Genomic DNA, 57,671 nt, shown 5'->3' on the forward strand with positions numbered 1-57,671 from the left:
CATCTTGGGGTAATTCCTTGTTCTTCTTTGCCGCCAAAAATCCATTTATCCTGACGATTTTCAATTAGCACCTGAACATCATCTGCATCCGTATGGTCCACTAAAGCCCAGTTTTTCGGATTACTGTCTTTCGATACAACATCAAAATAAATTGTAAACTTGGCTGCTTGATCAAGCGTGTTTTCCTGATCAAGCCCTTTTAATGACAAAGACACATGAGGATTCAATTCATGTTCAATTACCTTGAGGTTCTCGGATGCCTGTATTATCTCCTTGGTTTTTCTATTGATACGTGCTAACTCTTGTGCAGTGGGTTTTGTTGAATAAAGTAACTCATTCAACCGTGCCAGAATGGCATTTAGATCTTTCTGGGTAACGACACCTAGATTGTTAATTAAAATTGAAAGAATTGTCTCTTTGTCAGTATCCTTTAAGTTTAATTTGCCTGATTTTTCTTTAAATTCTTGCAAAGAGTCTTTTGAATCTTTTGATGTTTTCAGTAAATCAAAAAAACGTTTACTAGCCTTGGATATTTTTGGGTCTTGTTTGATTTCTTTTATAGCTTCGCCAAAATTCGGAAGTTTTTCTTGAATAAATTTAGCAATATTCCCATCCCATCGGGTTGTGCCTATTGAAGTGATTTCAGGTGAGTCTAAAACAGTTAATGATGCATTATGATGCGGCAAGCTTTGAATCGTTAACGTTAATTCATTTTCAGTTCCATCATTGAGAATCGTATTAGACCCCAAAAAACCGACATATAGCGGAATTTGCTTTTTGCCACGCTGATTAACAATATTGAGATACTGTAAACGATTGCCACTAATCGTTTCAGTAGAACCTTGATACTGAAGATGGTCATACTTAATTTCTACCCTGGTTCCTCGCGAGCCTCCAGCTGGTGCAGCACCAATATTCTCCAGAGTGAGCGTAATCCTTTTGCCAGGGTTGATTACTGTGGACTCTGGACTCGTTGACAACACATAAAATGTATTGCCCTGCGGCTTCATTTGCCAACCTTCCCCAGTCTCCTTTAGGGTAATTGTTTTATCTTCGTCTTGACTAGATAGCAATGTACCCGGTCGAAAGGAGATACAAAAATGATAGTTACTCAGAGAAGGTTGGCCATCAATTGACTGAAGTTCAATTTCTTTCCCAGAGGTATTAACAATATCAATTGTCAGTGCCTGTCTCAATGATCCATCGTCAATGCTCAGAATATTTTGTCCATCCTCATCCTGTAGAAAAATCTGGAAAACATCGAGGCGAGATGTAGTCATAGCATTATTAGCAATAGCGATCATTGAAATTCCTCCGACCTAATAAACTTTTTTTGAATACAAGACAGATTAAGGCTCGCTATGTTTCAGGTAAGGTTGGCATTAGGTTCTCCTCTATTAGGTTCTTGCTGACGCATTTCATTAGCCTGTACTTGGGCTTCAGCCTGAGCTTTGATTTTATTGATTAGCTGAAAGACTTCAACATAAGGACGCTGCCCTAACGTCTCCAGGATGAGATTGACTTCTTCTATGGTTATATTGATACTTATTTGTTCCATTATTCAAAATCTAAGGTAATAGTTCTAAGGTGTGCTGTGTGTATCTGTATTTCCCAAGTTCTCGTCTGGTGATTGATTCAAAATAAGCCAACCTTCACGAATTTCTTGAGACCCCGTAAAAGCAGCCCGCGAAGTCACTGGGTTAATACTAATTTCATGTAAATCAAATAGCTCTTCAATCAGCTCATCTATATTTTCTAAATTCCCCGTAAGCGTTTCCCGGTCGTCTTTAGTAATAATTTTGGCTTTACTATGAATTTCTTCACCACCACCATTAACAAGTGTTAACCATCCTTGATTTAATAACGCTTGCCAATCTTCTTCAGGATCCCGCTCGATTTTATAGGCAGCATACGCTTGAACAAAAACAGCTTTTTCAATGACTGAAGTGGTCAAAATTTCTAACCAGGTTTCTCTACCCTTTCTTTCTAGCCAAGACCAATCATAATCTGGAGCCGTTGGCAACGGAAGATTGAGACGACTCTGGTTGGTTCGTTCTGTCAAAATAGGTGCAGTTAAGAAAGTGATTTTAATATTGGCTAATGCTTCAGCATAGTGCTCAGCAGGGATATTAATTACTTTACTGGGTAAAATCCCCGATGTAGCATGAAATACGCCTCGCGGGTCAACTAGCATCGTTAAAGTTTGAGGGTCGCTGTTAATAGACTGGATAATATTGATTGGACCTTCTTCCACCTCTGGATTCATTTCCAAATCGATAAACTGAGTTTCTATTTTTTCAGATTCATTGTTATCACTTTGCTGTGCATAAAAGATATCATGTTCATAGTCGTAACCCGTCTCGTTGGCTGCATTTTTTTGTTCTTTCCAATAACCAATGACGCCATCATTAAGCTGTCGATATTCCCCAATGCGAATCGGAATTTTCACATCATCTAAGTCATCGGTGTCTCTTTCGTCAAGCGATTGCATTTGCTGCATTTCTTGACGAAAAATATTCCAATCTTGGTTAATGGCCGGTAGTCCCTGCAATTCTAGACTGATGGATGTTCGGACTACAGAAATGGGACGCCCCATCAGTAATGCCAAACTTTGATTCTGAGCAAAACTTTCTGGATCAATATTATTTAGTGCATTATTCAGACAGCGATTGAAATTTACCAAGAAATCTCTGCCTAACGTAATGATGGTTTTTACTACCTTATGCAAATGGACATTCGATATATTAGGAACATCGTGTCCCTCTATTATTGTTGTTGCCAGTGGCGCATCACCGGGTGCATCATCCCATTCGCCATTAATATTGATTGATCCTAAAGCTTGACCGAGATTGTCATAAATCATCAAGCTATCGTTTAAGTTATTAGGAAGTATCCACCCACAAATTGGAGTTGTGTTTGAGAGATCATTTGTTTCTCGATTATCTTTGTCATTTGCAGATAACCAACGGAAATTAATCCGACAAGGTTGAACAAAACGAGGAGGAAGAACGATACGATTGTTCTGTTCAGCCTTCATACTCTCTGGCTTAATCACATATTCTTCTAAGTCAACCCTCCAATCTAAGTTTCTAACTTGCCCAAACGTATCCATTAACTGCAAGTCAATAATCCGCAGTTCTCCAGAACGAATCGGGCTAAAATCATCTAAAGGTTGGGGGGCACTTTTGATTTCTCCTGAAACCGCTGCCCCCACTTCATCTGTAAACGTTTGGTAGTCTGCAAAACCAATTGGGTCTTGAATCGGTAATTGCAAGGTTTGTTTATGCATTAACAGTGCTTCATTAAACCCACCTATAGCCTGAGATAGGCAATTGAGATTCTTCAGTCGTGCTTGTGCTTGTTTCGCTGTAGCAACGGGATGAGGAATGATATCAAACTTGTTATCTTCGTACCATTGCTTGAGCGTTTGAATATTTGCCAATTCTCCTAAATATTCGTCACTATCAATCTCAACGGCCTCTTCATAATCGACATATTGTGGTGCAATAGATTGACGCAAATGGCTTTCTATCTCTCTATCTCTTGGTTGTTGATTTTTCAAATGCTGTGCGTAATCACTAATTGTCTGATAAACAGGATTAGTAATCGTTGCTTGCCCGTTATGATCGTGTTTATCTAAATACTCTTCGATGCGCTTTTGTAACAATGGATTAGCATAGGGCGTTAAGATACTAAAGCCACTGTAAATATTAGAATCCTGGTCAGTTTTAATGCGATTATCTGCGGTGTCATCAACAACAGATCGAGCAGATTTGAGCGACAAATCTATATCATTTGTCCTAAGGTTATAATTTTGGAGCAGAAAATCATTGCTATATTTACGATTGGCAGAAGTTTTATTGCCACCATTCGCTACCGTATATAACTCAACCAACCATTCTAATATAATAGGATTCCATGGTTGCCGTTCCCAAATACTAAAGCCAATCCGTTCCTGACCCTTGTCCAACTTAAGTTCATCTAGCTTGTCAGAAATAGTCTTAAAATTTTCTTGAACTAAGCTTTGAATCGTTTGATTTTCTATGATTTGACATTCAAGTAACCCATCCTCACTCAAACGACCATCTCTACCATGCCGTTCATTTGCTTTGACATCGTCTCCCACTAGTAAAACAACAGGTTCTTTTACTTCCCAGTAACGAGGACTTCCGGCTACTTCTAAACGATAGACTGGGGGGTAAGGTACTTTCTCTTTTTCCTTTGCATCCAGCTTATTATAGTCATCTTTAAGTTTCTGATTGTAGGTATTAGTTGCATTGATTAAATTATTAATTGCTCCTGCTAGTTCAGAGGATAGAGAAGAATCTGACCCTGATGCATTACTCAAATTTCTTGCATCATCTTGAAATAAATTTAGCGTTCCCGTTGTCCTGACCTTTTCTTGTAGAGGTTCAAGTCCCTGTTTTTGGATGTAGTATTTTACTTCATCAATATCGGGATAATTATCCCAACTATCTTCAGGGGGATAGGTGGAAACCATATATTTGTACCAGTCAGAAAAAAGCTGCCTGCGTCTGGCATTAATCTCAGCCAAAGCAGAATCGTATGCTTGCTGTTTCTGATTGAGTGCACTGAGTTGGGCGGCAATATCTGAGGGTAAATTAAGTTTTGTTTGAGATACTTGATTTTCTGAATTTGATTGCTCTGTTTCTAGCCGAATTCTCCACAGAAATCCGCCAGCGACTGCATTAAACCCACCCCCATGGCGAATTTCTTGAAATTTGGGTCCGTTATCTAATTTTTGGTTTTCTAAGCTTTCCGCAAACTGTAGAGCTTCTAATTGTTCCTCAATGATAGCTTTTTGAGACTTATCAATCGTTTCAGCCAGGTAGGCCGATAGTGCTTCTGTCCCCGTATTTGCAACGGCTAGGCTGATATTCGCTTTTTCTAGGGAAGAGCGTTCTAAGTCATGTTCAGAAGGCCTAAAGGTTAAACGAGAATAACAGATAATCTGAGGGGCTTCACTATCGGCAGTAAAGGCCTCATTGTCCCAATTAAACTTCCACTTGAATTCTTCTTTAATTGCATCCATGAAGGTATCAAGTGTCAATGCCTCTTCTGGAAAATCCTCTTGATACCTTACATTGAAGTCCTTAAGAAATTCATTGAGATAGTTTTGACTGGAGTTGCTATACCAGCCTATAACTTCGTATTGGAGCTTATCTTTATCTGGTAGAGGAGTCGCATCAGTATATTTTGGATCGTGAAAGCCAAATACACTACGACAGTTAGGATAAAAGGCAGCAAAAGTCGGCTCACCATAACCTACAGTCGTTAGACGTTCTAAGTACGTTACATCTGGGTTGCTTTCCTGTAGCTCATTCTTCCATTCTGCTAGAGGCAGTTTTCGTCCCAGATAGCGAAATCGTGGTAAATCCTGATTAGTTTCGTCTTGGTAAGGGTAAGTGACGCTATCCTCCTGAAAACCGACGCTTGGGAGATGCAGATAATCACTTTCAACAATCCAATGGTCCACCCCGTCTTGATCACGACGAGTCACTAGCCAACGATTAGGAACAGCAGGAAATTTGCCTGATACACTTTCTTTGGTCAGTGCATCGGGTAGTGCCCAATGTAAGTGAATTCCTGCTTTGAGGTGAAGGTTTTTATTTTGAAAAGGCTGGGAAACAATAGATTCACTTACATTAACGATATCAGGGTTAACATCTCGCTTCCCACTGAAATAGGGGAGACGATTAAACTCCACCATTGCTTCTGCTACGCTTGTTCCATATTTGAGATGCAAAGCATCCATCTGTATAGGAACCAATAAAAAGTTACTCATAGTTGAGAAAATATATCTTTTTTAAGGCTCAGGAGTTAAATGCTATAAAATTGTAGTCCATAGGACAGAGCGAACGCATACATTCTTAAGTAATCAGTATAGGCTTTGGTAGGCCTAAAGACGTAAGGATATAGTAATGTATCGCTTCAATTCTTATCTGTCGCGCTTTATGATATCCGCCTCACTCAGCTGCTCTAAATGTACCTTCCAGAACATTGTCAAGAACGGCAAGATTCATATTTAGCACTACCCAAAACTCAAATACTACATTTTTTACAAACAGCTTTATAACCAGTTACCTACCAGGACAAAGGGACTCCAGAAATAAGGAGAGGCCAACTGTGGGTCTTGCATCAATGCCAACTGTGCCTGACGAAATGCTTCGGCTTTGGTCGTCTCCGGTTGAGCCAGGGCCTTATAAAACTCAGTCATAAAGGTAGCCGCAGCCTGGTCATTAATCGCCCATAGCCCAGCTAAGGCACTGCGTGCCCCAGAACGAATGGCCGTGCCAGCAATGCCTAAGACAGCTCGACTATCACCCGATGCTGTTTTGCAAGCACTAAAGACCAGTAGCTCTACAGGGGATAGGTTACTGCGATGACGAGCTTGCAAAACTTTGCTCATTTCCTCCATCGTCAGTTTCCCTTCCCAGGTGAGGATAAAGGTATCCTCGACGGTTGCCCCAAACTCTCCATGGGTGGCAAGATGCACCACACCCGCTGGGGCTGTTTTGAGGCTGTTGAGCAGGTTGGACTTAGTCAACGTTTCGTTGAACAAAACTTGGTGGTCAGGGATTTGATTGGTGACCTGTTGGAGTTCATCGGTGACAAAGGGCAGGGCTGAAAAGCCAGACCGCGCTTCACTCAGACCTCCGGCAAGCATTTTTAGATCTTGTTGCTGCAGGGGACGGGGTTCTAAGAGGCTCAGTCCTGGTGAGAGGACGACGTTGTACTTCTCAATCAGGTACTGCTCCCCGTCATGTAGTGTGGTCAGGGGTAATGTACGCAAAATACCATCGGCAACAAAGACAAGGCTCTCAATATTCTGTTGAGCAAGGTAGTCCTCTGCGGGGCCTAGAATCCAGGTATAGACTTGTTGTAGCTGTTGAGTTGTCCGTGGTCGCTTAGACCGAATGGGTGAGGTGAGAGTTCCTAGCAGTTGTTTGATCGTCTTGTCTACATCTTGAGAGGCCACGGATGTGCTGTAATGTTTAATATCACCGTCTACACTGACGATGACATCGAGTTGGTCATCCAGCAGAATTGGATAGATGACAGCCGCCGTTGGATCAATCTCGTCAGCTAGTACAGAAGAGCCCTGGATACAGGCATCCTGGAAATAGTCATTGACTTCAGCAACCTGTAAAGCTTCGATTAGTTTTCTAGCTTGTCTTAAATCTGTTTCCTTAGCAGGGCGAGCGTTATCCCCCTGGAGTAGGAGTTTGACAAATTCGCGATAGATGGGCTCCACATCATCCCGGAAGGTAAATTGAACATCATCGCTGGTGGCAATCAAGTCTTTTCGTAAAATTTCGAGAGCGTCGATGGCCATACCGTAAGCGTCAATAGCTTGGGAACGTTTGCCCTGAGATTTTTGCAGACGTCCTAGCTGTAATGCGATTGGGTAGGTGACTTCTGGTACCTGGAGAGTTTGAGCCTGGCGAAATGCTTTTTGGGTAACTGCTTCAGCTTTGTTCCACTGTTGTTGTTTCCCATAAAAGTCTCCCTGATAACCAAGGCTATAGGTTTGGGCGATGGGGTCTTGGATGATCTGAGCCTGCTGACTAGCCTGGTTTAGTAGGGTGAGTAGGTCTGCAGATGAGTGCTCAAACAGATCACTATTCAACAAAGTGTGGATCAGATGTAGCTGAGCATAGATGGACTCTCGGCTAGTAGGGAGATTTAACGGTTGCAGGTCAACGGCTAGATCGGCCCAAAGATTTTGGGCGGCTCCAGGGTCTGCAGTAACGAGTAGTCGAAGTTGGCTAATGCTAGCTTGAAACTGCCCCAGGGGATTGGGGGCAATGGCTAGGGCTTGTTGATAATAGGCCAGGGCCTGATCAGGATTCCCTGTGGCAACATGACCCAGATTCAGCCAGATCTGGCTGGTGAGGGCAGGCTGACTTAACTGTTGGGCAATGGCCAGGGCGGCTTCCAGGTTTTGTTGTGCCTGGGACAGGTCACCACTGCTACGGAGGTTATTCCCCAGGGTTAATAGGGCGATGGCTTTTTGTGGGGAGGGGGATTGGTTTGTTAACGCTGTAATGATTTCCTCCAGTTGATTCTGGGCCTGACGATACAGGCCTAATGATTGCAGCACCTGGATTTGGTTGAGCTGGGCTTGGTGGTACCCTGGTTGATCGCCCACACGGTGATAAATAGCGGCGGCTTGTTGCCAGTCGGTCAGGGCCATCTGCGTGTCACCCTGATTGAGGTTGAGGCTGGCGCGGGTGTTCAAAACCTGGGCCAGGAGTTGGGGGGTGACTGTTTCCGGAGTAAGTAGTTGTTGACTGGCGATTAGGGTGGTATTTGCCTGTTGCCAATCGCCTAGCTGACCATAGGCCAGGGCTAGATTACTCAGGGTAGAAGCATAGGTCAGGGGATCATTGGTTTGTGCCAGTAGGTTGGTTGCTTGCTGCCATTGGGTAGCGGCTTGGATGTAGTCAGCTTGATAGTAGGCCTGGGCCGCCTGCTGCAAAAGATGATCTAGAGTATGGCTATTAATGGATGCTGTCAGATCACTATTTTTATGGGTGGCAGTGGCCTGTTGTTGAGCCGCCTGGCGGTGGGATTTTGGCAACGGAGCTACCTGTCCAATGGTATTGGATCGGTTAGGCAGGGCACCCAGGTCAGATAGCGGGTAAATGCCCATGGGTTGGCTGGCGGGGGTGGTGGGTAAACCGCCCCGCCCGGTCACGACAAATTGAGCTTGCCCTTGTCGATCGATAGCGCAGGCATTGGCAATTTGGTTGCTGGCATCGGCCAGGCTTGCGGGGAGTTGGGTCAGGCCCCTGGCCGGATCGAGATTGGGGGAGTCAATGGAGATCTCTCCATCTAAGCCAAATTGAGAGGAGGCAGAAATATCTAGAAACTCTGCTCCCAATATGGCGATAGTAACAATGTTAATATTGCCACCATTGCCGCTAAAGGCTTCGGCCACGATGCGATTCTGGCCTGCGCGCAGACCAACAACAAAATCAGTGTTGATATTGATGTTGCCACCGTTACCCCCGGCGGCAGCGTTACCGGCGGTGGCATTAATTTCACTCTGATCTGCCAGGAGTAATGCATTCTCTGCTTGGAGATCAATATTGCCGCCATCGGTGTTAGCCGTGGTGGCGCTGATGGTCGATCCGTTTCTTAGGGATAACAAGTCTGAATCAACTGAGATATCTCCTCCCCTACCCTGGCCTTCGCTATTGACGCTGATGTTGCTGTTGTTTAATCGAGCTGTGTTGGCATTGATATTAATATTGCCGCCTTGACCGGTGGCTGTGGTAGTGGTGTTTGCTGCGATCGCACCCCCATCCAACCTTAATGTATCGCTAACGCTCACCTCAATTGTGCCAGCATCGCCAATCCCCTGGGTATTGGTTTGAACCGTTGCTCCATCGGTTAGATCAAAGGTATCGGCAACAATCTCAATATCTCCCGCATCACCTGGATCGACAAAAATCCCATCGTTGACTGAACCCACCGGAAAGCGACCGTCCGGCAGTGTGGAGGCAGCAAGTTCCACATCATCGCTCAAGGTTAATTGCTGACTGCGAATCTCAATATTGCCAGCATTGCCTGGTCCCGTTGTCTCAACGGCTAATCTACCAGGGCCAGTAATAGTCAGGGCTGCTGGTGTCAATACCCGCAGGTTACCTCCCTGGCCCCGAGACGTAGAGGCCGAGATCTGACTACCCTCAGCGAGAGTCAAGCGATTGGTCAAGAGATCAACATCACCCGCGCTACCCTCAGCATTGGTCCGAACAGAAACTTGAGCCCCTTGATCCAGGGTGATATCAGGAGCATTTAACAGGATATTACCAGCCCTACCTTGGGCGTTGGTAATGGCCGACAAAAAGGTATCTGCGCCGGCCAGCACAATGCCTGTATCTGAGCTAATGGCAATATTCCCGGCAGCACCCGAGCTAACGGTATTGCTAGAAATCTCACTCCGATCTTGAACGGTAATCAGTCCAGGACTGGTAATGCTGACATCCCCTGCATCGCGAATGCCCTGGGCACTGCTGATAATGCTGCTATTGCCAAAGGTGAGATCGCCAGATCCGATAATGTCAATATCTCCCGATTCACCAATACCTCCCACCTCAAAAATAATCGGAGGACCAAAAGGAAACGGCACGACAACTGTGGCACTGGTGACTAAATCAACATTATCCAGTAAGAGATCACCCAAACCATTAATGGTCAAGTTTCCTGCCTGGTTCTGCGAAGAAACCGTCAAAACATCTAAGTCTGAGATCTGATCTTTGGCAGATAAGATGACCTGACCACCATTGCCACTGCCTGCATCATTTTGAGAAATGGCAAATGACTGCAGAATCGCATCCTCATTGCCGACAATGTTGTTCTGTTCTGTGATCAGAGAAATATTACCGCCATTGCCAGCTGGTCCTGCCGTCGCTAACGAAAAGGCAAATATAGGCAAACCTGGATTAATTTCACCACTGTTAGAGAAAATAGACACATTGCCGCCATCGCCTCCAGGCGCTGTATTACCGTCAGCAGCCCTTGAAAATGAAAATGAATCTAGTAGACCGGTTGTAGCAATATCACCAGAGCCCGATGATAAGGTGATATTGCCGCCATCGCCCCCAATGACAGTTCCCATAAAGGATGACGAATTGGAAAACGCGCGTAAGGCACTAGTATTGATAGTACCGGAGTCGTTGGCAATATCAATATTGCCACCATCACCCCCCAATATTGTTCCAGACGATGACATTGACACTGATGACACGTCGAAGGTCGAAGTTGTGAAGATATTACCAGAACTGTTCAAGATTGAAATATTGCCACCGTTCCCCCCCGTGATGGGACCAGACGATGAACTAGAAAACGAGGATGAATCCGCGCTAGTGACATTGATATTACCTGCAGTGCTAGAGAACGAAATTTGTCCACCCGTACCTGCCGTTATATTTCCTGTGTTTCCAGTTGTTCTAGCCAGTGTCAACAACGGTGAGCGACTGTTGATATCTCCAGTGGTGGTGGAAAATGAGACTGCTCCGCTCACTCCCCCAAGCACTTCTTCGGCACCAAAACCGCTGGTGATTGATCCTGACGTGATTGATGCGGTGGCATCAATGTTGCCAGAGCGGGTGGAAATTAGGGTAGCTCCACCATTTGCACCGGTAACGTTGATGCTCCCAGATGTTTGTGAAGCTGAGAACACATCTGCAAGGGTGACGTCTCCGGAGGATGTTGAGATTAAAAGACTGCCTCCTTGTCCTCCGGTTATGTTGCCACCGGAGGACAGCGAGCGTGAGACAATATTGGTACCTGAGAAATCAACATTTCCGGAGGTTGTTGAAACTGCAATATCGCCACCGTTGCCACCGGCAACATCCCCAGTAGACCCATTGGTACGGGTGAATGTGAGCAGAGATGAGGTGCGGATGTCACCAGATGTGGTGGACAGGGTAATACCGCCCCCATCTCCACCGATTAAGCGGTTCCCGGAGGTTGATTGAGTCGATGTGTTCAATGTGCCTGTGAAGATATCACCTAAAGTGGATGAAAGGGCAATATCCCCTCCCATCCCGTTGACGACATTATCCCCTCCAGAAAATGTTGTTGTAGAGGTGGTTAAATCTCCGGTAGTAATGTTGCCCTGGGCCGCGATCGCAATATCTCCCCCATCCCCACTGATCACATTGCTAGATCCACCAAACGTTCGTGCAGAGGTGGTTAAATTGCCTGTAGTAATGGTGCTTTGGGTTGCGATCGCAATATCCCCACTACCACCACTACCAGACGTATTAATACCGGCTAATGACAATTCTCCAATGGCATCAATGGCCACGGTGCCGCCTTGACTACCAGCACCAATCCCCGCAGTGGTAATGCCATTCGCTGCAATATTTCCCGTTGCCATCAGGTCTAATGCGCCACCATTGCCTTGGGCCAGGGACGTGAACAATAATTGTGTACCGATAGCGCCCCCCCAAGGAGCCGCATCCCCAGCTTGAAAAAGTGCACCAGCATCCGCTGCAAAGTTATCGACAACGTCTAAGAGCCAGATGCCACTGGCTATATCTCCATCAAAAATACTTAAACTGCCATCGGGCTGAAAGCTACCAATAAAAGGAGCTGTTCCATCAGCGATGGCGATAGATGCTTCATCATCGAGAACAGTATCCTGAAAGTTATCATTGCCGCCACCGACACCATCAAAAAGGATGAGGGATTGATTATTAGGGTTGGTGAGAGTGACGGTGAGATCTGCATCAAAGGTATGGGCAGCAGAGAATCTGACATCTAGATCACCTACAGTCCTGACTCCATCAGGAACGGTAAAGCTAAACTGAGCGGGACCTGATGTGCCAACTGCTGGGATCGGCCCGCCAGCATCGACATCGATAATTGTCTCTTCAGTTAAGGCTGATGTGTTGATATTACCCAACAGAAAGTTGGCCCCAGAGATGGTCAAATCTCTGCCATTAGTCGCTAAAGTATCTTGCAAATCCAGCATAACCACATCACCGATACCGTCGTTATTGGCATCGGCAATGAAAGCAATCCGGCCTGTGCCACTGGAAAATCTCAGTTGATTATCGACTAAGTCTTCAACCGTAATTCCATCAGTTGCTTGCAAAATGACATCGGTATCACCAGCAAGGCCTTCTAACTCAGATTCAAAAATAGTGCTGGGTCCTAGATCATTAATAGCGCTTAGGGGAGAGCTTAAAATCTGCCCAGCTAGCCCCGAGACATTACCTGCAAAGCTATCTGCCCCGTCTGCTGCACTATCGGCTGTGCCATTGGCAATGGTAATGGTGGTGGGATCTAACAGCAAAATGCCAGTCTGACCAAATTGCGCTGCTGTATCGACCGCCCCCCGAAAGATTAAATGGCCGCCACTGGAGACTTCTACAAATCCGCCATTTGAGAACTGGGCTGGGTTATTCGCTCCACGGGTAGAAATATCACCATAAAAGCCAGTGACCTGATCGGACCAGATGGCAACAGTCCCCCCATTTCCTGACTCTGTGGCATCTGCCACAATGCGAGTGTCGGGGCCAATAAATGTGCGCTGAGCATTGAGTTCTGGCTTAGCCCCTTGTAATCGCCCACCAATCAAGACAGTGCCACCACCGTCGCGATCAGAAACATCAATCAAGGCATCATCCAACACACCCACTGTTTGACCAAACAGACCCACAGTGCCACCAGGCGCGATCAGATTACCGGTATGACTAATGTGCCGTCCCTGGAAAGTGAGCCTTTGTCCATTTGGAATAACTAGATTACCAGCATTATTAATATCGCCCTGACCGAGTTGGACCCCCGGTGTGACATTTAGGGTGAGCAAAGGCGGCGCTTGAGGGTTGGCCGCACTAAATTCCAGACCATCACCAAATGTAAAAGACTCTGCCGTACTAGCCGTAAAGGAGCCAGGAATATCTAGGGTAGCGCTGGGGCCAAAAACAATCCCATTGGGGTTGAGCAAAAAGAGATTAGCATTGCCCAAAACCCCTAAAGTGCCACCAATATTAGAGACATTATTTCCAGTGATGCGTGAGAAAATGTTAGCGATGTCTAAGGGATTGACAAAGTAAACTCCCCGGTTAGGATCAATATTAAATTCTTGAAAACTGTGAAATAGACTATCGCTGCGAACCGTTCCCCCTTCGATCAGGTCTGAGGGCAGTCCACGCACGTCAGCATTTGGCTGAATCTGAGTGCCTGTGGTGGGGTCTGGAACCAGTTGGGCGAAGGCTGGTTTTGCGACTAACAGACTGCAAACACCCATCATTAGAACCTGATTAGGCTTTACCAGTGTGAATGGCCTGGTAAATTTCTCTAAATGATACATCGCACTAAACGGAGATTGTGGAGTGCGTAAATTACCCATGATTTTGTGGCTCTATTTGCTGAAAGTTAGCATATGGGCACCCTGGTTAATCGTGAACTATTAGTGTAACGAAGGGAGTGAGCAATCTAGCAGAACCTTCATAACCAGTTACCCACCAGTCCGGACGGATCACATACCTGACATAAACTTTGCCTATGTCTAGAACCGTCTGTGCCCGAAACTCCCTGAGATAGAAAGAGGGCGTGCAGGACTAACTCGCACTCACCCTGATCCCCATTCAGAATTCACACCATCGCTATTCTTCGTGAAATTCAATCAGGCGTCCGTTTGTGGGCTGAACTGGACGAGCATTCATCGGGTAAAGCTGTTCAAAGGATCTATCTGGCAAAGCATATATCCGGTTTAGAATTTTGTAAGCATCCTGGTCTTTAGGATCTACCGAACGGAGAGAATTACTTTGGCGATCATGCACAAATGGATGTAATTGATACCCAGCCACTTTCCCTCGCTTGCTGCCTTTAGTAAACAACATGATTTCCCATAGTGCGCCCAGACGACTTGACAGAGAACGAGAAATCTCGATGTTCCCTTGCAAAAAATTACCCGAGCTGTAGAGTATGTGACAATCACCAAATTTTTCGATTGGCTGTAATACATGAGGGTGGCAGCCACCTACTATATCGACATCTTGGGCAGCAAGGGTTTTCGCAAAATCACGGGTAGCACGGGATGGAAAGTGTTGATATTCATAATCCCAATGGGGCAATACTACTGTTGTATCAACTGCATCGGAAGATAATAGCTCAGGGGCCTGTTTGCTATGCAATATGCCAAAATTTGTTGGGTCTCTAAAGCCATTTTCTGTAGAATTGTTGAGCCAGTGGGTCCATGCCCAAATCCCTACACTCAGGCCTGATGGTAATGTACGCACAAGATGGGTAGGACGACCTTCTGTGATCTGTCCCACCGTATCGATGTGATGTTTTGAAAAAGTTCTAAGTGTGGTTTCAAGACCCTGATCGCCAGCATCTTGGGCATGATTATTGGCCACACTAATCACCAGACGATCGGTTGACACACCAACTTTTGAAAACAACTTCACCAGGAAATCAGGATCAATCGCTTGCTCCCAAAGATTATCGCCAGTACGTTCTCCACATAACCCGGTGAGATTACCAATGACCAGGTCAGCACGGCTAAAAACTTGTCGCAGTTTATCGTCGATTATGGGTACTGCAGATAAGCCAACTAAATCGCCAAAAAACACTAACCGTACGAGGCTATTATCTTCCTGTGCAGGTCGGCGGACTAGCGGTGCTGGGGAAACCCCAGAATGATTTCTGAATGAAGGTTGATGGGCGTACCAGGGATACGCCAGGGTATAGGAAAGAGGGTAAGGCGAAACCGCTAAACCATCTTTAAACTTTTGCACCATGCGGAGTAGTTTCATAATCACCTCTTAGTGTAAAGAGCGTATGGTTAACAGTGTGGCGATACCAAGCAAATAAAGACCTTGCATCCGTCGAATTCGATTGATTGGCACTTGACGGCTCCAGTGACTTGATAGTCCAGCACTGAGTATTCCTGGAATCAGCATCTTTCCCGCTGCCCATAGATCAATTTGTCCTGATTGCAAGTAGGGTATTACCCCCATAGCGGCGGCTGAAATCCCTAAACAGAGGCTGAGGGCCATAGCTCGTCTAAACGCTACACCAAGCATACGATTGAGAGCAGTAGCAACAATGATGTTGCCACCACCGCCCACTAATCCTGCCATAAAGCCTGACGCTGCTCCCGTAAAACCAATCTTTGCGAAAATCTGTGAATTTAATTGGGATGGCTTTGCAGTGCTGTTAGTTCTTGAGGTTGAAGATTTGGACTTTAGCAACGATACTCCCACAATCAACAGTAAAACAACAGCAAGCACTTCGAGAAAACGCTCTGGCATTTGTAGCGAAACCTTGGCACCACCGTAGGAGGCTACCATCGCAGGAATACAGATGACTGGGATGAGTTCCATAGCAAGCCCTACCTGCTGTACAAGAGGGATCAGAGTCGCTGCCATGGTAAAGACCTGTATACTCAAACACAGTCCGATCACGCTATGAACATTTACCCCTGCCAACAGTAGGATAGAAAGGACGACTGCCATGCCATTGGCCCCGGTAAACCCCGTGACCAGTCCATTTACGATTCCAGCAATGATGTATATCATGAGAAACTCTTCGCATCTTTTGAGAACAGCCATGAAACCCTTTCAGGTTCTTCCTGTAGTTGTTCCATAGACTCAGCAGGAACAACACCTTTAGATTACGTCAGTGGGCATTCACACTTATTTTTTGCTTAAGCTGTAGCAATGTCTTATAAGTGTCAGTTTGAGTGAACTTGTTTTCGATTTCAAAATAGGCCTGCCGTTCTATGGACGATAGTTCTGGATGCATAATACGCATCAGCATGATATACCGGTCACAATCTGTGTGATTCCAAGCCTCATGGACAAATGTGTCATCAAAGCCCAGACATTTGCCGTTTTCCCATATTCTTTTGATATTAGCGACACGAATACCAAGATCACCGGTCGGTATGCGCAGTCCCCAATGCATCCGTAAGCATGCATTTTGTCCTCCACAGTGGGGGGGCAAGTGTAAACCAGGAGACATCAATGCAAAATATGTTTTGCACAGAAAGTTTTGGCTTGCTAGTTCAGTTAGGATTTCTCCAATCTTTGGAAAGCGAGCTAAGGCTTCAGGAATAACTTGCCCTTCTTCCGTCACAAGATTGTAGGAACGCCAATTAGCATTAGTCCCGAAGTAACCTGTAGCTGTGCCATCAAATGAATCTTGAACAGTCTGTAATCCCTGCTCGAACTCTGAGGACAACAGGTGAAATTGACTCTCTAATGATGTTAATAATGAAGAGATATGATCAGGGAAATCGGATGTTGCCCAGTAGGGTTTTGCAGTTAAGTTTGGAAAAAGTCGAAAGTAAGGTTTTTGGCCCAGATCCTGATTTGTTAGTGGTGAACTGGTTGGCAGAGAGGTAAAGGTAAACGCAACATTTCGAAAACGTGTTAGTTCAGCATCCAGGGATGTTTCTACTTCGGCAACTGAAGCAATATAGTCTCTCTCAGCCGCTTGCTTTAGCGCTTGAAGCAGGTCCTGTTGTGAATGGTTCATTGTACACCTTCCTTTGGTCAGTATCTTGGTTGAATATTGGTGTTTCAGAGGCTGGCTCTGAGGTCTGCGATACCTAGAAGCAGCCATTCTAAGCGACCTTAGATAGCACTAAGGGGCAGCTTAGGAAATATTTTTTTTGAGAGATTATGAAGTGTATGACTTGCTCCAAGCAAGAAACTTTGCTTTCTAGAGACTTGAGATCAAGTTCTCGAAAACGTTGAGGATTAGTACTTGTGTAAGAATCCATAAACTGCTTTTTTTGTTTCTCTTTGATGGAAGCCGTTGGCAGTAGTAGGGCCGCTGCGATCGCATTACCAAACCCCTTGCTATAGGCACTGCCAAAATACTGAATATCATCACCGCCCGTTCTAAGGTATGTATTTATGAGCGGTGGTATTCCCTGCTCCATATCTTTCAGTAGCTTTTTGAGATAGGCAAACTCCGTTGCATAGTCTCCACCTCTAAAAGTTGAGTTAGTGTCAACAACAACCCGTACATTTTCCTTAGGATGTAATAGCTGATTAACATTAAGGTGATAGAGCTGGAGAAACTCTATCAAAAGGTTTCGAGCCGGTTGAGGATAGGTGGAGGGAATCGTCACCTTGCCAAAAATATATTTAATATTGGGGTACTCTCGGAGTAAAGCACCTAGCCCTTGCCAAATAGCAAACAATCCAATTTTGCAATTTTTTGCGTTACGATTAACCACCGAACGACCTAGCTCAACTGTTTTGTTTAAGTAATCTGTTTGGAAGTTCTGACAAAATTCAAATTGGTCAGCCGTAGAGAGCCTAATGCTACCATCGGATTGGATTGCATCTTGGCAAAAAATATAACGATACATGGAAACAATTTCCTGATTGATCGGATCCCAAGCCACAAGTTGGCGATAAGCGTTAGGTCCATAATCAAAGGTATCAATATCTTTAGCCTTACCTGTGTCAACCCCTTCACGACGAAACTCTACTGTTCGAATCCGTCCAATTTCAGACATCACTTGGGGTGAGTCCTCTGCGGTGACAACATATATTTCTAAGCCTTTGCAAGTTCGAATTAGCTTATTTTTTGTCAGTTCAGATGATAGTATCTGTTTGTCAATAGGTAGAGTTTTGACTGGGGTAATGGGAGAGGCTACGGTTTGATTAGAAACAATCTTAGATGGTGTTCTGCAAGTTATGTTCATTGGTCTACTTCGTGGGTAATTGGTGAGGACCATTTTTGGAAACTTGAGCAATAGTTTGCTAAAGAGTCTGATGAGTACTCTTCTCAAGCTGTTGTATTTACTATCGCTAGAATCTTGGGTCGAAACAATCCTGAAAAGTTCAGGTTTATTGGGATACAACTTCAGATTTATTCAGGTCTTAAATTCATAAATCCTGTTCTTTTATCTAGGAAGCTGAATAGAATTTGTGGGTATCAACTTAATGCGGGACGTTTTCTGGAAGATAGCAGTTGGTAGTTAGTCGTTAAACTCCAGTCAGGGATTAACTAACTACCACGAACCACTAACTTCCTTACCTGATAAAAATTTCCCGGCTTACGCGGATACCCGGAATGAGAATTCAATTAGGTTCTATCTTTTGATGTACAGGTTGCCATGGCAACCTCTTCAGACATATTTTTTGGATCTTATAAAATCCTTATCCCTAAAGACCAATAATTCATTTGATTAGTCGCTTTTCTTACAAATGTGATCTACGTCAATCCATCACTATGACGACAATCACTAATTTTCACAACACCTGAATAAACCTGAACTTTTACCTGAATAAACCTAAACTTTTCAGGATTTTTTCTGCCATTGATAATTGACATCATAAAGCCATGAGCAGCAGCAAGAGGGGCAGACATCATGGTTGACCAACTTACTTTCCAAATCGATCAATCTACTAAAAATCAGCAGATATCCCAGATTGTAGAAAGTGAAATGTTTCGTCAATTGAAAGCTCAGAGGGCCATGTTTCAACAATTGAGGAATACAAAACGTCAACCTGTTACTAATGTTCTAGACCCCACTCAGATGCTAGACAGTGTGATCAATAAGAGGCACCAGGCCACTGAGCAAAACGATGTTCGCAGCTCACAGATAAAAGCGTTTAAGATTGACATCGAACAATCTACCAAGACTGAACAGGTGATTCAAATTATTGGTAATGTGACGTTCCAAAATTTGAAGGCTCAGGCAGCTGAATTTAAGCAATCTAGAAAGTAATACAATCGTCCGCATATAAACCATCAAGAGGTTTTTAACTTCTACAAAAGCAACTGGCTGGCTACCAGGCTAGCCATCAGGATAATCTCTACGCCGGAACCGATGGCTGGACCGAAGACAGTTGTTGGAGGTACTCCACTGCCTAGCAGCATAGTGAGAGATCCTAGAAATAGCCAGGGAAAACCAACCTGTTGCCATAGAAGGATACCAGCCATAATCATCAAGGAGATCACTAAAATGGTGGGAATCTCTTTGCTGGGCACGACTTCCTTATACCGTAGGGTATTAGAAAAGACGATAGGTCTGAGGGTTAACCGAGTCATGCGGGTTAACACTTCAATTAATACTAAGCCTATGGCCAGAGCCCAAGTGAATGGATAAATGAGGGGATGACTAACCCAAACAATTTCAGCAATCTTAAGTATTTGTAGCGTAACTACTAATAACAAAGGGGAAAAAAGGCCATGACACCAATACCTTAGTTGATTGAGGAACTTTAAGTATTGACCTTCGCCGATGGTATCTCCAACGGTAATAATCAGGTTGTCATAAACTAAGCCCCCTAGTACTAGCAATAATATGACAGTTCCTTGGTTTGGTGACTTATCTAATAAATAAATTCCTACTGCTAATAGCAGTAGGTGGGCGCTAGTATAGGCTGAATAAATAAGTTTTCCCATCACACTAACTGTGAACCGTTTCTAATGTACGCAAATTGAGCATAATGCATCCTAGAGCCACTAGGATTAAGGCACTACCAATGCCAAACGGTGCCCACGTGCCAATGTAATCAAAACTGAGGCCTGCCAGTATGGGGCCTAAGATAGTAGCTAGACTTTTCAGACCTTGATTTCCACCGATGGTTTTACCCTGTTCTTTGTCAGATACTTGATTTGAGATCAGTCCTCGGATTGCTGGGGTAAAAAAGCCCATACCAATAGATAGAAAAGCCATACTGGTATACAGTAACGGATATACGAGCGAACTATTGGGTTGAATCAGCGCAATCATCAACATGCTGAGACTGACACAGATTAGGCCCGAGACGGTTACAGTTGCCTCACCCCACCTAGGTAAAATTTTTCGAATTAAAAATCCTTGGATAAAGGTAGATGTAACCCCTAAAAAGACAAAAATCACCCCAGATTCCAAAGGAGTCCAGTTAAATTTGCGAAATAAGAACAACACAAACGTACTGGTGAATCCAATAAAGGCTAGATTGAAAATAAAGTTTCCCCATACTAATCCCTGAATTCTATGATTTTTCACCAATTTGAGGATTTGATAAAAGGGATTGAGATCTCCTAATTCAAAGGATTCTCGATTCTCTTTCTTGAGGGATTCTGGCAGGGTGAAATACCCAAGGGCAAGATTAAAAAAGGCTAGACCTGCAGCAAAGAAGACCGGCAAGGTTAAATAAACATTGGCTAAAATGCCACCGAGAGCGGGACCTAAAATAAAGCCTAAACCAAATGCAGCCCCGGTTAAGCCAAAATTCTTGCCACGATCTTCAGGAGCAGATGTATCGGCAATATAAGCTAGTGCAGTAGAATCTGTTCCCCCCGTTAAACCGTCCAAGATTCTGGACAGAAATAAGACCCATAATGCTCCTGCCCAACCAAACATTAATAAGGATAGGGCAGTCCCCAACACACAGATCAACATGACTGGGCGACGACCAAAGCGATCTGAAATCACCCCAGTGGCGGGAGTGGCGATAAATTGAGCAATGGAAAATGAAGCGGTGAGCAAGCCCAGTGTAAGGGCATCGGACCTAAACTGATCCACCAAGAACGGCATGACTGGAATCAGAATAGTCAGACCAAAGCGATTAATTAAAACCGTAATAAAGATAAAAAACAGTGGGGAAATTTTGGAAAATGCTTTTTTATTACGGCGAGTCATACCTGTTATGAATAAATTTGTAGAGGTTAGTCTTTGGGTAGGCTATGCTTGGCCAACCAGCTTCGCAAGAGCGGGTTCACTAAATCAGGGGCATCATCTTGAGGACAATGGCCAATGCCCTCTAGAGGAATAAACTCTTCTACTGCTGGAAATTTAGCCAGTTCTTTGCCGAGTTCTATATTTTCCCAGGGATCGGCGGTTCCCCACAGAATTAACACAGGACAATTAATCTGGGGCAAGAGGTCTTCTGCTAATGGCCCTTGAGAATATCTCAGGAAAGATAAAAAGACATCAACAGCTCCTTGTTCTCTGGCAGGCTTTAGAAACATCTCTACCAATTCATCCGTGACAGCTCCAGGCCTGCCGTAGGCCTGGAGCAACACTTTTTTAAGGGCTTTGGGTTGAGCAAACTGGGAGAAGAAAACGTTACCGATGGGTTTAGCGGTAATAACCTTTTGGAGAACAGGAAATAGAAAACGCTGATACCAGGGAGCTGTTGCTAGTTTTCTTTCATGCTGTAGCCTTAGAGCACAGTCTAACAATGCAATACCACGCACTGTATCTGGTTGCATTACCGCAGCTTGTAGGGCAACAACACAGCCGATGGAATTTCCTATTAAAAAAACAGGGTTTCCAATGAGTTCCTTACAAAAATCAACAATTTGTTGTCCCCAGGTTTCAAATGTATAGTCTAGGGGATCGCCCGGTTTAGGTTTGGCGGAAAAGCCATAGCCCAGCAAGTCGATGGCATAGACCTGATAGTCCTGCGCAAGGACGAGGATATTTTTGTGCCAATGATCAGAGGAGGCTCCAAAACCATGAATCAAAAGTACACAAGGCCCTATACCACCGGCTCTTTGATAGCGAATTAGAAATCCTTGCCAGTACCAATATTGTGTTTCTACAGGAGTAGCTATGGATTCCATGACGCACAATATACTTTACTTGAGTTTAGAATACATTCCGCTCTTCCAAACGGACTCATGGTTATCTCTTAAAGAAAATCTGCACACAAGAGAACTGGCCAAATAGTCTTTACTTAAGCGCTCCTAGAATCATTAAATTTTGTTAGTTTCTCAGTACAATTCTGGGGATACCGATTAATAACGATAAATAAAATTTACATGCTGTCTTTGCCAAACTTGATAGCTTTAGTTTAAAGAGTGCTCAAGGGTGCGTAGATATGAACTCAAATTTTCCTTGGCTGAAATTTCTGGTAGGCATTATTCTTTTTTCTTTTTGGCATCAGTTATATGATTTCTTCCCTAGCACTTGGGCAGCAGTTTTAGCCGAAGGTGAGCAAGAATCTAACTTTGCCCATATGAAAATGCTTTTTTATCCTTATCTACTTATTAGTTGTTTTGATTACTATCTACGTCGTCGCCACCATAAGTTTGTTGGATCATCATTTTTCTTTGCCCGACTTCTTATTCTCGTAACGGTTCCTTGGACCTTCATATCTGTTTTTTATGTACCTGATGCCCTTGGCATTGAATTTCCAACAGCTATAGAACTTTATTTTTCAATTATCATTTCTTGGCTAGGTGTTTATACAGCCATTATCCTTGAAAAGCCTCTAGAAAAGATAGAATACGGTCCTGCCCTCAAAAGTCTCCTCATTCTTTTCTTTGCGTCTGCCCTCATCATCTATACAAGTTTTTCGTTTCGCACCCCCCATTTTGGTTTTTTCGAATTTCATACACACGACTCTGAATAAAGTGAAAAGTTACATATATCTGCGACTTATCTGACGATGATTCGCTCATGGAGGATTAATCCCAATTCCTTGGCCAGACATTGGTGAAGAGTCATACCCCAGAAACAATTGTTGGTTGAGCAAAGTCGAAGGAGGACTTTGACTTTAATGATAAGGACAGGCCAGAGGATAGCATTTAAGCGATTGGGGGAGCACAAAAAAAACTGTCAACTTTTACGTGTTATTAAGCACACTAACTTCTAAGTACTTATACGGATTACTATGAATAAAATAATAATGATAGTTTATTTAGTGCTCTGAACTTTGCCTATCGTCTATCGCAAGCTTCATACAAAAAATCGAGTAGATTATCTACTTGTTAGCTTTCAAGGCTTGCTGTTTTCCTAGAGAGAGCCATGTTACAGAATTTCTGGTATGCGTGTGAGTTTAGCCATGCGGTTACTCATGCCCCCAAGCAAATCGAGCTGTGGGATCAAAGAATTGTCTTGTATAGAGATGATTCTGATCATGTGGTTGCCCTCAGAGACGTTTGCCCTCATCGCGGTGCAGCTCTTTCTCTTGGAAAAGTTCATGGAGATTGTATCCAATGCCCCTATCATGGTTGGCAATTTCAAACAGATGGAACTTGCACCAAAATCCCCTCCAATCCCTCTCATACTGCTATACCACGTAGGGCAATCGTTAAAAGTTATCCTGTCCAAGAAAAGTACGATTTCATCTGGCTATTCTGGGGCGATCTTCCGTTTGAGAAACAGCCAGCATTGCCAACTATAGAGTCATTCCCGCGTTCGTCTTTTCGACCTATTTATCACGAAGTAACGATTCATTGTCACTACAGTCGGGTATTCGAAAACTTACTCGATCCTGCCCATTCGACCTTTGTACACAGTGACTCATTTAGTCCTCACTCGGTAGCAGATTTACCTCGCCGTCTTGCAGAGATCAAGTTTTTTCCAAATAGTATTGGTGGCTCTTTTTATCGAATTATTCAAAAAACTGTACCAAAATGGAAGATATTAGCATTTTGGGAAGCCCTTTTTGGTGGGAAAAAAGTGAGTCAGACTAAATCAAGCACACGCTTTTACCTGCCCAATTTCATAGCGGAAACTCTCGATGATAAAATCAAGTTTCGTCATTTCTTTGTTTTGTGTCCTGTCAATAATGAAAAGACTATTATAAAAATTATTTCATATCGTAATTTTTTAATGCATCCTTTGGTAGACGGCTTATTCCAGAAATTTACAGATAAGGTTTTTAAGGAAGATCAGTTAATTCTTGAGAGCTTAATGTCTTCTGATCAGTCTCCTGACGATTTGACTGCAGAGATTTATGTAGCAGGTGATGCCATGACGGTTGGCTATCGTAAGCTTCGTAAAAAATATCGAGGGGAATCTATACTCATTAACTCTTAAGATTTAGTGTTTTACTAGAGAAAGGCATGTTACAGAATTTTTGGTACGCTTGCGAATTTAGTCATGCTGTTACCGATCAGCCTAAGCAAATTGAGCTATGGAATCAGAAAATTGTCCTGTATAGAGATGTCTCTGGCAGTGTGGTTGCCCTCAAAGATGTTTGTCCCCACCGAGGTGCAGCTCTATCTCTTGGAAAAGTAGAGGGAAATTGTATTCAATGCCCCTATCATGGTTGGAAATTTCAACCGGATGGAGCTTGCACTACAATCCCCTCTAATCCTCTTCATGTCCCGATTCCTCGTAAAGCAAAAATCCCTGTATACTCCGTTCAGGAAAAATATGGGTTTATCTGGTTATTTTGGGGTGATCTTTCTATTGAAAATCAGCCACCACTACCAACGATGCCTGATTTTTCCGACCCAGCCTTTCGAACAATTTATGTCGAAAGAAAGGCGAATGCTCATTATAGCCGGGTAATAGAGAACCTGATTGATCCAGTTCACGCAGCCTTTCTTCATGCGAATTCTTTTGGTGGTGGTATTGCAAAGGCTCTCCCTAGCATCACCAAAGCTAAGGTTGTGATGGATGATTTTGGGGCAAGTCTTTCTGTAGATGTCCCTCAACCTGTATCAAGATTCTGGAAGTTAGTTTACGGGGAGAAAAAACGGACAACAAACATAAGCTTGAGGTTTTGTCTGCCTAATGTAACATTTTTTTCCGTAGATTCTCATTTTCGAATGCGCCAATCCTATGCCGTGATCCCCGTTAATGATAATACAACCATCATAAAAACTATCTATTCTCGGACCCTTTTCAATTTTCCTTGGGCAGATGGCTTTATCCGAAAAATAACAATCCAAACATTTTTGGAAGATAAACCAACTCTTGAGAGCCAGAGGCCTAGTGTAGTTCCTAATGATTTGGCAGCAGAGATTCATGTGGCGGGTGATGCAATGACGGTTGCCTATCGCAAGCTTCGTAAAAAGAGTATGGAGATGAAGTATGCGGTTGAATCTTCAAGTTTTTCTACCCAACACCTGATGGAATCTGTCTCAACATCTGAATAAACCTGGGTGATGTTCTAAGTCTGCAGAAGATGGTTTAAGGTGAGAGAGAAATGAACGAGTATTTCCCAAAAAGAGAAGTATCAGTAGATTGGACAGTTTTGTATATTATTGTAGGCTGCACTTGTTTCTGTTATTTAAGAAGAGGAAACCTAAGATGATATCTGACAAATATTCTAAGGGTGAAGAGGATCGCGTCATAGATGCCTCAGAAGTGCATCTTGCTCCTCAATCCTCAAAGTCTTTTTCTCTTATAGCTTTTTCGGTTGTGGTTGCAATTATCGTCTTGACCGGACTTTTATTGGTACTTGGGCGTTGGTTGGGCTGGACAGTTGGTTGGATGTATTTAGGGATTGTGACCGCAACCTGGGGTATTCATCTAGCCTGTCTGCAGCGCTGGAACCCTGAATTACTCAAGAATCGTAAGAAAATTAATGAGGGAACTAAAACTTGGGATAAAGTTTGGTTTTCGGTATTCACGTTTTGTGTGATCGTCATTTATATGGTCGCAATCTTTGAGACCCTCTATGGTGTTTCCCATGTACCTGGGGTAGCGTGGTCGCTGGGCTTATTTATCTTTTTGACTGGCTGGGTGCTGGTTAACCAATCCATGGTTATAAATCCATTCTTTGAAAAGACGGTAAGAATTCAGACAGATCGTGGGCACCAGGTAATCGACAAGGGGCCTTATGCTTATGTACGTCATCCTGGCTATGTGGGTTTCTTGAGTTGGGTGGTTGCAACACCATTGTTACTTTCGTCAACTTGGTCTCTTATTCCAGTATTGATTGCTGTTATAGGGTTAGTGATTCGAACTGCCCTTGAGGACCGTGTTCTTCAATCGGAACTGCCTGGTTATGAGGAGTATTCAGATCGAGTCCGCTTTCGCTTGATCCCTGGAATCTGGTAGATCTATCAATTTATTTGGAGTTGTCTTCTTGGTGAGACTTAATGCCCCACCCCTTTTCCAGGCATTGGTGGCGGAGTTTATTGTAGGCCAACATTAATGCATCAGCGGGGGTATAGATTGTACCTGTGAGAGTACAGGGAGACATTTTAGGGTATTGGGACTCAACTATTGGTTTGTCTTCCAGGCTTATTTTTCGAGAATATGCATTAAAAATGCTGTCTGCCCAAGCATAAGGTAATATAGACCTCAACAAAATTCTTTTCGTGAGTGTGTTCGTTTCATCAACGGGAAGGTGCACAGAAAACAGAATCATTTTGTCACCGATATAGTTAATAGTAATATTGGGCATATAAAACCCACTCATTGTTTTTAATCCTTGAAAATCTTTGAATGCGTAGCTCATATACTTCCAAAAGAAACTCTTGGACTCTTGTTTTGGATGCATAATCATAATCTGTCCACCCCAGTCGCTTAGCTGTACATCGTGTTTAGGAATTTTGGGATCTTTAGCAGCTCCACTACCAAAGGTACTGGCATGGATAAAAGGAGTGTGAGCAGGATCAATTGTATTTTCAACAATTCGAGTATAGTGAGTATTCCACTTGAATTCCGAAGATATTACTCGCCAGGTTGGGTCTTCAAATTCAGAGAAGGCTGGCAAAGGGGGGCGTTCATTTTCAGGTAAGTCACCCAAAAATATCCAAACAAAATCATATTTTTCTTGGATGGGATAGACCGTTACATGGGCTGCTTTGGGAATATTTACATCTGGCTGATTAGCAGGGATTTCCACACAGGCTCCGTCTGCTTGAAATTGCCAACCGTGATAGGGACATTGAATACAATCTCCCTCTATTCTTCCTAAAGATAGAGAAGCACCCCGGTGCGGACATGTATCGTCAAGGGCAATCACCTGTCCCTTAGAATTGCGATACAAAACAAAATTCTGACATAGTAGAGTTATACGTTTAGGTGTATTTGTAATTGCTGAGCTAAATTCACAGGCATACCAGAAATTTTTCAACATGATTACTTTTGTGATTCTTTAAAGCATTCGAAAACCGAAATAGTGAAATTGCTAAGACTTATTGTTGTGGAATAAAATTGATTCTCTGAGTATCAACCAATTGGTGATCTTCTGTCACCAATTTAGAATTCAGTTGCTTGACTATGGGAGTATTGATTGTTGAGGGCAATTATCTGGTTGTTCGAATGCGGTACAGTACGAAACCCTGCTTAAATAAATGAATGGTCTTGAGATTATGGGTGATGGCTGAGCTGCGATCGCAGATGACCTACATTGGCTTTGTAATGCTGTTTATCGTAGTAGGCATCATCATGGCAGCTATCTAGTATGAACCGATCAAACATTGGCTAAGTCCTTAACCAATATCTTCGTTTTCCTCTGTAATTTTTTGATAACGCCTGAGTAATCGTTGAGGAAATAGAAAAACCAACCAAATTAATGCTGTAAGCAGCAATACCAGGGTGTATTCCATCATAGGGGCTTTCAAGATTCTGATAGCTAGCTCCCAGCGATCGTGATAAAACCATAAAACCCCTGCAATCCATAGCAGCAAAAATGTATAGCGCTGCCAAAGTTTAAAGCTAACCCCATGCATTTGGGTAATAATGAAAATAGCAGCAAATGCAAAGAGAAATTTAGCAGCCTGTTCGATACCTTGATCAGCTGTCATTAAAGCCACCAGGACTGCATGAATAACTACGATCGTTTCCAGGGCTAATGTCCACCAACGATTGAGATGATTTCGCGTGTAGAATAAGCTTCCTTGAAGCAACAGTAAGAGAACATACAGAGTACCCACTAAGTGACCGAGGGTGGTTTCTATGGGGTGAAACCAAAATGTATAAATAATCGCCCACGCAAAATAGTAACCATGATATTCTCTTAAGACCCTACCCACATCCTTGATAAAGGGAATCGGCACTGGTTGTCCCAACAACAAACCACGACGTTGGTGTTCCATGATCATGATCATCACCAACATCAGGATAACGGACCCCATGGAGGATGCTAAGGGCACATCAGGGGCTAGACCGTCGTACCAAATTTTGGTCTGTAAAATATGTAAGGCAACAAAAAAAAGATTGGTACCTAGGGCAATCGCATTGATAGGATGCAACCCCTTAGTATATTTAAGGTTTTGACGTTGAGCCGCATAGATAATGCCCCAGATTGTGACTTGGTGAAAGGCATAGCCAGCCCAAGCCGTAAAGTGAGTCCAGAATGTGGGGTCGGGCAGCTGCCAAAAATACCAAGAACTCCCTTTATCCTCCACAAAGTTAATGTGGATACTGTAGGGAGCTAGCAACAAGATAACGCCCATGATAGCTAAGCAAGCAGCAATCCCCCACCACAATGGAAATATAGCTTGACCACTACCCTTGCCTCCAGATTCGAGGGTAGTAGGTTGAGAGTTAGCCATGGTTTTTACATGCCTTAACTGAAATTCAAGTACACATGAACTTTATGTTATGGTACCGTTTTCTCGAAATGTAGAATGAACACAGTTAAAGTTATTTACTATTTAAGTCAGGAAAATCAAGCCAACTAAAGACAGAAGTAGCAAGGAAATCAAAAGAAAATATTATTTCATTTTTGTCAGTTCTAACGTTTCTTTAAGTGCTTATCTATGGGGATTCCAAAAATCTTTCTAACGTTACCCATGGTGGTTCCTATTGTTATTGGATTCGTTTTTAACGGCACTTTACGGAATTGGTCTCGTTCTTAAGCGAAAGCATATAAAATAGCTATGTAGATGCTCCCTAATTAAGGAGAAGAGATACCATCATAAAGATTTACTGCATCTCATAAAACTTGTCTGTTATGCCATCTACCAAACGCCCTAAAATCATGGCTAGGCTACGTAATGAGGTCTATGATGATCTCGAAGGTGCCTTAGAAAGTCATGAAAAGAAAATGACCTACATTGGCTTCGCAATGTTGTTTGTCGTTGTGGGGATCATTCTGATAGTTATCTGGTATGAACCACTCAAAAGCTGGCTAATTTATTACTAGGGCTGTCGCTTACCCATCAAGTTTTCTGACCCTGAATTACAGTAGAGTAAAGCAAGGGGCTGTTACAAAATGCTTGCTTTACACAAATGTCTACCATTGTCTCTATCCATTCATTTCGGGGCGGAACAGGCAAATCGAGCACCAGTGCTAATGTGGCGGTCAACTTGGCCCAGTTGGGATATCGTGTCGGGGTAATCGACACCGATATTCAATCACCCGGCATTCACATCCTATTTAAGCTGACCGATCAGGCGATCGGATCAACCCTAAACGACTATCTAAAGGGTAACTGCAAAGCCCAGGAAGCTGCCTATGATGTCACCCACCTTCTGGATGGTGAGCATGATGATAGCAGGCTGTTTATAATTCCATCTAGCCTGAAAGCCAATGACATTATCCACATATTAAGAGCAGGTTACAATGCTGATGTTCTCAGTAGTTGCTTCAATGAACTCATAGACGCCCTGGAATTAGATTATTTAATTATTGATACCCATCCAGGGTTGAATGAAGAGACGCTACTGGCCATTGCTTTCTCTGACATCCTGCTCATCTTACTGCGACCCGATGCCCAAGACTATCAGGGGACCGCTGTGACCGTAGAGGTCGCTCAAGAGTTAGGCGTTGAGAACCTGCTAATTGTGATGAATAAGGTACCGTCCCTATTTGATGCTAATGAGGTGAAGGCACAGGTAGAAACGGCTTACAACTGTGAGGTGGCAGCTATTTTACCCCACAGTGAGGATTTGATGATCTTAGCCAGTAACCATGTGTTCTCGATCGAAAATCCTGACCATAGGCTTACAAAACTTTACAGAATGCTGGCTAATCGATTGATAGAAACCAGTTGAGAATCTTAATCTGGCAAAATAGCATATTACTGCAGAATAATGTTATCCCTGCTTGGTCTGAACATGCTATGGAAACAAAACGCTTTGATGCAGGAGACATCATCTTACGCGAAGGTGATCCAAGCGATTATGCCTATATCCTTCGCAAAGGGAAGGCTGAAGTCATTCGAGAACATCTCGGGAACACCATCATACTGCGCTCCATCAATCGAGGTGATATTTTTGGTGAATTTGGCATTATTGATAACCAACCTCGCTCCGCCACAGTTCGAGCTGTAGAACCCGTTACTGTATCAGTTCTCTCCAATGATGAAGTTGTTGATATTGTCTTCGACAATCCCCATAAAAGTCTTATCCTTACCCGCAGTGCATTTGACCGGCTACGCAAGCTGTATGCAGAAAAAGAGAAACCAGAAGAAGAATTAGCCACAGAGTTAGACTCTTTTCGATCAGAGATGAGTGAAGCCATTGCCCAGGCAATTCGTGATCACGAGGAGGGCGTGATGAAGAGCCACGTTGGGATTTTACCAATTGCATCAGCGGTGTTAGTGCTTGTGCTTGTAGGTGGCTCTATTTTATTCAAAGCTCAAATTTTAGATTTTTTACAAACAGCTTTCTAGAAAGTGTCTATGTTCATAGCCTCTCTCAATTAGCCTTTATCCGCATAGCTGGATAGCAGATGAATCCGAGCACGGTCGATCAAAGCTGACGTAATCATTATAGCCAATTACCTACCAGGACAAAGGGACTCCAAAAATAGGGAGAGGCTAACTGCGGGTCTTGCATCAAAGCCAGCTGAGCCTGACGAAATGCTTCGGCTTTGGTGGTGTTCGGCTGAGCCAAAGCCTGATAAAATTCGGCCATAAAGGTAGCAGCAGCCTGATCATTAATGGCCCATAGTCCAGCTAAGGTACTGCGCACTCCCGACCGAATGGCAGTACCGGCAATGCCTAAGATCGCTCGACTATCACCAGAGGCTGTTTTACAAGCACTAAAGACCAATAGCTCCACTGGAGACAGGTCACTGCGATTGCGCGCTTGCAACACCTGACTCATTTCTTCCATAGTCAGTTTTCCATCCCAAGCATTGTTTCAGACTTGCAGGAGTGTCGGGTTGACATAATCGCCCCTCGATTATGTCAGATCACGTTTAGAGATTAGTCTCAGAGATCTAAAGATCTAAAGAAGTGTGTGAATGAGACTTTACAGGCGGCTTATCCTCACCATCTTCGGGCACGTTGCCCGCTTTGATCGTGGCATTGTCCTCTCAAGAGTGCGGCTTCCAGACCCCAGCGACTCCCTACATTCCTTGGAAAAGAATCATTTCCAAATCCATAACATTAGATGTACATACCCCAATGCTGGGTACCTCTATATCTAATGGCCGTAAAACATAAAAGTTGTGGATATGCAGAGCTAACTGGTTAGCAACATCTGCCAGTGTGTTAACCGTTGTCTTAACTACACCGGTATTTTGATCTCGAATAACACACTCATACTGCTGATCTTCTTGAGGAATAGCACTGAATCCAATTTGATGTCCTTCCCCTTTCACCACATACTCTTTTACATTCATTCCAAGGGAAACTAATCCATCACATTTAACATCATTTTCACTACTGTAGAACGTAGACAACTTACTTGCAATTTCAGAGCCTATGGAGGCTGGGGACAAAGCATCATAGTCTAACATATCAAAAATATTAAGCGTACCTGAGTCAGCGTAATTATCTACATACTCGATCACATCAGTTCGCTGATTAGGCGAGCGTTCGAAGCCATATTGCTTACAAAAATCTACAAACTTAACAGCTTCTAAAGAAGCATTGGCCCGATCAAGGTTGCTAAACCAATCTTGATCAACGTTACCTGACTTCAAATAACGGACAAAGTAAGTCGTTGTTTCAGCCGATTGCTCACGGATGTCTTGGGCAGCCTGGTCTAAAAGCTTTTTGAGTCCAAGTAACGGCTCAATAATAGCTCTCCCAACTCCTGAACTACCTGCAGTGGGTGGAGCCAAAAATCCACTGAGCCCGGCTGCTGTAATAGCATTACAAATACCACCTAAGCCCATAGATTTACCAAGCTGAGTCATAACCTTACCAAACAGCTCCTGACTCCATTCTGGTTGTTCAAACTCTTCACCTGCTTCCCCAATAACGGGTGCTAATAATCCTGCCAGCTCAGGGACATCATCCAGTATAGGCTCCTCTTCAACAATGTCAGAAACCTCTTCAACAACTTCAGTAGAAAGTTCCTGAGAGTCAGCGTCTTCTAATCCTACCGGAGCATCACCATCAGCGGGTGGCCGAGGGAATGGATTGGCCGTTGCACCTAATTGTAATACTTGGTCTAAAGTAGAAATTTGAGTTTCCCAGTAAGTTCTTTCCCTAAAAATACGGGCATCGCCATAACCACATTCGTCCAAAAAGGCTTCAAGAATAGCGGCATTAGAGTCAGAAATATCAACTCCAAGAATATCGTCGAAGTCTTCCCCATCTAAAGCAGTTACAAACGCGTAGATATATTGTCCTTCAGTTGAATCAAATTTGCGAAACCATCTATATTGACCTTCGTCCCATTTTTGGTGACCACCATCGGGTTCCCAATCACACTGAATCATGGGGACATTCATTGACTGATGTGAAACAGTCAACGGTTCTAACTGGGGTTGCAACCTCTGCTGATCTAACTGCGAACTTGTGTCTTGTTGCACTGTGGACATTAGTTGGAGCGGCGGCGGCTGACGATCTTCTTCTCGCTGGGCTATTTGAGGACCTGTTGAAGGACTATTAATTTGCTGCACCACTGTCTTTGCCACAGTATCTGCTTCTTGTTCATACTTATCACCAGGTTGACCAATGCTCAGCTTGGGTTGAACTGGCATAGATAGCATATTCTGAAAAGGTACAACAGGCACTGAGCCCCTGTCTGTAATGGCTACCTTACTAAAGTCAAACGTGGAAACAGGCTCTGACTTGGGTGAAACGGTCGTCGTAGATGGATCTGAACTCTCTGGGTGAGTCACCGCTGAAGCGAAGGGGCGAGGACGAAGCAACGTTTTTTTCGAGGATACCGTTAAAGGGCGGTCTTTGAAGAGGCGATCGTAACTGACCATAAAAGATTAAGCCAGGAGATACAGCAAACAATCCCTAACCCAGGTTGCTAAATCGCGGGCTGACAAGGAAGTATATTAAGAATTCACCAAACATTTTCAATCTAACTCCGTACAAACTACTAACCCTAACGTTTAAAATATGATCTCATCTTGAGACTCTTTTTTGAATTAGGTGAAGTAGGCTAGGGGGTGTTAAAACAAGTTTAAGTTTTACCTGACCTTTCGCCCTAGGGTAAAACGCCAATTCTGGAAGTGGACATGGGCTCAGGGATAGCGACTCCTACCACGCTATCTTAAAATAACATTTCAAAATTTCTACTGCTAACGATGTCAGGCATCATGGGGGCGTTTCCAACGAGACCACCTAATAACGTTGAAGGCTTGGAGGTATATGGATGAAAGTCATAGCGAGGACTCTCCCTTCGATTACCCATCCAGTGGATAAGCATGTTTTGGCGTCTGAGCTGACGGCAGACAAGCTGATTCGGACCCATAAAGGATTAGAAATTTATCTGGTGACTGCCGATGATTCGCCCCGAGTCATGACTGAGATTGGTCGGATTCGAGAAGTCGAATTTCGGAGGGAGGGTGGTGGCACTGGCAAACCGAAGGATATCGATATCTTTGATCAGGGCCCAGTGCCTTATCGTCAGCTAGTGGTTTGGGATCCCGTTGCCCAGGAAATTGTCTCCATGTATCGTTACATTCTTTGTCGTGATGCTATCCATTCAGACGGTGAACTGGATTTGGCAACTGCAAAGCTGTTCGATTTTTCTCAACGGTTTCAAGAGCAGTATTTGCCCAAGACAATTGAACTGGGACGTTCAGTTGTGAATCGTAGTGCCCAACGACGCAGACTGGGGCTATTTGCAGTCTGGTGTGGGCTAGGTGCTCTGGTGCAGGAGTATCCTGATATGGACTACTTTTTCGGCAAAGTGACCATTGCGTCGCCCCATTTTAAATCTGGTCAAAATCTATTGATGCAGTTTATGCAGCGTTACGAGATGGCTCAGGAAATGTTGGCCATCCCTAAGATGCATTGTCGAGTTCATAATCCGACTATCCCAAATCTTTCATGGACAGAAGCATCCCATCAAACTGCCCTTCATTCTCTTAAGGGTAAACTTAAGCAAATGGGTCAGCCCATGCCGTCATTGCTGAATAGTTATCTGAAGACAAGCGATCAGCTTCGTTACTTTGGCAGTGTTTGTAATCTCGAATTTGGCAATGTCATCGAAGCAGCTATTCTAATTCCCATTGACTCAATTAAAGCCAAATCTCGTCAACACTTTATTGATTCATACGTCAATATCAATTCTCAACGGTTCCGGAGCCTGGATCGGCAGAGTAGTGAAAAAGGTCTGGCAAGGGATATTGCGTGTTTACAAGATTTTATTCACACAGTGATGACTAAAAACAATAAATCCAGTCCCATGTATGTTTCCGTGGTCTAAAGGGATTGCATTCGTCTTTTTAATTTCTTGGGACAGTGATCATCACCATCGCTTTCAATACCTGAATAAACCTGAACTTTTCGGGATTTTTTCTACCAAGGATTTTCGTCATCATAAACCTTGTCCAGCTTCAACATAGTTATACAGCCTAGCAACTAAGGCTACCCCAAGGAAGAAGTATCATGAGCTTAGCGGAACTCATTATTCGCAATACAACAAAGTCAATCTCCTTACATCCGATACATCTTGAAACCACTGATATCGCTAATGATTGTCAGGTGATTTTAGATGAAGCACAGGGAGCCCAATCCCTCATAGCTAAGAAAAACTTTGCCCCTGGTGAGCTTTTATCTCGCTTCTATGCATTGGATGAGTTCTCCCAACCCAGTAATGACTCCCTACAAATAGACGAAACCTGTCATATTGGCCTCTATCCAACACAGCTGCGATATATTAGCCATAGCTGTGACCCTAATGTGGTATTTGATATCCAGGCAGGCGAAGTTATTTGTATAAAGCCTATTCAGGCAGGCGAGTATATTACCTGCTTCTATCCCTCAACAGAGTGGGAAGTATTGGATGCCTTTTCATGCTTATGTGGTAGTGATCAGTGTCTAGAAACAATTCAAGGTGCTAAGCATTTACCCATTGATATTTTGAACCGTTATGAATTAGCTCGCCATATCAGACGCCTTAAACGGCATCAAAGCCTCTTCAGTAAGGCAGTTCAAGTTTCCATATAATATACAAAGAAGCTGTTCCTATGGGTAATTCCTCCGTTAGCCTGAGCAAGCATTGAATGCTCTTGTTATTCGTCTAACTCATGCTTCTAACTTCCTACTGGGTGCTCAAGCGTCTTAAGATGCTTGAGCACTTTCCTATCTCCCCACCTAGTCAGGATTTCCCAGCTTAAATTGATGCCTCTGCATAAACCTGAATGTTTATCTGAATAAACCTGAACTTATCGGTATTTTTTCTGCTTTCAATATTCGCCACACTGAGGATGTGATTTATCAGACTTTACATTTTACTTAACAGACCTGGTTAGTAAAATGCATAGCCTTCACCATGGCGTTGTTCTTGCAATCAATGGAAATCCAACGATAGCTAGTTAGGAAACCGAAAAATGTTTAACGACGATCTAAAGAATTTGTCTACGACTTCTACTATTCAGCTGTCCGATGGACAGAGTGATAGTCTCATATTTCCTATTATTGAAAGTCAGGAACACATTGAGGGTGACAAACAGTGGTTAAATAAAAGACGGTTAGATCATGAGCCTATGGAGCAGTGGCTAGCTGTTGCGAATATTCAACCTGGAACATTGCAATCTCGTCAGTATTTTGATGAGTCGGAGATCGATAACCTGGCCAAGAGTTTTAGAGAAAATGGCTTTAAGGGGATCCTCAATGTTAGACCACTAGATAATGAACAATACGAACTAATTGCAGGAGAACGTCGTTGGCGAGCTGCCCAAAAAGCAGGAATAGAAAAAGTTCTCTGTCTGGTCAATCAGTTTAGTGATGAAGAAGCACTACAGTTTTCACTGATTGAGAACGTCAAACGCGTGGATCTCAGTAAATTAGAGGAAACTATGGCCATCTTGCGATTGATCGAGATCCGTTATGGTCTCAGTCAAGCACAAGCGGCTAAAATTATCCGCACCGAGGGACATCCGGATAAGCGCTCCCGGTGTGACGTTGCACCGAGTCAAGCATTGCAAAATATCGAATCGGTACTGCAGTCATTTAACATTGAGCTACAAACGTTCCGAACTCGGAATCTTCGTAGTCTTACATTATCGGATGAACTCATCCAGGCTCATCTTAAGGGACAAATTTCATGGTCAGTTGCTCTAGAGTTACACAAACTTAAGGATGCGATCGCACGTCAAACGTTGCTCAATGAGATTTTAAACCGTGAGTCTGCATCATTTAGATGGGTACAGCAGCAGGTCAAGGAATTAAGAGCACAACTAACTGAACCGGGTCAACAAACCCCAGTATCGTTTGGGAAGCGAATAAGGGCTGTCGCTAAGCAGGTGAAGGAGGTTGAATCTCAGCTCAACGTCACTCAGCGTCAACAGCTTGAGACAATTTTACAGAAATTAGACGATTTTTTAAAGCATACGGATAAGGTCTCTTCAGACTCAAACTAGATGTTTATTAGATCTTTTCACAGGGGTGCCTAATTACTTTCACAGGTATCTAATCACTGTAAGGCTTATGTATTATGCTCACATCGATTTATCAGGTCCTTTATCTAAGGGGAAATCCAATGGGTTTTGTGATGTGAACACCAGGGTGGAATAATGCTAATTGTCAGTTATAGGCACTGAGTCGGGACATTGAGGAAAAAAATCTAAATTAATAGAGATTCTCTAAGAAAATGAGCGGCTGTTCAAGAACAGCCGCTCATTTTCTTTGCTAAAGAGAGACTGAGATATCTTCACATCATATCTTGATTTCGCTTACAACTGATTGCACTACTTTTTGCCGTTACTCCAGATGGCTTCCGCTTAACCCTGATCAAGTGTGATCTACGTCAAACCATTGACCTGATTGAGATCACTAATCCTTATGCAACCTGAATAAACCTGAATTTTTACCTGAACAAACCTGAGCTTTTCAGGATTTTTTCTGTCAGTTATTTTCGCGATAGTTAAGTCATCAATTTGAAGACAGTAGGTTCACACATTGCAGTATGCCAGCGATGGAACTGCACAAGAAACATTGCTCACTTATTTTGTAACTGCTTTAGGAGATTAAACAAATGTCTGACGGAGTTTTTAATCCAGATGTCAATGGCGTTGTCCTCACCGGAGATGGTGGTAATAACGTCTTGGATGGTACCAACTTAAACGATCAGCTTTTTGGCCTGGCTGGTAACGATCGCCTCAAAGGAATGGCTGGAGCAGACCTGCTGGAGGGGGGGATCGGCGATGATTGGCTTTCCGGTGGTGCAGGCACAGATAAATTAGAAGGCGGTATTGGCAAGGATTTATTGCTAGGTGGCAAAGACCGCGACTGGCTCTTTGGCGGTGCGGATGCGGATGCGCTTTGGGGCGGTGATGGTAACGACGACCTCAGCGGTGGCGCAGGTAATGACCTGCTGGTTGGTGGTAAAGGAAACGATCTTCTAGATGGTGGATTAGGTAATGATGTTATTCACCTTGGCCAAGGGTCAGATATTGTTGTGCTAGCGCCTGGCAATGGGTTTGACATACTAACAGACTATAGAGATGGTCAGGATAAAATTCAGCTAGAGGGTGGTCTCACCTTTGAGGATTTGGATATCCGCAAACACGGTAAATTCAGTACAGAGATTCGTATTGATAAACCTGGCGATCCGAATGACGGTGAGAAATTGGCCAAACTCGTAGGGATTCGTCCTAATAAGTTAACTGAGGATGACTTTATCTTTGATGATGGCGGTGGATCTAATATTGCTCCAACAATCACTAGCGACGGTGGTGGTGACACAGCTTCCATTTCAGTAGCCGAAAATCAAACGACAGTGACTGATGTTGATGCGACCGATGATACCGATTCTGAAGGTTCAGGTCTGACCTATAGTCTCAGTGGTGGTGCCGATGCATCGTTGTTCTCGGTGGATGCGAATACTGGTGTCGTCACCTTCAACAATGCGCCTGATTTTGAAGTACCGGGGGATGCCAACGGTAACAATGACTATGAGGTTCAAGTGACGGTTACTGATTCTTCAGGCTTAACTGATGTTCAAGACCTGGTGATTAGCGTGACCGATGTGGCGGAGAACGCAGCGCCGACTATCACTAGTTCTGCGACAGCCAGTGTTGCTGAAAATCAGACCAGTGCCATTGATGTGCAGACATCTGATGATACCGATTCTGAAGGTTCAGGGTTGACCTATAGCCTCAGCGGTGGTGCAGATCAATCGTTGTTCTCAGTTGATGCGAATACTGGTGTCGTCACCTTCAACAATGCTCCCGACTTTGAAGCACCGGGTGATGCTAATGGGGATAATGCCTACCAGGTTCAAGTAACAGTAACCGATTCATCTGGGTTGACTGATGCTCAAGATATTACGGTGAATGTTACCGATGTGGCAGAGAACGCAGCGCCGACTATCACCAGTTCTGCGACAGCTAGTGTTGCTGAGAATCAGACCAGTGCCATTGATGTGCAGACATCTGATGATATCGATTCTGAAGGTTCAGGTCTGACCTATAGTCTCAGTGGTGGAGCCGATGCATCGTTGTTCTCGGTGGATGCGAATACTGGTGTCGTCACCTTCAACAATGCGCCTGATTTTGAAGTACCGGGGGATGCCAACGGTAACAATGACTATGAGGTTCAAGTGACGGTTACTGATTCTTCAGGCTTAACTGATGTTCAAGACCTGGTGATTAGCGTGACCGATGTGGCGGAGAACGCAGCGCCGACTATCACAAGCTCTGCAACAGCCAGTGTTGCTGAAAATCAGACCAGTGCCATTGATGTACAGACATCTGATGATGCCGATTCTGAAGGTTCAGGGTTGACCTATAGCCTCAGTGGCGGTGCCGATGCATCGTTGTTCTCAGTTGATGCGAATACTGGTGTCGTCACCTTCAATAATGCACCTGACTTTGAAGCACCGGGTGATTCTAATGGGGATAATGCCTACCAGGTTCAAGTAACAGTAACCGATTCATCTGGGTTGACTGATGCTCAAGACATTACGGTGAATGTTACCGATGTGGCGGAGAACGCAGCACCGACTATCACTAGTTCTGCGACAGCCAGTGTTGCTGAGAATCAGACCAGTGCCATTGATGTAGAGACATCTGATGATACCGATTCTGAAGGTTCAGGGTTGACCTATAGCCTCAGCGGTGGTGCAGATCAATCGTTGTTCTCAATTGATGCCAACACAGGTGTAGTCACCTTCAACAATGCTCCCGACTTTGAAGCACCGGGGGATGCCAACGGCGATAACAATTATCAGGTGCAGGTGAGCGTCACCGATGCGGGTGGGTTAACTGATGTTCAAGACTTGACCGTGACCGTCACTGATGAAGTCGAAAACGTCGATCCTGTTGCCCAAAACCAAACCTACTCCACCTTTGGTAATACAGTGCTAGAGGTAGCCGGAGCAGATATCCCAGGCAATGAGGCAACGTCCGTCACGAGTACTACCAGCCTTCTGACCGGAGCAACCGATGCCAATGGCGATACGTTGACGACACTAGCGGAGACAAAAACAACAACGGCAGGAGGCAGTGTCACGATCAACGCTGACGGCAGCTTCTTCTATACGCCCGAGGCTGGTGATGTGAGTGTGGCGGATACCTTCACCTTTACGGTCTTAGATGGAAACGGAGGCAGTAGTGTCGGAACTGCGACGATCAATGTGAGTAGCGATCGCATCTGGTACGTCGATGATGATGCCGCAGCGGGTGGCGATGGCACCTCCGCTAATCCGTTTAATAGTCTAGTGCCTTTGAATACAGGCGGTAGCAGCGATGGCCTTGATGGGGCAGGAGATACCATCTACGTCCTGGATGGCACCTATACCAGTGGTATTACCCTAGAAAATAACCAATCACTCTTGGGTCAAGCCGTCGACCTGGTAGTGGATGGCACCACCCTGATTACAGGGTCGAACGCTAACCGACCTAGTCTATCCAACCCCGGAGCCAATGCCATCACCCTGGCCTCAGGCAATACCGTACGCGGTTTGGGTATCACCGGAGCCACCACCCAAAATGGCATCGTCGGTACCAATGTGGGTAACACCCTGATCGATAATGTCACCTTTACCGGTCTGGCTCTCGAAGCGGCCCAGCTCACCAACAGCACCTCCAATGCGACAATCACCCTGCAAAACAACACGGTGAATTCGCCTAATTCGACCACAGGTGTAGAGCTTGAGGTGATCAGCAATGGTGCTAGTAACGTCACGGTCAATGTCACCGACAATACCCTGTCCAATGTGAGTAATAGTGCAATTTTGGTGGATGGTAATGGGAACGGCACCGTCAACACCACTATCAGTGGCAACAATATTACGGTCGACAATGCAGGTAGTCCGACCATCGAGGTCGATCAGGCCGGTAACGGCACCCTCACTGCGTTGATTAATAACAACACGATATTAGGACAGCTGAACGATACCGATGCCATCTTCGTCGTGGCGAATAACGGCACGGGCACCCTAAATGCAACCATCACCAATAACTCGAATGATACGGCCCCTACTGGTCCGATTGGTTCTGGGTTATTTGGTCGGGTCCAAAACAACAATACGCTGAATCTCAATATCTTTGGGAATAGCTTTGTGGGCCTGAATAATGAGGACATCGCCCTGGCACGGGTAGCGATCGCGGGGGCAAATCCAACCCTGAATGTGACTCAGACGGATGCAGCGGACCTGACTGCCGTCAACAATAACGCTGGGTTGTTCCTTGACGGAACGATTAACTTTAATCAGCCTGCCCCTCCTACTCCTTAGGATGGTCGAAAGCATAATCATTCAGTAAATTGAGCGATTAGATGCAATAGAACGGGTTGTTGTTAAATAACAACAACTCGTTTTATTTTCTATTTTATTTCGAAAATACGTAGGTAGGGCTGTGGCGCAGAGAGATATGTTGGGCGAGGCGAGCGGCGATGATAAGTTTTCTCTCAAGTTTTGCTCAAGAAATGCATATTGAAATACTACATATCAATCTTTTAGAAGGCCACTATAATTTTTCATGTCTTTATCAATGGATCAAATAGATAAGGAGTCAACGTTAAATAAGTTCTCATTTTTGAGTTTTAAGTTACGCGCCCAACTCAAAATAAAGGCCCAAGGTCATGCGCCTACATATACCAAAACTTAGAACTTAAAACTGGCTCACTCCTAAGCAAGGTATAGCATTTTTAATCGCATAGCATAAGTGTGAAGATGTTGTTAAGGGAACATTTATGAAAATCGAAATATAGTGTCCTGGCAAACAATCTCAACCAGTTATGAGAGAGCCGATCGATTGACTTGAAAAAACCAACAAGTATGGATATTCTTTGATAAATTTTCTTTAAAGTGGGCATTCACATGAGAAATGTGAATGCTACTGTTCAATCTAGGGACATACGTATAACCCCTTAGATTTAGGGATTAAGCAGAAAAATGCTGAATCATCGAAGGCAAAGCTACTCTCTGGAAAATGTTAGATAGCTGTTGCGATCGCACGTTTGTAGTATCTGACAAATGCAAGCGAGCTTATTTACCCTAAAAAGCTGGACAGGCCCTGTTCCGTTAGGTACAGAGAAATGAGACAACACGACCAAGAAGCATTCTGTCTTTCGTCATAAGGCTAACTTATAACTACTGTAAAAGGATTCATGATCCTTAAAATTGTCAAATTCTTACTTATATCTCTTGTTTCACAGGAGTTTTAACCTGGTCAGTCATGAGTGGGTGGCCTATTGTAGTTTGCGATTTTCACTAAAAACCATTCGAGTCAACCTTTTTAAATTATTTTTGAGGAATCTGAAACAATGGCTGATGGAGTGTTTAATCCCCCTGTCGACAATGTCTTCACTGGCAATAATGGTGCCAACACCATCAATGGAACAGGGCTTAACGATGAAATCTTTGGACTGGGTGGTAGGGATACCCTCAGAGGTTTAGCTGGAGCAGATCTATTAGATGGCGGTAACGGCAAAGACCTTCTATTGGGCGGTGCCGGTACTGATAAGTTAATCGGTGGCAATAGTAATGATAGATTATTTGGTGGGAGTCAAGATGACTGGCTGTTTGGCAATCTCGGCAATGATTTTTTGAGCGGCGATGGTGGTAATGACGACCTCAATGGTGGTGATGGCCGAGATAACCTATTAGGTGGCAGTGGTAATGACACCCTCCTGGGTGAGCGCGGTAATGACATCCTGGGTGGTGGTAGTGGTAACGACCTCTTGGACGGCGGCGCTAATAACGACGGGCTATTTGGAGGATTTGGTGACGATACTATTCTCGGCGGAGCTGGTAATGACCAGATATTTGGAGGATTTGGTGACGATACTATCGATGGTGGTCTGGGCAATGACAATATTTTCACAGGCCTAGGTCAGAATATTGTTATTCTAAGACCGGGCGATGGTTTTGACAGAATACGAGACTTCTTGCCAGGGCAAGATAAAATCCAACTCGAAGATGGTCTTACCTTTAATGACTTGGATCTAATCCCCCAGGGTAGAAATACAACAATTCGTATTAATAAACCTGGTGATCCAAACGATGGTGAGAATCTAGCCAGGCTATTTGGTGTACGCGCCAATCAGTTAGATGAAGATGATTTCATTGACTCCACACCATCTAATCTAGCACCGGAAATTACCAGTGATGGCGGTGGGGATACCGCAACGGTCAATGCCGCTGAGAATCAGACAGCGGTTACCGATGTGGAGACCAGCGATGATAATGACTCTGAAGGCTCGGGTCTCACCTACAGTCTGACTACCGATGCCGGTGGCGGTACCGACAATGGTCTGTTCTCCATTGATGCAGCGACTGGGGTACTCACCTTTAATGCCCCACCTGACTTTGAGGCTCCTGACGATGCCAACACCGATAATGCCTATGAAGTCCAGGTGACGGTGACTGACTCTTCAGGCTTAACCGATTCTCAAGACATTACGGTGAATGTCACCGATGTGGCGGAGAATGCCGCGCCGACGATTACTAGTTCAGCCACGGCTAGTGTCCCCGAAAATCAAACCAGTGCGATTGATGTTCAATCTACGGATGACGTGGATTCCGAAGGCTCAGGGTTGACCTATAGCCTGAGTGGTGGAGCCGACCAATCCGTGTTCTCCATTGATGCCAGCACAGGTGTGGTCACCTTCAATGCGGCCCCCGACTTTGAAGTGCCTGGGGATGCCAATGGCGATAACGATTACGAACTTCAGGTCACTGTCACCGATGCCGGGGGCTTAACCGACAGCCAGGACATCACCGTTAATGTCACCGATGTGGTGGAAGTACCTGTCCCAGATGCTGTCAATGATGCCTTTAACGTCACCGGTAATGTCGGCATTGATGTCACCAGCACCGGCTCCATCCTCAACAATGACATCGGTGGAACACCCACAGCCCTCTTCTTTGGCAATGCATCAGGCACCGCCAATGGGACAGCGGCCGATGGCACCAATACCATTACCACCACCAATGGCGGTACGGTGTTGCTAAATGCTGATGGCACCTTCACCTATGATCCGGCTGCCGGTTTCAACGGCGCTGACTCATTCTTCTACTTCAGTCAAAATTCAGGCGGCGATGACACCGCTGAAGTCACCTTCACCGTGGCCGATACCGTCTGGTTTATTGACAACAGCGCCGGGGGCTCTACCAATACAGGCACCCTGAATAACCCCTTCACCTCATTGGCTGACTTTAATACAGCCAATGATGGTGGCGGCAACAACCCTGGAGCGAATGACGATATCTTCCTAGGCTCGGGCTCAGGCAACTATACAGGTGGCACCACGCTGCTGGATGGTCAGACCCTGATTGGTCAAGGAACCACCGGTACCCTGGATGGATTACTGGGTATTACGTTGCCCACCTTTAGTAATCCGCTGCCCACCCTCGGCGGGGCCGACCCCATTATTGTGAACAATGGTGGCAATGCCATTACGTTAGGATCTGGCAACACCGTTCGAGGATTAACCATTGCTGGAGCCACTACCCAAAATGGCATCGTCGGTACCAATGTGGGTAACACTCTGATCGATAATGTCACCTTTACCGGTCTGGCTCTCGAAGCCGTCCAGCTCACTAACAGCACCGCGAATGCGACAATTACGCTGCAAAACAACACGGTGAATTCGCCTAATTCGACCACAGGTGTAGAACTTGAGGTAATCAGCAATGGAGCGAGTAACGTCACGGTCAATGTCACCGACAATACCCTGTCCAACGTGAGTAATAGTGCAATTTTGGTGGATGGTAATGGGAACGGCACCGTCAACACCACCATCAGTGGTAACAATATTACGGTCAACAACGCGGGTAGCTTCACCATTGAGGTCGATCAAGCTGGTAACGGTACCATCAATGCGTTGATTGATAACAACAATATATTTGGACAGCTGGACGATACTGATGCCATCTTCGTAAATGCGAATAACGGCACGGGCACCCTAAATGCAACAGTTACCAATAACTCGAATGATACAGCCCCAACCACGTTAGGAGCTGGATTATTTGGTCGGGCCAATAACAACAATACGCTGAATCTCAATATCACTGGGAATAACTTTACGGGCCTATTCGAGGAGATTTTCCTGGCACAGGTACCTATACCGAATGAGACCCCAACGCTGAACGTTACTCAGACTAGTGAAGCTAACCTGAGTGCAGTCAACAATGGAGACAGGGTGGCTACCTCTGGGGCGATTAACTTTGGTCAGCCTGCACCGCCTACTCCATAGGATGGTCTAAGGCATAAATCGTTCTTCGGTTGAACGATTAGATTAAAAATAACGGCTGGCTGTTATTTAACAGCCAGCCGTTCCCTGTTCATTGAACCGTTAACGTCAAGAAGACTATCGACAAGCTATGGGCAAGCAGCGATGTTGGCAACAGTGTCAAAGCTACCAATGGCTGGATCGAATATTACCGTCCCTGTATTCGCACCAGCCACACCATCTCGATTGACCACGGTAAAGTTACTAGACGTAAAAAACAACAAGGGCAAGGTTTCAGTCAACGTATAGTTACCATCGCTAGTATTGTTGTTGAGAGCCAGGCATAACCTGGTCTCAGGAGCACCACTTGTGTCGGCCGATGTCGCTTCCAGACCACCCATGGCATTGTTAGTCAGGACGTTATCTTCGACAGAAACCACGACATTACTATTGTCTCCAAAGCTGCGTAGAAGTATCCCTTGCCCGCCTGCACTGTCAGTAACCTGATTATTCCGAATCACGGCATTTAGCACTTGAGCATTACTGCTGGAAAGATTAGGATCAGGCATTAAGATTGTTGTCAATTGAGCCAAACCTGCACTGATATCAATGCCGCCATTAAAGTTACCAGTCAGCGTATTGCCTTCAATGAGGAGACTATTGATCACCCCATCTTCTTCTACCGCTATCCTGATGCCATCCCCCCGTAGAGGACCTGTTGCACCATCGTTACTAATTCTGTTATTGGTAATAGCAATATCAGCCGTACCATCCCCAGGACCAGGGGTGAATATATCAATCAAGGCGATACCAATGCCGTCGCCTTGATTGTTATTAATATCATTATTATCGATCGTTAGAGCAATATCCCCTGTAGAGTTGCCGATCGCAATCCCTTGGCCATCAAACTGATTGGTTCCAGTAGTGCCTGTAATCATGTTGTCAGTGACATTAACTGTGCCGACAACTTCCTGGAGGAAAATAGCCCCAGCAATACTATCAGCAGTGATATCAGTAGCCGTATCTGTCACCTGGTTGTTTTGAAGGACGATAGTATCACTGCCAAAAGCAACAATAGCTCCGCTGCCACTATTATTAATGGTATTTCTAATCAAACTGGTATTGGTTGCAGTTGTTAATTCAATACCGCTAAGAGTACTGTCAGTAATCTGGTTCATTTGAACCAATGTACTGTCTGAGGTATCGATAAATATACCAAACTCATCGCTATTACTGATTGTGTTTCCTGTAACAGTTGCAGCGTTTGATTCAGCAATTTCTATACCAGAAAATGCAATATTTGAGATGGTATTGCCTTGAATTTGTGCATTGTTAGATTCACTAGCAAATATACCAAAGTCAGCTCCAGCGATTGAATTACCTTCAATAGTTGCACTGGCCGATGTAAATAGCTGGATACCTGCTTCAACAACGTTAGTAATGGTATTGTTCTGAATCACCGCATTGTCTGAGCTTTCAAGATCTATGGCATCGTCACCACTATTACTAATGGTGTTATTACGCAATGTCACACCGTTGGAAGCAAAGACATCAATGCCATCGTCTAGATCGTCCCGGCTAAAATTGTTTTCTATTAATGCATTATCAGAACTGTTGACAAAAATATTGACATCGTTGGCTCCAGTGATCTCAAAGCCAGATAGGCGGTTGTTTCCTCCAGTGAGGGTAATACCAGCATTGCTACCAGTGGCATCCACTAAGGGTAAAATGCCAGTTCCTGAACCGGGTAGGGTGACATCTCCAGATTGGGTGGCGATGGTTTCCAGGTTTGCATCCGAAATCGCCACTACACCGGCTGGCACGGTAAAGGGGGCCAGGGGATTGGTACGACTATCCCCCTCCCTGACATAAATGATGTCCCCCGCCTGGACAGTGACCAAATTGACATTCGCTGCGGGATTTTCAATCGTGCCATCTCCTGTTGTAGAGGTGGAATCAGGGATAACGTGCTGAAACGTGTAGGCTTGCCCCGTCGCCGGATTAATAGCAACTTCAATGCCGCCTGCTGCTGTGACTACTTCACTTTCTTTGACAACGATAGAACTGTTACGAGTAACGCTTTCCGATGCCCGTAACCATAGTGACTCTTTATCGGAGCTGTCATTGCTGCCTCCGCCCCAGCTAAATCCGATAGAAAAGAATCCTCGGGTGCCAAAGTTATCGTCACTTTGTACGCCTAACCCCAGACGCATCCAGTCCTGTACCCGATGATCGACTCGCAGGCGTCCACCGATGGCATCTCCGTGATAGTAAACCCCTCCGTAACCCCAGAGCTGTCCCCAGTCATCCCAGTCGGCCAATTGCATGCCGGCATCCAGGTCAACACCGCCCCAAGCGCTCTCCAGAAACTCTGAACCACCGCCTGTTGTAATGAATACCAGTTGATTACCTTGAAACTGCGTATCGGTTATCTGGCTAGTGCTGCTACCACTACTACCGGCTGAATCCTGAGTATCACCTACCGGTAAATAGCCGTTCAGGTGAATGTCCCACAGATCGCCAAAGGCCTCCACCCCCAGGCCGAGTTGATTAAATGTATTGTTGCCGGTATCACGAATATCGTAGGAAAGATGACCACCCAGCACCACATCACCCTGCAAAAATCGCTGTCCGACGGTAACTGTGCCACCTAGTTCACCTGTGCTATTGAGACGAACGGCAGTATCTAAAAACGTTAACCCATTCCCAGGTGTTTGCCATAGGGGAATAAAGCCAGTAACGCGACCAAAACTGCGTTCATCGTCGCCATTGCGAGGTGTATTGAAATCAACACCAACCCGAGGAGAAATTGTCGTCGTCGCCTCAATGGCCTCGGATTCCTGAGCATTCACGACCGCAGGGCATATTAATGATACTAAAACAGTATATAAGGATATTTTACAGAGCTTATTCCATGCCATATACGCCATAACAGAGCACACCACAAACCTAAAATGCTATTATTACAGCCCCTAAAATTCACACATCAATAAGTTAAGACGCTTAACTTTTGATTTACTCCAAACCTTACAATTAACTGTTTAGATTTAGGGGATCAGGGCAAAAATATAAGATAAGAGTTGTTACGAAACAGATGGATTATTTATCTATCTCAACTCTTTTGCAAGCAACAGCCCTGTTAGGATAATACACTAGGGCTCAGAAGTCTTTTTTATCAAGCGATGTAAAGGGTTAACGTAACGTCCACGAATGCCGTTGGCTGAGCGAGGTCATTCACGAAGCATCTCCTTCGGAGTTAGCCAACTTTCACAACCAGTGCCCTCTATTCCCACTAGGAAGGCTACACCAACGACTCCCTTCAGGGAACGCTTACAGGTTAACCATGACTGATCTCAGGAGAGTTCGTTTATGAATGCTGGTGATAGTGTTTTCTTTAGCCCAGACAGAGATACCACAGGTATCGGCAATGCCGAAGATATTATCCAATCTGATGGCAATGGCGGCTTTGGTATCTTCTTTGATGGCTCCTCCCTGGGAATTAGCGGTGCAAACATCGATGCCTTTGACATCGTCAGCTCAACCGAAATTTTGATGTCCTTTAGTAGGGCCTTAACCTTGGATGGCATTGGGCTGGTGGATGATTCTGACATTGTGCAATTTAATGCGACATCCCTGGGTGAAAATGCAACTGCCGGTAGTTTTGCCATGGTTCTGGATGGCAGCACCATAGGCTTAACCCAACCAACTGAGGATATTGATGCCCTCACACGTCTGGATGATGGGACTCTGCTCTTCTCCACATCTGCCAGTGCAAGTACTATAAACGGTCTGCAGACAGTTGATGAAGACCTCATACAGTACAACCCAGCAAATGGAGAGGTATCTCTCTATTTTGATGGGAGTGATGTTGGGCTTACTCGTAGTAGGGAGGATGTCAATGCGGTCACAGTAGTCAATAACCAACTGTTGTTGTCAACCACAGGTCGGTTCGCAGTCAATGGCATCTCTGGGCAGGATGAAGATGTATTCAGCTTTACAGCCACCACTACAGGGACAAATACCCAAGGCGTGTTTGACTCTGTGTTGTGTTTCGACGGCAGTGCATTGGGCTTTACCGGTGACATTGCTGCATTGGATATTGCGGGTCCAGCCACGCTCAATAATGCGCCGGATGCCCTCAATGATGCCTTCATCACTGCTGAAGAAACAGCATTCGGTGGCAACCTGTTTGCTGATAACGGTGGTGGAGCTGATGTAGATCCCGATGGAGATGCCTTCACGGTCACGAGCAACACTAACCCAACCAATGGCAACGTGGTGGTGAATGCCGATGGTACCTTCACTTATACACCTAATGCCAATTTCAACGGCATTGATAGCTTTGATTACACGATTACTGATATCAATGGGGGTACCGATACCGCAACGGTCAATATCACAGTGGTTGGCGTGAATGATGCGCCGGATGCGGTGGATGATGTCTTTACCACCGCTGAAGATACAGCGGTCAATGGCAATCTGTTCGCTGATAACGGTAGTGGGGTGGATACAGACATCGATGGAGATGCCTTCACGGTGACAAACAACACCGCCCCGGTCAATGGCATGGTGGTGGTGAATGCCGATGGCACCTTTACCTATACCCCCAATGCCAACTTTAATGGCGGCGATAGCTTTACTTACACCATTGATGACGGCAATGGCGGCACCGATACTGCAACAGTCAATATCACCGTCAATGCAGTAAATGATGCACCGGATGCGGTGGATGATGTCTTTACCACCGCTGAAGATACAGCGTTCAATGGCAATCTGTTTGCCGATAACGGTAGTGGGGTGGATTCAGATATTGATGGGAATGCCTTTACGATTACCAGTAATACGACCGCAACCAATGGAGCAGTGGTGGTGAATGCCGATGGCACCTTTACCTATACCCCCAATGCCAACTTTAATGGCGGCGATAGCTTCACTTACACCATTGATGATGGCAATGGCGGTACTGATACTGCAACAGTCAATATCACCGTGACTGGGGTAAATGATGCGCCGGATGCGGTGAATGATGTCTTTACCACCGCTGAAGATACAGCGGTCAATGGTAATCTGTTCGCTGATAACGGCAGTGGGGTGGATGCAGACATCGATGGAGATGTCTTTACCGTTACCAGTAATACGACCGCAACCAATGGAGCAGTGGTGGTGAATGCCGATGGCACCTTTACCTATACCCCCAATGCCAACTTCAATGGCGGCGATAGCTTCACTTACACCATTGATGATGGCAATGGCGGCACCGATACTGCAACAGTCAATATTACTGTCAATGCAGTGAATGATGCGCCGGATGCGGTGGATGATGCCTTTACCACCGCTGAGGATACAGCCGTCAATGGCAACCTGTTTGCTGATAACGGCAGTGGGGTGGATTTAGATATTGATGGGAATGCCTTCACAGTCACCAGTAACACAACTGCAACCAATGGAACGGTGATTGTGAATACTGATGGCACCTTCACCTATACCCCTACTGCTAATTTCAATGGTGGAGATAGCTTCACTTACACCATTGATGACGGCAATGGCGGTACTGATACGGCAACGGTCAATATCACCGTGACTGCGGTCAATGATGCGCCGGATGCAGTAGATGATGCGTTTACCACCGCTGAAGATACTGTTATTAATGGCAACTTGTTTGCTGATAACGGCAATGGGGTGGATTTAGACATCGATGGGGATGTCTTTACCGTCACGAATAATACGCTGCCAGCCTTTGGCGTGTTGGAGATGAATGCCAATGGTACCTTTACTTACAGTCCCAATGCCAATTTCAATGGCAGCGATAGTTTCACATACACCATTGATGACGGTAATGGCGGTACCGATACCGCGACGGTTAACATCACCGTTACTGCGGTGAATGATGCCCCTATCAATGCCGTACCGGGGGCTCAAACGACGGATGATGCAACGCCGATCAATTTCGGTAGTGGCATTCAAATCAGTGACGTAGATGCTGATGCTGGCATCGTGCAATCAACTTTGAGTGTTGGCTTCGGTACCCTAACGGCAACGACGGGCGGTGGCGCAACGGTCACGACTAATGGCACCACGGCTGTAACCATTACTGGCACGATAGCTCAGGTCAATGCAGCGCTGACGGGGTTGGTCTATGACCCAGTCGGCACCAGCGGCAACGCGACGATTACCCTAGTGACCGATGACCAGGGTAATACCGGGACCGGAGGATCCCTAACGGACACGGATACAATTGCAGTTACGGTTAATCCCGCTGTCGTAGCCCCGGACGCTGTCAATGATGCCTTTAATGTGACGGGTAATGTGGGTATTAGTATGGCCAGTACCATCTTTGGTAATGATCTGGGCGGTACACCAACAGCCCTCTTCTTTGGCGATACCCTGGGCACAGCTAGCGGCACAGCTGCAAACGGAACTAATACCATTGCCACCACCAATGGCGGTACGGTACTGCTGAGTGCCGATGGGGTACTCACCTACACACCAGCAGCAGGCTTCACGGGTACGGACTCCTTCTTCTACTTCAGCTCAAATGCTGGCGGTAATGACACAGCTGAAGTTACCTTTACCGTGAATGACCTGATTTGGTTTATCGACGATACCGCAGGGGGGACTAGTGATGGCACCCTGGTCAATCCGTTTACGTCTCTGGCTGCCTTCAATGCCGTCAATAATGGTGCAGGCAACAATCCAGCTGCAGGAGACAATATCTTCTTGGCTGCTGGGAATTACACCGGGGGAACTACCCTGCTTGATGGTCAGGCCTTGATTGGTCAAGGGACCACCGGCACCCTGGATGGGTTATTGGGTATTACACTGCCCACCTTTAGTAATCCGCTGCCCACCCTCGGTGGGGCCGACCCCATTATTGTGAACGATGGTGGTAATGCCATTACGTTAGGGTCTGGCAACACCGTTCGAGGTTTGACCATTAGTGGCGCGACCACCCAAAATGGCATTGTCGGTAACAATGTGGGTAACACCCTGATTGATAATGTTAACTTTACCGGTCTGGCTCTCGAAGCGGCCCAGCTCACCAACACCACCGCGAATGCGACGATTACGCTGCAAAACAATACGGTGAATTCTCCTAACTCCAGCACCGGGGTAGAGCTGGAGTTAATGAACAATGGTAGTGCAACCAATGTCACGGTCAATATCACCAACAATACCCTGTCCAACGTAGTTAATAGTGCGATTTTGGTGGAGAACAATAGCAATGGCACGCTAAACACTACCATTAGTGGCAACAATGTTATGGTTAACAACGCCGGTAGCTTTGCCATTGAAGTTGAGCAGGTTAATAACGGGACCACCACTGCATTGATTGATAACAATACGGTATCGGGACAGCTGAACGATAGCGATGTCATCTTCGTGAATGCGAATAACGGCACTGGCACCCTGAATGCCACGATCACCAATAACTCAAACAATACGGCCCCAACTGGAATCGGGACAGGGTTATTTGGTCGGGCCAACAATAACAATACGCTGAATCTCAATATCTCTGGGAATAATTTTACGGGCGCGCTCGAGGAAATTTTCCTGTCGCAGGTGCCGATACCGGGGGAGACACCAACGCTGAATGTTACCCAGGCCAGTACAGCTAACCTGAGTGCAGTCAACAATGGAGGGAGGGTGTTTACCTCCGGGACGATTAACTTTAATCAGCCTGCCCCTCCGGTACCTTAGGGTATCCATCGTGCGTACGTGAAAAGTAAGCGGGGCACTGTGCGTAACAGTGCCCCGCTCTTGTTGGTTAGTAATTGTCAGGCCTTGACAGGTAGTCTCCCTTAACCTCGGCTCGGAAAGGTGCCTTCCAGGGCAATAATATAATTGATCGCCAGGAAGGGTTGCATGTTCGAACGACTCTCCGAGCCGCTACCCGCCGATGTGATGGACGTCGATGCCATGGCCACCAGGTTACTTGGATCGCCATAAATATCTTGTGAGTCATCGACCAGGCCCAAGGCATGATTGGTTGGAATAGCTGTCCCAGAACTCGTGCGCCGATTTTGTGGCACTGCCACCTCTGCATGGGTATGACTGGGCATTTGGGCTTCTGTAAACGTTTGCGTTTCAGCCCCCCCTTTTTCTCCCAATGTGCGTCTAGTGAGTCCCGTTCCAGAGCCTGCATGCATGGGTGCACGGCCCTGAAGATCCGGCAACCCTAAGGTGGTACGGCCATCGCCACCATAGGTGGTTCCTAAAACAGCAAAGAGGGCCTGATTTTGACTGATACTCAGGGTGGAGCCATCACAGAAGGCCCAATTGCGAGGGGCAAAGTTGCCTGCAAAGATGCGAATTTCACCAATAAATGGATCTGCCATAGTCTTCTCCTAAGTCTGTGATGGGTAAATACCAATAAGGGCAATGATAAAGTTCACAACCTGATAGGGCATCAAGTTGGGCTGGGAGCTGCCACTACCACTGTGGGCGGCAATGGCCTGGTCTGACATTTGGATAGGATTGTTTAAGTTCTGTTCAAAAATGTCAACGGATGCATTACTACCCAACACATGATTGCTCACGGTAGTTTGATCGGCTGTGTTGGTTGAGGCCTCCCACATATGCGTGTGGGCCGGTATTTGGTTATCAGCAAGGGTGATGGTCTCTGTCCCCGATTTTGTCCCTATGCTACGATTTGTGAGCCCTGGACCCTCCCCATAATGAATGGGAATGCGTCCCCGCAGATCCGGCAAGGCAAAGGTGGTACGGCCATCGCCGCCGTATATGGTTCCCAGGAGAGAGAACAAGGCATCGTTTTCATTGGTAGATAAGAGGCTACCATCACACAGCGCCCAGCCTACGGGGGCAAAATTTCCCCCAAACATGCGAATTTCACCAATATAAGGTGTTGTCATTACTAAACTCCTTAGTTACGAGGGGGAAATGTACCCACCAGGGCAATACAAAATTCAATGGCTAAGAACGGTTGCATGTTGTCAATGGGTTGGCCACCGGCATTGGTACCAACGGTGATGGCGCTCAAGGGCGTCAGATTGGCTGCACTCGTATAAACGGCAGTGGTAGCGGTGGCGAGGACACGGCCCGTCGGGTCATTACCGCCATTGGCACTGGAAAGCGCAGCATCACTTGTACCCCTCATGGTGTGGGTGTGGGCTGGCATTTGAGCTTCTGTCATTGTGGTGCTCTCTACACCGTCCTTGGCTCCCAAGGAATAGGTAGAACTTTTATGGATGGGGACCCGTCCCCGCAGTTCTGGCAAGGCAAACGAGGTGCGGCCATCGCCGCCATAGGTCGTACCCAATATCGAATACAGTGATTGATTTTGATTAATGGACAGAAGTTCACCATTGCACTTGGCCCAATTTCGGGGGGCAAAATTGAAGCCAAACATTCTGATCTCGCCTATATATGGTTCAGTCATGTGTTATTCCCTTAGTTAATAATGTTGTTGTCTGATGGTGTCCATTCCATCAAGTAGTAGACACTTTCTCCTCCTATCTGTACAAAACCAAGACGGCGGTAAAGATTCAATGCACGATTGTTTTGCTCTACATGAATCCTGACGGGCTGATTGTTGGCCTGTCCTACCGCCAAAATTGTGTTCAATAGTGCCGTACCGATACCGCGATCGCGATAGGCAGGCAGCAAAGCAATGTCAATAATGCGAATTTCATCGGCGCGTCGATCTAAATATAATCGACCAATCGGCACACCGGCTTGTTCAATCACCCAAAATGCTGCATCACCAAATTGGTTCTGGTAAAACGTATGTTGGGCATTAAACTGAAACTCTAAAAATGTTTGTTTTTGTTCCTCTGGCCAAGGAACAATGGCAAGCTCTTCCTCACGGGTACTGGCATAAACCTGCTTTAAGAAGGGCTGATCAGCCTCTGTAATCGACCGAAAGGTAAGATTATAGCGAACAAGTACTTCATCTTCGAGCAACGGGTCTGCTGCAACGTAAACCATAGGTTGTTTTATGGTGAATAATCGAAATGGAACGGAACGAAAAAGAAAATGGTTTTGTTACGGAATAGATTTTTCTGGCGGGGGCAGATAATCAGTTGAAAATCGCCTCGTAACGCATGCCATCAGCTTCACGGGATACCGGTACTAGAAAGATACTCAGCTCCCCTAAATCTGGATGCCTCATAGGATAAATTCTTTGGGACAATATGATATCGTTAGCCCCCTTAAATAGAAGAGAAAATGAACTAGAACGAGCCCCTGAAGCAGCACCTAACTCAACAGCTTCCAATAGCTCTAACTGTAAAGAAACATCAAGTTCAGTACGTACTTGAAACGAACTACCAACGACGGGTGAAAAATCAGATAATGTTAGCGTTTTTAACATCAAGTTTATTCCTTGTAGTATTGGTGCGCCTAACTATCGAACACTACGCAAATTTACCTAGTTAGCCGTAAAACTAACGCATCCTGATCTAGGACAACATTCGAAGTTTAAATTTCCTTACTGTACTTTACCGATTTTCACAACCTGACTACATTGAGTTTTGCAACAACAATAGCTGCCATTGAGGGTATCAATTTTAGTCGAAAAACCCTGACTGGTTCGGGAGTCAGGAGCCAGAAGTCAGTTAGGTACAGAATTCTGACTCTTGAATTCTGTAGGGCTTTGCCCTTCTCACAGAGTATTCTGTCCTTAGGAAAATGTTCTGTTTTAAGTTGATACCCTTTATTAAACACCCATCTGACCTAAATGGTTTGGGTGGTAGGGAGGGCATAGGCAACAGAAAATAGAGGTGAGCCGAATAGGTTACAGTTTATACATATGTAAAATATTGCCCTTTTTATTTGACATTGAGTAGTGCTTAACAAATAGAGTAAAGGAATTAACTATGACTTGCCAAGTCTCTTTATAAATAATAACTATATAAGAGACTTTAGGCTGTTATAGCTGGCTGATCTTAACGGATCGTACACACTTGAACTATTAGGAGTAAGCAGATGCGGATCTCACGACGACGGATACTACAGTTTTCTGGTCTAACTATGGGGTCTTTCGCTGTCAGTCTGTTTGTGGGGGGAGATAAGTCCCTAGGGGTAGCAACTGCTAAGTCACTTGCTGGTGAGTCCAACCTTTCCAATCTTAACGCAAATATATTTCAACCGCTGAAGGGAAAAGACTTTCAACTGCAAATAAATGGTCAAACCATCCCTGTCAAATTGGCTAAGGTTGAAGAGTACAGGCAATATGCCAAGACAGACGCGTTTTCCTTGGTGTTTCATTCACGAGGTAATGAAACCCTAGAGCAAGGGACCTATCACGTTTCCCATCCCAAACTGGGGGAGATGAAATTCTTTATGGTGCCTTCTCCTGGTAAGCGCAGCGGTCAGAATTATGTGGTGACGATAAACCACTATCTTGGGTAAGTTTAGGGATAAGGATTTTATAAGGTCCAGAAATATTGTGTTTGTAGAGGCGTTCCATGGGACGCCTCTACGTCAAGAAATAGGTTTAATTGAATCCTCATTCCTAAACTATATAAAAATCTACTCCCAACCATATTTCCTAAAAGTGAGATTCAAGCGGGCCTGACGACATTGTGGTTCTGCAAGCAGTCCATGTTCATACTTGTCTTGGCAGCCTACCCCCATAAACAATAGGCTACCGGGAGCAAGGCGAAGGGTGAAACGTTTGGCTGGGTCAGATATACGACGAAAAGTGAACTCTCGTTCAGCCCCAAGACTGAGGGAGGCGATCTCATCTGTATTGCCATAGGCAGACAGATCCCTATGAAATTCCATCTCTTGAGTCCCATCCTTGTAATACACACATCGAGCTACTGGAAACCGCACCCCCGTTGTTTGGGCGATGCGATCGCGCACACTGGCCAGAGAGTCAGTCCAGGCCGATCGTTCACCCCACACCTGATGAAAGACATCAAATGATGTCAGTTCTGGATCCATGAATAGATACTTTCCCAATGCACCGATTTGCTCACTGCCATCGCCCATTTTGATCATCTTGTTGGTTACATTAAAGCCAGAAACAAGATGATCAAAGAGGGCTTCGGCCTCGGTGATTCCCAAGAAATTGGCATGATAAAACGCCTCACAATCTAAGGGTAATGGCTTCATCTGATTAACCTATTGAGGACATAACCAATGCTGCATTTTAGGATACACTAAATTTTCCGTTGTGCTGGTCATACCTCTCCACCTAACTACTTTCGACAGAGTTTTCGATCACTCTCATCCACTTCTATATTGTTGTGTAAATAAAAGCGAGCCCAATCACATCCATGGTTCATAAGTTTCTCTAATTCCAACTGCAATGTCCAACGGATAATTTTCCCATCCGCACTGGCTGAGACGATCTTACGATTGTTCGGTTGAAACGCGACATTAAATACCCAGTCATTGTGGCCCACCAGGGTTAACAATAAACTCCCATCTAATTGCCAAAGTTTAATCGTTTTATCTCCACTGGCCGATGCTAGCAACTGGCCATCAGGGTGAAAGCTAACCCCGTAAACCCAGGCTCCATGGCCTTTTAGAGTCTTTAGTAGCTTTCCTTCTAGACTCCAAAGACGAATAGCTTT

Annotated in this window: 38 protein-coding genes and 1 pseudogene (2 of these 39 running past the window's edge); 15 read left to right on the forward strand and 24 right to left on the reverse strand. The window is 45.0% G+C overall.

The genetic code is table 11. The features are described 5' to 3' along the window. The 9 genes from IXB50_RS01290 to IXB50_RS01330 all read right to left on the reverse strand — a co-directional run. A protein-coding gene (locus tag IXB50_RS01290; protein ID WP_215607125.1) for a hypothetical protein crosses the window boundary here: on the reverse strand, positions 1-1,304 show its 5' portion. The gene continues 1,231 nt to the left of window position 1, outside the view; 1,304 of the gene's 2,535 nt are visible here — the first part of the coding sequence; it begins with the start codon at positions 1,302-1,304; its stop codon lies beyond the left edge, outside the window. A gap of 62 nt (positions 1,305-1,366) precedes the next feature. Beyond that, a complete protein-coding gene (locus tag IXB50_RS01295) occupies positions 1,367-1,558 on the reverse strand; it encodes a hypothetical protein (RefSeq protein ID WP_215607126.1) in 192 nt (63 codons plus the stop codon). Positions 1,559-1,582: 24 nt separating this feature from the next. Further along, positions 1,583-5,806 (reverse strand): hypothetical protein, encoded by a 4,224-nt coding sequence (locus IXB50_RS01300; RefSeq protein WP_215607127.1) that lies wholly within the window; start codon positions 5,804-5,806, stop codon positions 1,583-1,585. A gap of 285 nt (positions 5,807-6,091) precedes the next feature. Beyond that, on the reverse strand, positions 6,092-13,894 hold the full coding sequence (locus IXB50_RS01305) for a CHAT domain-containing protein (RefSeq protein WP_215607128.1): 7,803 nt from the start codon (positions 13,892-13,894) through the stop codon (positions 6,092-6,094). 256 nt (positions 13,895-14,150) lie between these two features. After that, positions 14,151-15,305 carry a CapA family protein gene (locus IXB50_RS01310; protein ID WP_215607129.1) on the reverse strand — a complete coding sequence of 385 codons (1,155 nt, stop codon included), beginning with the start codon at positions 15,303-15,305 and terminating at the stop codon, positions 14,151-14,153. Between the two features lie 9 nt (positions 15,306-15,314). After that, positions 15,315-16,070, reverse strand: a complete 756-nt coding sequence (locus tag IXB50_RS01315) for a sulfite exporter TauE/SafE family protein (protein ID WP_215607130.1) — start codon at positions 16,068-16,070, stop codon at positions 15,315-15,317. A gap of 100 nt (positions 16,071-16,170) precedes the next feature. Further along, on the reverse strand, positions 16,171-17,031 hold the full coding sequence (locus IXB50_RS01320) for an aspartyl/asparaginyl beta-hydroxylase domain-containing protein (RefSeq protein ID WP_215607131.1): 861 nt from the start codon (positions 17,029-17,031) through the stop codon (positions 16,171-16,173). 88 nt (positions 17,032-17,119) lie between these two features. Beyond that, complete coding sequence (locus IXB50_RS01325) at positions 17,120-18,025, reverse strand: GNAT family N-acyltransferase (RefSeq protein ID WP_215607132.1); 906 nt, start codon at positions 18,023-18,025, stop codon at positions 17,120-17,122. A 701-nt stretch (positions 18,026-18,726) separates the two neighbouring features. Then, on the reverse strand, positions 18,727-18,885 hold the full coding sequence (locus IXB50_RS01330) for a hypothetical protein (protein WP_215607133.1): 159 nt from the start codon (positions 18,883-18,885) through the stop codon (positions 18,727-18,729). Between IXB50_RS01330 and IXB50_RS01335 the strand changes: the two genes are divergently transcribed. After that, positions 18,884-19,243, forward strand: a complete 360-nt coding sequence (locus IXB50_RS01335; protein ID WP_215607134.1) for a hypothetical protein — start codon at positions 18,884-18,886, stop codon at positions 19,241-19,243. The genes IXB50_RS01330 and IXB50_RS01335 overlap by 2 nt on opposite strands. Before the next feature lie 41 nt (positions 19,244-19,284). Here IXB50_RS01335 and IXB50_RS01340 read toward each other — a convergent pair whose 3' ends face one another. Genes IXB50_RS01340 through IXB50_RS01350 form a run of 3 tightly spaced genes read right to left on the reverse strand, consistent with a single transcriptional unit; the run spans position 19,285 to position 22,074 of the window. Continuing rightward, positions 19,285-19,923 carry a hypothetical protein gene (locus IXB50_RS01340; RefSeq protein ID WP_215607135.1) on the reverse strand — a complete coding sequence of 213 codons (639 nt, stop codon included), beginning with the start codon at positions 19,921-19,923 and terminating at the stop codon, positions 19,285-19,287. Positions 19,924-19,927: 4 nt separating this feature from the next. Beyond that, entirely contained in the window at positions 19,928-21,148 is a 1,221-nt protein-coding gene (locus IXB50_RS01345) for an MFS transporter (protein ID WP_215607136.1), read from the reverse strand. A 26-nt stretch (positions 21,149-21,174) separates the two neighbouring features. Continuing rightward, on the reverse strand, positions 21,175-22,074 hold the full coding sequence (locus IXB50_RS01350; RefSeq protein ID WP_215607137.1) for an alpha/beta fold hydrolase: 900 nt from the start codon (positions 22,072-22,074) through the stop codon (positions 21,175-21,177). A gap of 257 nt (positions 22,075-22,331) precedes the next feature. Here IXB50_RS01350 and IXB50_RS01355 point away from each other — a divergent pair, with 257 nt between their 5' ends. The 4 genes from IXB50_RS01355 to IXB50_RS01370 all read left to right on the forward strand — a co-directional run bounded on the left by IXB50_RS01355 (position 22,332) and on the right by IXB50_RS01370 (position 26,251). Then, positions 22,332-22,865 (forward strand): DUF6512 family protein, encoded by a 534-nt coding sequence (locus IXB50_RS01355; RefSeq protein WP_215607138.1) that lies wholly within the window; start codon positions 22,332-22,334, stop codon positions 22,863-22,865. 395 nt (positions 22,866-23,260) lie between these two features. Next, entirely contained in the window at positions 23,261-24,277 is a 1,017-nt protein-coding gene (locus IXB50_RS01360) for an aromatic ring-hydroxylating dioxygenase subunit alpha (protein WP_215607139.1), read from the forward strand. A gap of 26 nt (positions 24,278-24,303) precedes the next feature. After that, positions 24,304-25,344: an aromatic ring-hydroxylating dioxygenase subunit alpha gene (locus IXB50_RS01365; protein WP_215607140.1), complete on the forward strand. Its 1,041-nt coding sequence runs from the start codon at positions 24,304-24,306 to the stop codon at positions 25,342-25,344. Between the two features lie 154 nt (positions 25,345-25,498). Further along, positions 25,499-26,251 (forward strand): methyltransferase family protein, encoded by a 753-nt coding sequence (locus tag IXB50_RS01370; protein WP_215607141.1) that lies wholly within the window; start codon positions 25,499-25,501, stop codon positions 26,249-26,251. 10 nt (positions 26,252-26,261) lie between these two features. Here IXB50_RS01370 and IXB50_RS01375 read toward each other — a convergent pair whose 3' ends face one another. Together IXB50_RS01375 and IXB50_RS01380 are read right to left on the reverse strand one after the other, a co-directional pair. Continuing rightward, positions 26,262-27,278, reverse strand: coding sequence for an aromatic ring-hydroxylating dioxygenase subunit alpha (locus tag IXB50_RS01375; protein ID WP_215607142.1), 1,017 nt, complete (start codon positions 27,276-27,278; stop codon positions 26,262-26,264). A gap of 355 nt (positions 27,279-27,633) precedes the next feature. Then, complete coding sequence (locus IXB50_RS01380; protein WP_215607143.1) at positions 27,634-28,698, reverse strand: hypothetical protein; 1,065 nt, start codon at positions 28,696-28,698, stop codon at positions 27,634-27,636. Positions 28,699-29,099: 401 nt separating this feature from the next. Here IXB50_RS01380 and IXB50_RS01385 point away from each other — a divergent pair, with 401 nt between their 5' ends. From IXB50_RS01385 to IXB50_RS01395, 3 genes are all read left to right on the forward strand, one after another. Further along, positions 29,100-29,291, forward strand: coding sequence for a hypothetical protein (locus tag IXB50_RS01385; protein ID WP_215607144.1), 192 nt, complete (start codon positions 29,100-29,102; stop codon positions 29,289-29,291). An 86-nt stretch (positions 29,292-29,377) separates the two neighbouring features. Then, positions 29,378-30,142 (forward strand): MinD/ParA family ATP-binding protein, encoded by a 765-nt coding sequence (locus tag IXB50_RS01390; protein WP_215607145.1) that lies wholly within the window; start codon positions 29,378-29,380, stop codon positions 30,140-30,142. Between the two features lie 68 nt (positions 30,143-30,210). Further along, complete coding sequence (locus tag IXB50_RS01395) at positions 30,211-30,762, forward strand: cyclic nucleotide-binding domain-containing protein (RefSeq protein WP_215607146.1); 552 nt, start codon at positions 30,211-30,213, stop codon at positions 30,760-30,762. Positions 30,763-30,859: 97 nt separating this feature from the next. Here IXB50_RS01395 and IXB50_RS01400 read toward each other — a convergent pair whose 3' ends face one another. Both IXB50_RS01400 and IXB50_RS01405 read right to left on the reverse strand, forming a co-directional pair. Next, positions 30,860-31,213, reverse strand: a complete 354-nt coding sequence (locus IXB50_RS01400; RefSeq protein ID WP_281413219.1) for a CHAT domain-containing protein — start codon at positions 31,211-31,213, stop codon at positions 30,860-30,862. A 229-nt stretch (positions 31,214-31,442) separates the two neighbouring features. Continuing rightward, positions 31,443-33,260, reverse strand: a complete 1,818-nt coding sequence (locus IXB50_RS01405; RefSeq protein ID WP_215607148.1) for a hypothetical protein — start codon at positions 33,258-33,260, stop codon at positions 31,443-31,445. A gap of 395 nt (positions 33,261-33,655) precedes the next feature. Here IXB50_RS01405 and IXB50_RS01410 point away from each other — a divergent pair, with 395 nt between their 5' ends. The 5 genes and pseudogenes from IXB50_RS01410 (at position 33,656) to IXB50_RS01430 (ending at position 45,153) form a co-directional block, all read left to right on the forward strand. After that, on the forward strand, positions 33,656-34,714 hold the full coding sequence (locus IXB50_RS01410) for a GNAT family N-acetyltransferase (RefSeq protein WP_215607149.1): 1,059 nt from the start codon (positions 33,656-33,658) through the stop codon (positions 34,712-34,714). A gap of 176 nt (positions 34,715-34,890) precedes the next feature. Further along, positions 34,891-35,457: pseudogene (locus IXB50_RS01415) on the forward strand (SET domain-containing protein-lysine N-methyltransferase); the annotation flags it as partial. 383 nt (positions 35,458-35,840) lie between these two features. Next, positions 35,841-36,872 carry a ParB/RepB/Spo0J family partition protein gene (locus tag IXB50_RS01420; RefSeq protein ID WP_215607151.1) on the forward strand — a complete coding sequence of 344 codons (1,032 nt, stop codon included), beginning with the start codon at positions 35,841-35,843 and terminating at the stop codon, positions 36,870-36,872. 614 nt (positions 36,873-37,486) lie between these two features. Continuing rightward, complete coding sequence (locus IXB50_RS01425) at positions 37,487-41,188, forward strand: beta strand repeat-containing protein (protein WP_215607152.1); 3,702 nt, start codon at positions 37,487-37,489, stop codon at positions 41,186-41,188. A 1,031-nt stretch (positions 41,189-42,219) separates the two neighbouring features. Beyond that, positions 42,220-45,153, forward strand: coding sequence for a cadherin domain-containing protein (locus IXB50_RS01430; RefSeq protein ID WP_215607153.1), 2,934 nt, complete (start codon positions 42,220-42,222; stop codon positions 45,151-45,153). A 125-nt stretch (positions 45,154-45,278) separates the two neighbouring features. Here the strand turns inward: IXB50_RS01430 and IXB50_RS01435 are convergent, their stop codons facing one another. Next, a complete protein-coding gene (locus IXB50_RS01435) occupies positions 45,279-47,981 on the reverse strand; it encodes a right-handed parallel beta-helix repeat-containing protein (RefSeq protein ID WP_215607154.1) in 2,703 nt (900 codons plus the stop codon). A 517-nt stretch (positions 47,982-48,498) separates the two neighbouring features. Here IXB50_RS01435 and IXB50_RS01440 point away from each other — a divergent pair. Then, positions 48,499-52,827: a beta strand repeat-containing protein gene (locus IXB50_RS01440; protein ID WP_215607155.1), complete on the forward strand. Its 4,329-nt coding sequence runs from the start codon at positions 48,499-48,501 to the stop codon at positions 52,825-52,827. 101 nt (positions 52,828-52,928) lie between these two features. Here the strand turns inward: IXB50_RS01440 and IXB50_RS01445 are convergent, their stop codons facing one another. The 5 genes from IXB50_RS01445 to IXB50_RS01465 all read right to left on the reverse strand — a co-directional run bounded on the left by IXB50_RS01445 (position 52,929) and on the right by IXB50_RS01465 (position 55,459). Continuing rightward, positions 52,929-53,465 (reverse strand): phage tail protein, encoded by a 537-nt coding sequence (locus IXB50_RS01445; protein WP_215607156.1) that lies wholly within the window; start codon positions 53,463-53,465, stop codon positions 52,929-52,931. A gap of 9 nt (positions 53,466-53,474) precedes the next feature. After that, the gene (locus IXB50_RS01450) at positions 53,475-53,999 is read right to left on the reverse strand and encodes a phage tail protein (protein WP_215607157.1); all 525 of its coding nucleotides are present in this window, start codon (positions 53,997-53,999) and stop codon (positions 53,475-53,477) included. Between the two features lie 11 nt (positions 54,000-54,010). Further along, positions 54,011-54,526, reverse strand: a complete 516-nt coding sequence (locus IXB50_RS01455) for a phage tail protein (protein WP_215607158.1) — start codon at positions 54,524-54,526, stop codon at positions 54,011-54,013. A gap of 11 nt (positions 54,527-54,537) precedes the next feature. After that, positions 54,538-55,074, reverse strand: coding sequence for a GNAT family N-acetyltransferase (locus tag IXB50_RS01460; RefSeq protein WP_215607159.1), 537 nt, complete (start codon positions 55,072-55,074; stop codon positions 54,538-54,540). A 91-nt stretch (positions 55,075-55,165) separates the two neighbouring features. Continuing rightward, positions 55,166-55,459 carry a DUF6916 family protein gene (locus IXB50_RS01465; protein ID WP_215607160.1) on the reverse strand — a complete coding sequence of 98 codons (294 nt, stop codon included), beginning with the start codon at positions 55,457-55,459 and terminating at the stop codon, positions 55,166-55,168. 614 nt (positions 55,460-56,073) lie between these two features. Here IXB50_RS01465 and IXB50_RS01470 point away from each other — a divergent pair. Continuing rightward, a complete protein-coding gene (locus IXB50_RS01470) occupies positions 56,074-56,499 on the forward strand; it encodes a DUF6916 family protein (protein WP_215607161.1) in 426 nt (141 codons plus the stop codon). 120 nt (positions 56,500-56,619) lie between these two features. Here the strand turns inward: IXB50_RS01470 and IXB50_RS01475 are convergent, their stop codons facing one another. Both IXB50_RS01475 and IXB50_RS01480 read right to left on the reverse strand, forming a co-directional pair. Beyond that, a complete protein-coding gene (locus tag IXB50_RS01475) occupies positions 56,620-57,207 on the reverse strand; it encodes an alpha-ketoglutarate-dependent dioxygenase AlkB (protein ID WP_215607162.1) in 588 nt (195 codons plus the stop codon). 86 nt (positions 57,208-57,293) lie between these two features. Beyond that, positions 57,294-57,671, reverse strand: partial view of a TIR domain-containing protein gene (locus IXB50_RS01480; protein ID WP_215607163.1) — the 3' end only. The gene runs 3,819 nt beyond the window's last position; the window shows 378 of its 4,197 coding nt (coding positions 3,820-4,197); its start codon lies beyond the right edge, outside the window; it ends in the stop codon at positions 57,294-57,296.

It is taken from the genome of Leptothoe spongobia TAU-MAC 1115, from assembly GCF_018739885.1.
GTDB classification, from domain to species: Bacteria; Cyanobacteriota; Cyanobacteriia; order Phormidesmidales; family Phormidesmidaceae; genus Leptothoe; species Leptothoe spongobia.

Bases quoted from the DNA above. Each gene is read 5' to 3' on its own strand.
- IXB50_RS01295 (WP_215607126.1), bottom strand. From the start codon at position 1,558: ATGGAACAAATAAGTATCAATATAACCATAGAAGAAGTCAATCTCATC.
- IXB50_RS01300 (WP_215607127.1), bottom strand. From the start codon at position 5,806: ATGAGTAACTTTTTATTGGTTCCTATACAGATGGATGCTTTGCATCTC.
- IXB50_RS01305 (WP_215607128.1), bottom strand. From the start codon at position 13,894: ATGGGTAATTTACGCACTCCACAATCTCCGTTTAGTGCGATGTATCAT.
- IXB50_RS01310 (WP_215607129.1), bottom strand. From the start codon at position 15,305: ATGAAACTACTCCGCATGGTGCAAAAGTTTAAAGATGGTTTAGCGGTT.
- IXB50_RS01315 (WP_215607130.1), bottom strand. From the start codon at position 16,070: ATGATATACATCATTGCTGGAATCGTAAATGGACTGGTCACGGGGTTT.
- IXB50_RS01320 (WP_215607131.1), bottom strand. From the start codon at position 17,031: ATGAACCATTCACAACAGGACCTGCTTCAAGCGCTAAAGCAAGCGGCT.
- IXB50_RS01325 (WP_215607132.1), bottom strand. From the start codon at position 18,025: ATGTCTGAAATTGGACGGATTCGAACAGTAGAGTTTCGTCGTGAAGGG.
- IXB50_RS01335 (WP_215607134.1), top strand. From the start codon at position 18,884: ATGGTTGACCAACTTACTTTCCAAATCGATCAATCTACTAAAAATCAG.
- IXB50_RS01330 (WP_215607133.1), bottom strand. From the start codon at position 18,885: ATGATGTCTGCCCCTCTTGCTGCTGCTCATGGCTTTATGATGTCAATT.
- IXB50_RS01340 (WP_215607135.1), bottom strand. From the start codon at position 19,923: ATGGGAAAACTTATTTATTCAGCCTATACTAGCGCCCACCTACTGCTA.
- IXB50_RS01345 (WP_215607136.1), bottom strand. From the start codon at position 21,148: ATGACTCGCCGTAATAAAAAAGCATTTTCCAAAATTTCCCCACTGTTT.
- IXB50_RS01350 (WP_215607137.1), bottom strand. From the start codon at position 22,074: ATGGAATCCATAGCTACTCCTGTAGAAACACAATATTGGTACTGGCAA.
- IXB50_RS01355 (WP_215607138.1), top strand. From the start codon at position 22,332: ATGAACTCAAATTTTCCTTGGCTGAAATTTCTGGTAGGCATTATTCTT.
- IXB50_RS01360 (WP_215607139.1), top strand. From the start codon at position 23,261: ATGTTACAGAATTTCTGGTATGCGTGTGAGTTTAGCCATGCGGTTACT.
- IXB50_RS01365 (WP_215607140.1), top strand. From the start codon at position 24,304: ATGTTACAGAATTTTTGGTACGCTTGCGAATTTAGTCATGCTGTTACC.
- IXB50_RS01370 (WP_215607141.1), top strand. From the start codon at position 25,499: ATGATATCTGACAAATATTCTAAGGGTGAAGAGGATCGCGTCATAGAT.
- IXB50_RS01375 (WP_215607142.1), bottom strand. From the start codon at position 27,278: ATGTTGAAAAATTTCTGGTATGCCTGTGAATTTAGCTCAGCAATTACA.
- IXB50_RS01380 (WP_215607143.1), bottom strand. From the start codon at position 28,698: ATGGCTAACTCTCAACCTACTACCCTCGAATCTGGAGGCAAGGGTAGT.
- IXB50_RS01385 (WP_215607144.1), top strand. From the start codon at position 29,100: ATGCCATCTACCAAACGCCCTAAAATCATGGCTAGGCTACGTAATGAG.
- IXB50_RS01390 (WP_215607145.1), top strand. From the start codon at position 29,378: ATGTCTACCATTGTCTCTATCCATTCATTTCGGGGCGGAACAGGCAAA.
- IXB50_RS01395 (WP_215607146.1), top strand. From the start codon at position 30,211: ATGGAAACAAAACGCTTTGATGCAGGAGACATCATCTTACGCGAAGGT.
- IXB50_RS01405 (WP_215607148.1), bottom strand. From the start codon at position 33,260: ATGGTCAGTTACGATCGCCTCTTCAAAGACCGCCCTTTAACGGTATCC.
- IXB50_RS01410 (WP_215607149.1), top strand. From the start codon at position 33,656: ATGAAAGTCATAGCGAGGACTCTCCCTTCGATTACCCATCCAGTGGAT.
- IXB50_RS01420 (WP_215607151.1), top strand. From the start codon at position 35,841: ATGTTTAACGACGATCTAAAGAATTTGTCTACGACTTCTACTATTCAG.
- IXB50_RS01425 (WP_215607152.1), top strand. From the start codon at position 37,487: ATGTCTGACGGAGTTTTTAATCCAGATGTCAATGGCGTTGTCCTCACC.
- IXB50_RS01430 (WP_215607153.1), top strand. From the start codon at position 42,220: ATGGCTGATGGAGTGTTTAATCCCCCTGTCGACAATGTCTTCACTGGC.
- IXB50_RS01440 (WP_215607155.1), top strand. From the start codon at position 48,499: ATGAATGCTGGTGATAGTGTTTTCTTTAGCCCAGACAGAGATACCACA.
- IXB50_RS01445 (WP_215607156.1), bottom strand. From the start codon at position 53,465: ATGGCAGATCCATTTATTGGTGAAATTCGCATCTTTGCAGGCAACTTT.
- IXB50_RS01450 (WP_215607157.1), bottom strand. From the start codon at position 53,999: ATGACAACACCTTATATTGGTGAAATTCGCATGTTTGGGGGAAATTTT.
- IXB50_RS01455 (WP_215607158.1), bottom strand. From the start codon at position 54,526: ATGACTGAACCATATATAGGCGAGATCAGAATGTTTGGCTTCAATTTT.
- IXB50_RS01460 (WP_215607159.1), bottom strand. From the start codon at position 55,074: ATGGTTTACGTTGCAGCAGACCCGTTGCTCGAAGATGAAGTACTTGTT.
- IXB50_RS01465 (WP_215607160.1), bottom strand. From the start codon at position 55,459: ATGTTAAAAACGCTAACATTATCTGATTTTTCACCCGTCGTTGGTAGT.
- IXB50_RS01470 (WP_215607161.1), top strand. From the start codon at position 56,074: ATGCGGATCTCACGACGACGGATACTACAGTTTTCTGGTCTAACTATG.
- IXB50_RS01475 (WP_215607162.1), bottom strand. From the start codon at position 57,207: ATGAAGCCATTACCCTTAGATTGTGAGGCGTTTTATCATGCCAATTTC.